The sequence below is a fragment of the Mesorhizobium sp. B2-5-3 genome (genome assembly GCF_006441005.1).
Classification (GTDB): domain Bacteria; phylum Pseudomonadota; class Alphaproteobacteria; order Rhizobiales; family Rhizobiaceae; genus Mesorhizobium.
The window spans coordinates 396373-454043 of sequence record NZ_VFUS01000004.1; the positions used below are offsets into that span (position 1 = coordinate 396373).

General features: G+C 62.6%; 52 protein-coding genes and 2 tRNA genes (2 of these 54 only partly in view). 38 read left to right on the forward strand and 16 right to left on the reverse strand.

Annotated features, from left to right (window positions below; translation table 11 throughout):
* The 4 genes from FJ867_RS12210 to FJ867_RS12225 all read left to right on the forward strand — a co-directional run.
* Positions 1-1693, forward strand: the 3' portion of a protein-coding gene (locus FJ867_RS12210) for a xanthine dehydrogenase family protein molybdopterin-binding subunit (protein WP_140817496.1). Its footprint begins 659 nt before the window's first position; the window shows 1693 of its 2352 coding nt (coding positions 660-2352); its start codon lies off the left edge, out of view; its stop codon occupies positions 1691-1693.
* A 151-nt stretch (positions 1694-1844) separates the two neighbouring features.
* A complete protein-coding gene (locus FJ867_RS12215) occupies positions 1845-2642 on the forward strand; it encodes a xanthine dehydrogenase family protein subunit M (RefSeq protein WP_140555122.1) in 798 nt (265 codons plus the stop codon).
* A 192-nt stretch (positions 2643-2834) separates the two neighbouring features.
* Positions 2835-3857, forward strand: a complete 1023-nt coding sequence (locus tag FJ867_RS12220) for an acyltransferase (protein WP_140517169.1) — start codon at positions 2835-2837, stop codon at positions 3855-3857.
* Positions 3858-4096: 239 nt separating this feature from the next.
* The gene (locus FJ867_RS12225; RefSeq protein ID WP_140495731.1) at positions 4097-5476 is read left to right on the forward strand and encodes an OFA family MFS transporter; all 1380 of its coding nucleotides are present in this window, start codon (positions 4097-4099) and stop codon (positions 5474-5476) included.
* A 155-nt stretch (positions 5477-5631) separates the two neighbouring features.
* Here FJ867_RS12225 and FJ867_RS12235 read toward each other — a convergent pair whose 3' ends face one another.
* Positions 5632-6126: a GNAT family N-acetyltransferase gene (locus FJ867_RS12235; protein WP_140495733.1), complete on the reverse strand. Its 495-nt coding sequence runs from the start codon at positions 6124-6126 to the stop codon at positions 5632-5634.
* Positions 6123-6881 (reverse strand): copper homeostasis protein CutC, encoded by a 759-nt coding sequence (locus FJ867_RS12240; RefSeq protein WP_140817498.1) that lies wholly within the window; start codon positions 6879-6881, stop codon positions 6123-6125. The genes FJ867_RS12235 and FJ867_RS12240 overlap by 4 nt, the downstream gene beginning before the upstream one ends.
* A gap of 199 nt (positions 6882-7080) precedes the next feature.
* On the opposite strand from FJ867_RS12240, the gene FJ867_RS12245 reads away from it, so the two are divergent.
* Complete coding sequence (locus tag FJ867_RS12245) at positions 7081-7509, forward strand: SRPBCC domain-containing protein (RefSeq protein ID WP_140817499.1); 429 nt, start codon at positions 7081-7083, stop codon at positions 7507-7509.
* 122 nt (positions 7510-7631) lie between these two features.
* Entirely contained in the window at positions 7632-8087 is a 456-nt protein-coding gene (locus tag FJ867_RS12255; protein WP_140631160.1) for a carboxymuconolactone decarboxylase family protein, read from the forward strand.
* 69 nt (positions 8088-8156) lie between these two features.
* On the opposite strand, the gene FJ867_RS12260 is transcribed toward FJ867_RS12255, so the two are convergent.
* The 4 genes from FJ867_RS12260 to FJ867_RS12275 all read right to left on the reverse strand — a co-directional run bounded on the left by FJ867_RS12260 (position 8157) and on the right by FJ867_RS12275 (position 11139).
* Positions 8157-8603: a hypothetical protein gene (locus FJ867_RS12260; RefSeq protein ID WP_140495737.1), complete on the reverse strand. Its 447-nt coding sequence runs from the start codon at positions 8601-8603 to the stop codon at positions 8157-8159.
* Positions 8604-8832: 229 nt separating this feature from the next.
* A complete protein-coding gene (locus tag FJ867_RS12265) occupies positions 8833-9264 on the reverse strand; it encodes a cupin domain-containing protein (RefSeq protein ID WP_140495738.1) in 432 nt (143 codons plus the stop codon).
* Between the two features lie 107 nt (positions 9265-9371).
* Positions 9372-9722: a RidA family protein gene (locus FJ867_RS12270; RefSeq protein WP_140517162.1), complete on the reverse strand. Its 351-nt coding sequence runs from the start codon at positions 9720-9722 to the stop codon at positions 9372-9374.
* A 70-nt stretch (positions 9723-9792) separates the two neighbouring features.
* The gene (locus FJ867_RS12275; RefSeq protein WP_246675039.1) at positions 9793-11139 is read right to left on the reverse strand and encodes an FAD-dependent oxidoreductase; all 1347 of its coding nucleotides are present in this window, start codon (positions 11137-11139) and stop codon (positions 9793-9795) included.
* A gap of 121 nt (positions 11140-11260) precedes the next feature.
* On the opposite strand from FJ867_RS12275, the gene FJ867_RS12280 reads away from it, so the two are divergent.
* Positions 11261-12355: an ornithine cyclodeaminase family protein gene (locus tag FJ867_RS12280; RefSeq protein ID WP_140675776.1), complete on the forward strand. Its 1095-nt coding sequence runs from the start codon at positions 11261-11263 to the stop codon at positions 12353-12355.
* Positions 12356-12359: 4 nt separating this feature from the next.
* The gene (locus tag FJ867_RS12285; RefSeq protein ID WP_140555386.1) at positions 12360-13502 is read left to right on the forward strand and encodes an aminotransferase class V-fold PLP-dependent enzyme; all 1143 of its coding nucleotides are present in this window, start codon (positions 12360-12362) and stop codon (positions 13500-13502) included.
* A 6-nt stretch (positions 13503-13508) separates the two neighbouring features.
* Here the strand turns inward: FJ867_RS12285 and FJ867_RS12290 are convergent, their stop codons facing one another.
* Positions 13509-14513, reverse strand: a complete 1005-nt coding sequence (locus FJ867_RS12290; RefSeq protein ID WP_140817501.1) for a LysR substrate-binding domain-containing protein — start codon at positions 14511-14513, stop codon at positions 13509-13511.
* Between the two features lie 153 nt (positions 14514-14666).
* A complete protein-coding gene (locus FJ867_RS12295; protein WP_181168355.1) occupies positions 14667-15962 on the reverse strand; it encodes an amidase in 1296 nt (431 codons plus the stop codon).
* Between the two features lie 557 nt (positions 15963-16519).
* Between FJ867_RS12295 and FJ867_RS12300 the strand changes: the two genes are divergently transcribed.
* The 3 genes from FJ867_RS12300 to FJ867_RS12310 all read left to right on the forward strand — a co-directional run bounded on the left by FJ867_RS12300 (position 16520) and on the right by FJ867_RS12310 (position 18790).
* Positions 16520-17305, forward strand: a complete 786-nt coding sequence (locus FJ867_RS12300; RefSeq protein ID WP_140495742.1) for a transporter substrate-binding domain-containing protein — start codon at positions 16520-16522, stop codon at positions 17303-17305.
* A gap of 74 nt (positions 17306-17379) precedes the next feature.
* Positions 17380-18102 (forward strand): ABC transporter permease subunit, encoded by a 723-nt coding sequence (locus tag FJ867_RS12305; RefSeq protein ID WP_140517154.1) that lies wholly within the window; start codon positions 17380-17382, stop codon positions 18100-18102.
* A gap of 1 nt (position 18103) precedes the next feature.
* Positions 18104-18790: an ABC transporter permease subunit gene (locus FJ867_RS12310; protein ID WP_140495744.1), complete on the forward strand. Its 687-nt coding sequence runs from the start codon at positions 18104-18106 to the stop codon at positions 18788-18790.
* Between the two features lie 449 nt (positions 18791-19239).
* Here the strand turns inward: FJ867_RS12310 and FJ867_RS12315 are convergent.
* A tRNA-Asn gene (locus tag FJ867_RS12315) sits at positions 19240-19314 on the reverse strand.
* 220 nt (positions 19315-19534) lie between these two features.
* On the opposite strand from FJ867_RS12315, the gene FJ867_RS12320 reads away from it, so the two are divergent.
* Complete coding sequence (locus tag FJ867_RS12320) at positions 19535-19795, forward strand: hypothetical protein (protein ID WP_140495745.1); 261 nt, start codon at positions 19535-19537, stop codon at positions 19793-19795.
* Between the two features lie 55 nt (positions 19796-19850).
* Here the strand turns inward: FJ867_RS12320 and FJ867_RS12325 are convergent, their stop codons facing one another.
* Positions 19851-20102 carry a hypothetical protein gene (locus tag FJ867_RS12325; RefSeq protein WP_140495746.1) on the reverse strand — a complete coding sequence of 84 codons (252 nt, stop codon included), beginning with the start codon at positions 20100-20102 and terminating at the stop codon, positions 19851-19853.
* 221 nt (positions 20103-20323) lie between these two features.
* Here FJ867_RS12325 and FJ867_RS12330 point away from each other — a divergent pair.
* From FJ867_RS12330 to FJ867_RS12345, 4 genes are all read left to right on the forward strand, one after another.
* Positions 20324-20397 (forward strand) — tRNA-Cys (locus tag FJ867_RS12330).
* Between the two features lie 90 nt (positions 20398-20487).
* On the forward strand, positions 20488-21156 hold the full coding sequence (locus tag FJ867_RS12335; RefSeq protein ID WP_140495747.1) for a protein-L-isoaspartate O-methyltransferase: 669 nt from the start codon (positions 20488-20490) through the stop codon (positions 21154-21156).
* Positions 21157-21334: 178 nt separating this feature from the next.
* Complete coding sequence (locus FJ867_RS12340; RefSeq protein WP_140639227.1) at positions 21335-22714, forward strand: TolC family outer membrane protein; 1380 nt, start codon at positions 21335-21337, stop codon at positions 22712-22714.
* Positions 22715-22972: 258 nt separating this feature from the next.
* A complete protein-coding gene (locus FJ867_RS12345; protein WP_140495748.1) occupies positions 22973-23803 on the forward strand; it encodes a PopZ family protein in 831 nt (276 codons plus the stop codon).
* 218 nt (positions 23804-24021) lie between these two features.
* Here the strand turns inward: FJ867_RS12345 and FJ867_RS12350 are convergent, their stop codons facing one another.
* The gene (locus FJ867_RS12350) at positions 24022-25542 is read right to left on the reverse strand and encodes an FAD-dependent oxidoreductase (RefSeq protein WP_140817504.1); all 1521 of its coding nucleotides are present in this window, start codon (positions 25540-25542) and stop codon (positions 24022-24024) included.
* A gap of 43 nt (positions 25543-25585) precedes the next feature.
* Here FJ867_RS12350 and FJ867_RS12355 point away from each other — a divergent pair, with 43 nt between their 5' ends.
* From FJ867_RS12355 to FJ867_RS12375, 5 genes are all read left to right on the forward strand, one after another.
* The gene (locus FJ867_RS12355; protein WP_140685892.1) at positions 25586-26083 is read left to right on the forward strand and encodes a MarR family winged helix-turn-helix transcriptional regulator; all 498 of its coding nucleotides are present in this window, start codon (positions 25586-25588) and stop codon (positions 26081-26083) included.
* A 259-nt stretch (positions 26084-26342) separates the two neighbouring features.
* The gene (locus FJ867_RS12360; RefSeq protein WP_140817506.1) at positions 26343-29126 is read left to right on the forward strand and encodes a valine--tRNA ligase; all 2784 of its coding nucleotides are present in this window, start codon (positions 26343-26345) and stop codon (positions 29124-29126) included.
* Positions 29127-29485: 359 nt separating this feature from the next.
* A complete protein-coding gene (locus FJ867_RS12365) occupies positions 29486-30715 on the forward strand; it encodes an OmpP1/FadL family transporter (RefSeq protein ID WP_140495753.1) in 1230 nt (409 codons plus the stop codon).
* A 307-nt stretch (positions 30716-31022) separates the two neighbouring features.
* Entirely contained in the window at positions 31023-32747 is a 1725-nt protein-coding gene (gene ilvD, locus FJ867_RS12370; RefSeq protein ID WP_140817508.1) for a dihydroxy-acid dehydratase, read from the forward strand.
* Positions 32734-33561 (forward strand): tetratricopeptide repeat protein, encoded by an 828-nt coding sequence (locus FJ867_RS12375; RefSeq protein WP_140517142.1) that lies wholly within the window; start codon positions 32734-32736, stop codon positions 33559-33561. Before ilvD ends, FJ867_RS12375 begins: the two co-directional genes overlap by 14 nt.
* 36 nt (positions 33562-33597) lie before the next feature.
* Here FJ867_RS12375 and FJ867_RS12380 read toward each other — a convergent pair whose 3' ends face one another.
* The 4 genes from FJ867_RS12380 to erpA all read right to left on the reverse strand — a co-directional run bounded on the left by FJ867_RS12380 (position 33598) and on the right by erpA (position 35529).
* Positions 33598-33915 carry a hypothetical protein gene (locus FJ867_RS12380; protein ID WP_140579767.1) on the reverse strand — a complete coding sequence of 106 codons (318 nt, stop codon included), beginning with the start codon at positions 33913-33915 and terminating at the stop codon, positions 33598-33600.
* Positions 33916-33979: 64 nt separating this feature from the next.
* Positions 33980-34774: an exodeoxyribonuclease III gene (gene xth, locus FJ867_RS12385; protein WP_140495757.1), complete on the reverse strand. Its 795-nt coding sequence runs from the start codon at positions 34772-34774 to the stop codon at positions 33980-33982.
* A gap of 7 nt (positions 34775-34781) precedes the next feature.
* Positions 34782-35174, reverse strand: coding sequence for a VOC family protein (locus tag FJ867_RS12390; protein WP_140817510.1), 393 nt, complete (start codon positions 35172-35174; stop codon positions 34782-34784).
* A 7-nt stretch (positions 35175-35181) separates the two neighbouring features.
* Complete coding sequence (gene erpA / locus FJ867_RS12395; protein WP_140495759.1) at positions 35182-35529, reverse strand: iron-sulfur cluster insertion protein ErpA; 348 nt, start codon at positions 35527-35529, stop codon at positions 35182-35184.
* A gap of 113 nt (positions 35530-35642) precedes the next feature.
* On the opposite strand from erpA, the gene FJ867_RS12400 reads away from it, so the two are divergent.
* The 14 genes from FJ867_RS12400 to FJ867_RS12465 all read left to right on the forward strand — a co-directional run bounded on the left by FJ867_RS12400 (position 35643) and on the right by FJ867_RS12465 (position 52375).
* Positions 35643-36857, forward strand: a complete 1215-nt coding sequence (locus FJ867_RS12400) for a deoxyguanosinetriphosphate triphosphohydrolase (protein WP_140517136.1) — start codon at positions 35643-35645, stop codon at positions 36855-36857.
* A 62-nt stretch (positions 36858-36919) separates the two neighbouring features.
* Positions 36920-38677 carry an arginine--tRNA ligase gene (gene argS, locus FJ867_RS12405; protein WP_140817512.1) on the forward strand — a complete coding sequence of 586 codons (1758 nt, stop codon included), beginning with the start codon at positions 36920-36922 and terminating at the stop codon, positions 38675-38677.
* Between the two features lie 103 nt (positions 38678-38780).
* Positions 38781-42170, forward strand: coding sequence for an SPOR domain-containing protein (locus FJ867_RS12410; protein ID WP_140817513.1), 3390 nt, complete (start codon positions 38781-38783; stop codon positions 42168-42170).
* A gap of 125 nt (positions 42171-42295) precedes the next feature.
* A complete protein-coding gene (gene nagZ / locus FJ867_RS12415; protein WP_140517130.1) occupies positions 42296-43315 on the forward strand; it encodes a beta-N-acetylhexosaminidase in 1020 nt (339 codons plus the stop codon).
* Positions 43316-43375: 60 nt separating this feature from the next.
* Positions 43376-44179: a ScpA family protein gene (locus FJ867_RS12420; protein WP_140817566.1), complete on the forward strand. Its 804-nt coding sequence runs from the start codon at positions 43376-43378 to the stop codon at positions 44177-44179.
* On the forward strand, positions 44176-44955 hold the full coding sequence (gene scpB, locus FJ867_RS12425) for an SMC-Scp complex subunit ScpB (RefSeq protein WP_140817515.1): 780 nt from the start codon (positions 44176-44178) through the stop codon (positions 44953-44955). The genes FJ867_RS12420 and scpB overlap by 4 nt, the downstream gene beginning before the upstream one ends.
* A 179-nt stretch (positions 44956-45134) precedes the next feature.
* Positions 45135-45356, forward strand: a complete 222-nt coding sequence (locus FJ867_RS12430; protein WP_015317533.1) for a twin-arginine translocase TatA/TatE family subunit — start codon at positions 45135-45137, stop codon at positions 45354-45356.
* Positions 45357-45441: 85 nt separating this feature from the next.
* Positions 45442-46176: a Sec-independent protein translocase protein TatB gene (tatB, locus tag FJ867_RS12435; protein WP_140495765.1), complete on the forward strand. Its 735-nt coding sequence runs from the start codon at positions 45442-45444 to the stop codon at positions 46174-46176.
* On the forward strand, positions 46173-47036 hold the full coding sequence (gene tatC / locus FJ867_RS12440) for a twin-arginine translocase subunit TatC (RefSeq protein WP_140495766.1): 864 nt from the start codon (positions 46173-46175) through the stop codon (positions 47034-47036). Before tatB ends, tatC begins: the two co-directional genes overlap by 4 nt.
* Positions 47037-47411: 375 nt before the next feature.
* Positions 47412-48716 carry a serine--tRNA ligase gene (gene serS / locus FJ867_RS12445; RefSeq protein ID WP_140817517.1) on the forward strand — a complete coding sequence of 435 codons (1305 nt, stop codon included), beginning with the start codon at positions 47412-47414 and terminating at the stop codon, positions 48714-48716.
* On the forward strand, positions 48716-49474 hold the full coding sequence (gene surE, locus FJ867_RS12450) for a 5'/3'-nucleotidase SurE (protein WP_140495768.1): 759 nt from the start codon (positions 48716-48718) through the stop codon (positions 49472-49474). Before serS ends, surE begins: the two co-directional genes overlap by 1 nt.
* Complete coding sequence (locus tag FJ867_RS12455; protein WP_140495769.1) at positions 49471-50124, forward strand: protein-L-isoaspartate(D-aspartate) O-methyltransferase; 654 nt, start codon at positions 49471-49473, stop codon at positions 50122-50124. The genes surE and FJ867_RS12455 overlap by 4 nt, the downstream gene beginning before the upstream one ends.
* 177 nt (positions 50125-50301) lie before the next feature.
* On the forward strand, positions 50302-51831 hold the full coding sequence (locus FJ867_RS12460; protein ID WP_140817518.1) for a LysM peptidoglycan-binding domain-containing M23 family metallopeptidase: 1530 nt from the start codon (positions 50302-50304) through the stop codon (positions 51829-51831).
* Between the two features lie 238 nt (positions 51832-52069).
* Positions 52070-52375 carry a hypothetical protein gene (locus FJ867_RS12465; RefSeq protein ID WP_140817520.1) on the forward strand — a complete coding sequence of 102 codons (306 nt, stop codon included), beginning with the start codon at positions 52070-52072 and terminating at the stop codon, positions 52373-52375.
* 84 nt (positions 52376-52459) lie between these two features.
* Here the strand turns inward: FJ867_RS12465 and FJ867_RS12470 are convergent, their stop codons facing one another.
* On the reverse strand, positions 52460-53335 hold the full coding sequence (locus FJ867_RS12470) for an ATP-binding protein (protein ID WP_140561514.1): 876 nt from the start codon (positions 53333-53335) through the stop codon (positions 52460-52462).
* 287 nt (positions 53336-53622) lie between these two features.
* On the opposite strand from FJ867_RS12470, the gene yajC reads away from it, so the two are divergent.
* The 3 genes from yajC to secDF form a co-directional block, all read left to right on the forward strand.
* Entirely contained in the window at positions 53623-53961 is a 339-nt protein-coding gene (gene yajC / locus FJ867_RS12475; protein ID WP_140495773.1) for a preprotein translocase subunit YajC, read from the forward strand.
* A gap of 76 nt (positions 53962-54037) precedes the next feature.
* Positions 54038-55084: a hypothetical protein gene (locus FJ867_RS12480; RefSeq protein ID WP_140817522.1), complete on the forward strand. Its 1047-nt coding sequence runs from the start codon at positions 54038-54040 to the stop codon at positions 55082-55084.
* 89 nt (positions 55085-55173) lie between these two features.
* A protein-coding gene (secDF, locus tag FJ867_RS12485; protein WP_140495775.1) for a protein translocase subunit SecDF crosses the window boundary here: on the forward strand, positions 55174-57671 show its 5' portion. The gene runs 55 nt beyond the window's last position; 2498 of the gene's 2553 nt are visible here — the first part of the coding sequence; the start codon lies at positions 55174-55176; the stop codon falls past the right edge of the window.

A 57671-nucleotide genomic window follows, 5' to 3' on the forward strand; every position in this document is an offset into this window, starting at 1 on the left:
GACGACCTCGCAGAACCCGCATGTCGCGCGGCTGGTGATGAGCGCCTTCTATAACATCGCGCCGGAAAACAAATTGCGCGTCATCGCGCCCGATGTCGGCGGCGGCTTCGGCTCCAAGATCTATATCTATCCGGAAGAGATCGTCTGCCTGTGGGCGTCCAAGAAAACCGGCGTGCCGGTGAAGTGGGTGGCCGACCGCACCGAAAGCTTCCTCTCCGACGCACATGGCCGCGATCATGTCTCGACAGTGGAAATGGCCTTCGACAAGAACAACAGGATCACCGGTCTCAAGGTCGACACGTTGGCCAATCTCGGTGCCTACATGTCGTTGTTCTCGTCCTGCGTGCCGACCTATCTCTACGCGACGCTGCTGTCGGGTCAATACAATATCCCGGCGATCCACGCCAATGTCCGAACGGTCTATACCAACACGGCACCCGTCGATGCTTATCGCGGGGCAGGGCGGCCGGAAGCCACCTATCTCATCGAGCGCACGATGGAGACCGCGGCGCGGGAACTCGGCGTGTCGCCGGCGGAGCTTCGGCGAACCAACTTCATCACCACGTTTCCGCACCAGACGCCGGTCATCATGAACTATGACGCCGGTGACTATGGCGCCTCGCTCGACGCGGCCATGGAGGCCGCCGACTATGCCGGCTTTGCCGGGCGCAAGGCGGAGGCCGCCAGGAACGGCAAGCTGCGCGGCATCGGCATGAGCTGCTACATCGAAGCATGCGGCCTGGCGCCGTCGGCCGCGGTGGGCTCGCTCGGCGCGGGCGTCGGCCTTTGGGAATCGGCCGAGGTGCGCGTCAATGCCGCCGGCACCATCGAGGTGCTGACCGGCTCGCACAGCCATGGCCAGGGCCATGAGACGACCTTCGCGCAACTGGTCAACGAACGGTTTGGGGTGCCGATCGACAGCGTCTCGATCGTCCATGGCGACACTGACAAGGTGCAGATGGGTATGGGTACCTACGGCTCGCGCTCGGGCGCGGTCGGAATGTCGGCGATTGCCAAGGCGCTGGACAAGGTCGAGGCCAAGGCCAAGAAGATCGCGGCGCACCTGCTCGAGGCCGACGAGGGCGACATCGTCATCGAGAACGGCGCGCTGAAGGTCGCCGGCACCGACAAAAACGTGCCGTGGTTCCAGATGGCGCTGGCGGCCTATACCGCTCATAATTTGCCCGGTGGCATGGAGCCGGGATTGAAGGAGACGGCGTTTTACGACCCGTCCAATTTCACCTTTCCGGCCGGCTGCTACATCTGCGAGGTCGAGATCGATCCGGAGACCGGAACGACCGAGATTATCCAGTTCGTCGCGGCCGACGATTTCGGCAACATCATCAACCCGATGATCGTCGAGGGCCAGGTGCATGGCGGCATCGCGCAGGGCATCGGCCAGGCACTGCTCGAAGGCGCCTACTATGATGCCGACGGCCAGCTTCTGACAGCGAGCTACATGGACTACACCATGCCGCGCGCGGATGACCTGCCTTCGTTCAAGGTCTCGACCTCGAACACGCCGTGTCCGGGCAATCCGCTCGGCATCAAGGGCTGCGGCGAGGCCGGCGCTATCGGCTCGCCGCCGGCGGTGATCAACGCCATCACCGACGCCATAGGAATCTCTGACATCGCCATGCCGGCTTCGCCGTCTACGGTGTGGGCCGCGATCCGTGCGGCGGCGAAGCACTGAAAGGAGAGTGAGTAGTGAATAGTGAGTAGTGAACAAAAACGCGGTTGCCGCGGCAATTGATCACCCGCTATTCACCAAATTACCGACCAATGCTACTCACTAATCACTACTGACTACTGACTATCCACTCTTCACCAGGGAGAGCCTCCAAATGTACGCAGTCAATTACCACCGCGCCGCCTCAGTCGCCGATGCCGCGAAGCTCGTCACGGGCGGCGACGCCAAGTTGCTGTCGGGCGGCATGACCCTGATCCCGGCCATGAAGACGCGGCTGGCGGCCCCCTCCGATGTCGTCGACCTGTCGCGGATCAAGGAATTGCAAGGGGTGACAGTGTCCGGCAGGGCAGTCACGATCGGCGCCGCCACCACGCATTTCGATGTTGCCAGCGACGACAAGTTGAAACAGGCCTGCCCGGCGCTCGCGCATCTGGCATCGCTGATCGGCGATCCGGCAGTGCGCTATAGGGGCACGATCGGCGGCTCGATCGCCAACAACGACCCTGCGGCCGATTATCCAGCGGCCATGCTGGCGCTAAATGCCACCATCATTACCAACACGCGCCAGATCGCGGCCGACAAGTTCTTCACAGGCCTGTTCGAGACGGCGCTGGAGGACGGCGAAATCCTCACGGCCGTCACCTTCACCGCACCGGCAAAGGCAGCCTATAAAAAATTCCGCAATCCGGCCTCCCGCTACGCCATTGTCGGCGTGTTCGTGGCCAAGGGTGAGGACGGCGTCAGGGTGGCCGTGACCGGGGCCGGCGACGATGGCGTCTTCCGCTCGAAGGAGATCGAGGCCGCGCTCGCGAAGGACTTCGTGGCTTCGGCGCTCGACGGCGTCAAGGTGCCGGCGACCAAGCTGATGAGCGATATCCACGCTTCCGCCGACTACCGTGCCAATCTGGTCGCGGTCATGGCTAAGCGCGCGGTGGCCGCCGCCAACGCCTGATTCCTTCCTGCTCCTGTCAGGCAGGAGAGGGACTTCTCGCCCCTTTTCCGCAGATGGGCGCATTGTGGCAATCTCGCACTTGCACAAAGCGATATTGCACTGCACTATGCCGGCGATCAAACGCGAGCCGGGTTCGGAGTGTTCATCACGACCTGCGACCCTATTCGCATGTTTCAATGCGAAGGGAGCGGCATGACCGACATCTCCGCGACGCATGTTGTGCCGCCAAGATCCGTCGCCGACAGATCCGCCAGGACAAGACTGGCCTATCTCGACGGCTGGCGCGGACTTTCGATCGCGCTGGTGCTCATTGGCCATTTCTTTCCCGTTGCAGGGATCAATCTCGGCGTACTGGGCGTCGAATTCTTCTTCGTGCTCAGCGGCCGGCTGATGGCCGAGATCCTGTTCGTCGAGCGCTACCCGCTGAAGAAATTCTTCAAGCGCCGCTTCTCCCGCATCTATCCCGCGCTGCTGGTGTTCGTGATCGTTTCGATGATTGCGCTGTCGGGCACGTTCGTCGCCTTCAAATGGAAGGCGGCGCTGACGGCGCTGACATTCACCTACAACTATGCCGGAATTCTCGTGAACCGCGCCGGCGCGCTCGACCACATCTGGTCGCTCTGTGTCGAAGAGCATGCCTACATCATCCTGGCAGCGATCAGCGCACTTGTCGCAAGCCGTAGCCGCGTCATCCCGCTGCTCCTGGTGCTGGCGGTGCTGGCCATGGCAAACGGTGCGGTTTCGTACTGGTTCCTGCATATGGACTACGAGACCACATACTGGCGCACCGACGTGCATATTGCGTCGATCCTGCTGTCGGCCGCCATCTGCCTGCTGAAGACCGACGGCAAGCTGCCGGCCCTGTTGAAGGGCCCTTATGTGGCGGTGGCGGCGGCCATCGCGGCGGTGCTTCTGTTCATGGACCCGGTACCAACCCCGATCCACTATCTGGTCGCCGTGCCGCTCCTGGCGCTTGCCGTCAACGCTCTCGATTTCAGCACGAGATTGTTTTCTGGACTGCTGTCGTCCTGGCCTATGGCGACGTTGGGTCTATGGTCCTATTCGCTCTATCTGTGGCAGCAGCCATTCTACAAATTCGTCTATGAGCGAGGCAGCGACCCATGGCTGATGCTGGCTGGGGTCTTTGCCTGCGCGCTCTGCAGCTATTATGTCATCGAGCGGCCGTCGCGTGAGTGGCTGAACCGCAACTGGTGAGTGACGCCGCAGTGTCCCTCCCTTGCGTTGCCTAGCGGCCAAGGTCAGCCTCGCTCGATGCCGCCTGTCCGGCAGCTTGTTTGGTAAGTTCGTCCTAATATAGCCAGGGGTGACCTGGCGATCTGCTTGCCGGATAGCCCAATGTCCTTAGACATTGGTATTATGGCAGCTATTCCTTGTTGTCCCGCCCCGTGCTCCGCCTAGTTTATTCGAATCGGAGCATTGCATGGGAGGATGGAATGGCAACGACCAGGGAAAACGCCGGCGGCTGGCTCGACCGCTCGCGCACGATCGCCGAGCCCGGTTTCAGCAGATGGATGGTGCCGCCGGCGGCGTTGTGCATTCATCTTTGCATCGGTCAGGCCTACGCGTTCAGCGTCTTTAACCTGCCGATGTCGAAACTGATCGGTATCACCGATTCGGCGCCCGACGACTGGAAGCTGACCGGACTCGGCTGGATTTTTTCGATCGCGATCCTGTTTCTTGGCCTCGCGGCAGCCTTCGGCGGCGGTTGGCTGGATCGCGTCGGCCCGCGCAAGGCGATGGTCGCGGCCGCCTGCTGTTTCGGCGGCGGTTTCATCGTGTCGGCGCTCGGCGTCACCTTGCATCAACTGTGGATCATCTATCTCGGCTACGGCGTCCTGGGCGGCATCGGCCTCGGGCTCGGTTACATCTCGCCGGTCAAGACGCTGATCACCTGGTTTCCCGACCGGCCGGGCATGGCGACCGGCATGGCGATCATGGGGTTTGGCGGCGGAGCCTTCATCGCTTCGCCGCTTTCGGTCTATCTGCTGAAGCTGTTTTCGACCCCGCAGCATATCGGTGTCGCCGAAACCTTCATCGTGCTGGGCATTGTCTACTTCATCTTCATGCTGATCGGCGCTGTCATCGTCAGGGTGCCGCCCGATGGCTGGCGTCCGGCCGGCTGGACGCCGCCGACGACACAAAACACGATGGTGACAACCGCCAACGTCCATCTCGACGACGCGTTGAAGACACCGCAGTTCTGGCTGTTGTGGGGCGTGCTGTGCCTCAACGTGACGGCCGGCATCGGCGTCCTCGGCCAAGCCTCCGCCATGAGCCAGGAGATGTTCCCGGGACGCATCACGCCGGCCGCCGCCGCCGGCTTCGTCGGCCTGCTATCGATCTTCAACATGCTCGGCCGCTTCTTCTGGGCGTCGACCAGCGACTATATCGGCCGCAAGACGACCTACGCGGTCTTCTTCGTGCTGGGCGTGATCCTTTATGCAGTGGTGCCGTGGACGGGCCAGTCGGGCAACGTGTTCCTGTTCGTGCTGTTCTATGGCGTCATCTTGAGCATGTATGGCGGCGGCTTTTCCACCATTCCGGCCTATCTGCGCGATGTCTTCGGCGTGCGGTATGTCGGTGCCATCCATGGCCGCCTGCTGACGGCGTGGTCAGTGGCGGGCGTGCTGGGGCCGGTCCTGGTCAACTACATCAGGCAGTACCAGATCGATGCAGGAGTAGCGAAGGCCGATGCCTACACGGTCACCATGTACATCATGGCCGGCCTGCTCGTCGTCGGTTTCCTGCTCAACCTGATGATGCGGCCGGTGGATGCACGGTTCCACATGAAGGCCGAACCGGCTGCAGCGTAAGGAGAGTGATCATGGCGCAAGACAACAGCAATTCTGTCAAATTGGTCCTTGCCTGGCTGCTGGTCGGCATCCCGCTGTTGTGGGGGTTCTGGACGACGCTGGTCAGTGCAGCGGCGTTGTTCCAGTAGTGGCAGAGACCTGGAAAGGAGCAGCGCTCAGGCGATGATCCGCCTGACGTAGTAGCGCACCGCCTTCTTGCCGCCATGGATCACCGCGTCGCCGACCTCGGTGAAGCCGAGCGCTGCATGGAAGGCGTCCGAAGCCGGGTTGGGCGGGTCGGCATTGACCTCGCATGTGACCAGTGCATGGCCGGCGCGCGTGGCGTGCTCGAACAGGTCTTGGTAGAGCAGGCGGGCATGGCCGCGGCCACGAGCTTGCGCCGCCACCACGACGCGATCGACATAGACGAAGCGCTCGTAGCGTTCGCGAAACCAGAGAAAATTCGGACTGTCGTACCGAGCCCCTTGATCGAAGGTCATGATGAAGGCTTCGAGCGCGCCGATGCGGCGCGCATAGAACGCCTCGCCAAGCAGGAAAGACAGGCGCTCGGGCTCAAGCCACGACAATTCGGCGGCATGCTCGTTGTTGAGCGCGAGTATGGCCGCTTCGTCGCTTTGCCTGACACGGCTGATCGGGGAGAGGGCGGTCATGCCTTGGCCGCCGCGATCGTCGCTGCCACAAGCGGCGTATCGGTGAGCGTATTGCGATACTCGCGGTCGAGATCGGAGCCACCCATGCCGACCTTGGGATTGCGGTAGCGCATGGCGCTGGGCACGTCCTTAAGGACGGCGAAATGCATTTCGGACAGTCCGGTCCTTTGCCGCACCTCGGCAATGTTGCCGAGATCGAGCCCGCCGCAGCCGAGAATGACGATGCGGTCGCCCCCCTGTCGCACCAGGTCCGCCAGCAGCGACAGGCCCTCCATCGCCGTGTCGCGTTGGCCGCTGGTCAGCACGCGGCCGACCTTGCAACGGATCAGCGCTTCCAAAGCCTCGGCCGGGTCGCGCGTCATGTCGAAAGCGCGGTGACAAGTGACGTTGAGGCCACGGGCGGCCTCCGTCAATTCGGTCATACGGCGCTCGTCGATGGTGCCTTCGGCGGTGAGGCAGCCGAACACCACGCCGGGCACGCCGAGGTCGCGCAGGGCGGCTACGTCGGCCAGCATCGAACGGTACTCGGTTTCGCTGTAGAGAAAATCGCCGCCACGCGGCCGCACCATGACATGGAACGGCACAATCGCCTGGTCGAGCGCGGCGCGCACGGTTCCCAAGCTCGGCGTGATGCCGCCTTCGACGAGGCTGGCGCACAGTTCGACCCTGTCGGCGCCGCCGGCCTGTGCGGCCAGAAGGCCATCAATGCCCTCGACACAGATTTCGATCAGCGGCGGGCGGACTTCTTCAGTCAAGGTGTGATCCTGTCCATGATGTTGTGAGAAGCCCGTAGCACCCGCGCGGCGGGCGCGAAAGCAGGAACGGCACGGCGCATTGGACCAGGGGGCATTTCCCTGCTTGACAGTCTTATAACTACATGGTTATGAGTTAACCCATAGCCATCGAGTTATTGATCGCGAGCGGTGGCTCGACAACGACTAAGAGGAGCACGGCATGACACAGACCAAATCGATCGTCGTTGAACGGCTGATTCCGCATTCGGCGGAGAAGATATGGCGTGCGCTGACAGTGCCCGAACTCGTCGCAGAATGGCTCATGCAGAATGACTTCGCGCCGCAAGAGGGGCATCGCTTCACGTTCCGCGCTTCACCGGTACCGGGCTGGTCCGGGGTGACGAACTGCGTCGTGCTGAAAGTCGAGGCGCTACGCCTGCTTGCCTATAGCTGGGGCGACGGAAGCGAATCCGACAGCGGACTGAAAACCGTGGTGACCTGGTCGCTCACGCCTGAGGGCGCGGCGACCCGGGTGCGGATGGAGCACTCGGGGTTCCGGCCGGCCGACGAGCGTGGATATGTCGGCATGGGAAGCGGCTGGCCGCGTATTCTTGAGCGACTTGAGCAGGTGGCTGCGAAGCAAGGCTGAGCGCCGACTCTCCTCGACCAACCGGTCGCCATGGCCGGCGAACCACAACAAGTCTCCCGGATGCGCCGCTTCCGGGCATGGCAAACCGCGCCCTGACCAAACTTTTCAAACGGAGAAACACCATGGAAGCCAGGCTCAAGAACCCCGTGATGCTCATCCCCGGCGCCCTGCAGGCGCTGCTGGCGCTGGACAAGTCGACCGAGGCGGCCGATTTGCCCTATGTGACGCGCAAGCTCGTCCATCTGCGCGCCAGCCAGATCAATGGCTGCTCGGTCTGCGTCGACATGCATGCGCGCGAACTCAAGAAGGCCGGCGAGAAGGACGAACGCATCTTTGCCTTGTCGGCCTGGCGGGAGACGCCGTACTTCACCGATGCCGAACGCGCCGCGCTTGCCCTTGCCGAGGCCGGCACAAGGCTGGCCGACAGAACGGATGCCGTGACGGACGAGGTATGGAACGAGGCCGCCCGGCACTATGACGAAAAGGCGCTTGCCGGGCTCGTCATCCAGATCGCCGTGATCAACGCCTTCAATCGGCTGAACGCCACGACACGCCAAATGGTCGGCGCCTGGGGCTAGGGCCGCGCGAAGGCGAGCCGTGCCACGGTGCAATGGCGGCTGGACTCGCGGTGCACCAAACCTGCTTGCCTAGCCCGGCCGGGTCGCGGCCGGCGGCAATTCGAACAGTTTGGCGCCATTTTCCTCGCCGCGTTCGACATAGCCGATGGTGCGAAACCATTTTGCGATTTCCGGTCCCGTGAGCCAACTGCGGGAGTGAATAGGGAGATTGCCGGCGAGCGCCTGGATCTGCCTGATATGCCGCCTGCAGAAACGCACGGTCGCGGCCCTGAAAAAGCCCTCGCGCGCCGCGAACAGCGTGTCCGCGGCGTCGCCATGCTCGTGCCAGGCGACGATTGCTACGGTCCCGTCGCTGTCGACAAGGGCATGGGCGCGGCCCTCCTTCAGGTTCATCATCAGATTGTCGTAGGCGACCTTGCTGTCCTTGCCGGCGGCGATGTATTCGTCGGACATCCGCTTGGACAAATGGCGAAACACGTCTTCCAGATCGCCGACCGTCGCTGTTCGTGCTCTCATTTCTGCTCCTTGAGCCCCGGCAGGGAGTTTGCTCCAGGAAAAGGCATTCACCAAGCAAAGGGATTTCGCGAAAAACCCAACGGGGGGAATCCGGTTCCGCCGGTAAGGCGGGCAACCGGCGTAGCATCGTCAGCCCGGTCGTGCGGAACCGGATGTGAAGAGCTGGGCCAACGCTTAACGCGGCGCGCTCCCGTGGCGAGACAGTTCGAGGAGCCGGAGCAGCGGTGGCTTACTGGCGCAAAACCGTGTTCTTGGTGCCTTCCTCGACCTGGTCGATCACCAGCAGCTTGACCGGGCCTTCACCGATATTGGTGGCCTGATGCCACTGCCCGATCATCTCGATGATGAAATCGCCAGTCTTGTAGGTGTTGCTGTTGCCGGTCTCGACATTGGTGACCTTCAACGTGCCGGCCTCGACATAGGCGTAGCGCGGGAACGGATGCTTGTGCACCGGCAAGGTCGCGCCCGGCGCTATGTCGTAGGTCGACACCAGCACCTGCACGTTCTTCTGCGGCAGCGTGATCGGCTGGCCGGAAGCGGTGGTCGTGCGCGAGGCGAGGGGTGTCACGACGACGGGTGTGCCGCTGCTGTCCAGCGCATGAGCGCCGGTCGCGAACGCCGCAGCCGCCAGCAGCAACGCCGATGCCAGGACTTTTCGCATGATTCCTCCCCAAACCGCCGCATCTATCGCGCCGCGAAGGCCGGTGCGCAAGCATGTCCCTGACGAATCTGATTGGACTCGCTGGCCTGGACGTGGCGTGCGACGTGTCAAATCGCTGCGGTAAGCTGGATCTCGACACGGATCTCGGGCAAGGCGAAGCTCGCCCCGACCGTGGCGCGTGCCGGGGGCTCCACGCCGTCGAGCCATGTGACCCAAGCCTTGTTCATCGCGTCGAAGTCTTCGACATCCCTCAACCAGATCTGCGCGAACAGCAGCTTCGATCTATCCGAACCGACGCTCGCCAGAAGGCGATCCGCCTTTTCCAATATCTCCTTCGTCTGGTCAGACGTGCCGGTTTTCTTGTCATCGGCCGTCAAGCCCGAGAGATAGGCCGTGCCGTTGTGAACGACGATACGGCTAAGCCGTTCGTTCTTGTCGAATCGTTCGATGTTCCCCATGGCGGAGGCCCCTGGTTGCGTTGGTCAAAAGCAGGCCGCCGTACGCAATCCAGCGGTCTGCTGAGCGGGATCAGACGTGCGCGACAGCGGAGCGCTGGGCGTGGGCCTGGAAGAAGCGTTGCGGACGAAACGTTTCCATTTCGTCATGGATTTTGCCGCGCACGACTTCGTCGGCGACCACCTTGCCCAATTGCGGGCCGATGGTCACACCACTGTGCGTTACGGCCATGTAGTGGTCGACGATATCCGGCATGGCGCCGGCACAGGTGTAGCCGTCCTCCGGGAACGGCCGGACCGTCGTGCGAATGGCTTCCACACCTGCGTCGCGGAGCGAAGGCAGGACCTTGGTCGCCGCATCCAGGAGCGTCGCCGCCTCGTCCCCGGCAGGGCTGAGCACCTCCGGCTTCTCCAGGGTCATGTCCACCGAGACCTTATGGATCATGATGCGCCCCGCTCCGTCGGGACGGATATCCAGATCGTCGGCATGCAGCTGGCTGCGGAGCGTCAAGGCCACCGGCGGGGTGAAGGCGAGCACGCCTATGGTCGAGGAAAGTGGAATACCCTGGGCATCGCCGAGCCTCTCACTAGACCAGCCGCCGGTGCAGCTCACGACGGCATCCGCAGGGTGTCGGTCTCCGTTCGCCGTCCGAACTGCCCGTACGCGCCCGCTTTCGGTCTCGATCTCGGTCACGCGGGAACCGAGTTTGACCTGTGCTCCCCAGCGCTCCTTCGCCGCCCGCAAAAGCCAGGCCGAGTAGAGCACCGGATCGACCCAGCCTTCTTCCGGATAGTAGGAGATTGGACAATCACCGAAGGCAGAGACATCGATATCGGGCTCCATCTCGGCGACGCGCTTCTTCTCGATCCACTCGACGCCGTAGCCCCATTCCTTCATCTGCCTGAAGTTCTCGAAATAATCGTCCATCGACTCCGGCACTGTTCGCCAATCGAAACTGCCGGTCTGGGTGAACCAGGGAGCGACGCCGAAGTCGCGCTTGAGTTCAAGATGGGCGCGCATTCCCGAGACGTTCAGATCGAAATACGGCCGGGGCTGCTTGGTCGTCGCATTTGTCCAGGCAAAGCTTACCGCCGACGTGCCGCCTGCTATCCGTCCGGCCTCCAGCACGACGACGCTTGCTCCCGCCTTGGCGCATTCATAGGCGGCGGAACTGCCGACGATACCGGAACCAATGACCACGACACGCATAAAGATGACCTCCAAAAATTCCCGGGCTAATGACGTCATCCGATACGAGTAATCTCTGAAAGACGAATCGATGCAAATGCCGCTATATCGTTGAGAGATGTTGCTGGAGTTCTTGACAGTACTGCTGACGCCGCTCTTCTTAATTCGATCGGCGCCTGCGATGTGTTTGCAACCCCGCACAACATCCTCGGTTGCCTGAAAACATTGCAATGGGTGCCAACTGCGGTCAATTGAACTGGTCGCTGCCGTTCATGGCCAAAAGTTATGAACCAATGTCCCAGCCATCTGCGGCTGCCCAGGTCGGCCCATTAGCCCGCACGGGCAACTTCTCGTGCGAAGTTATCAAATTCGGGCGCAACCGTTTGCGAGAGCAATGCTACGCTTATCGGCGCATCGGGGATCGCGGAATGGAAGAGACTGCACGGTGAGTGGCGAGCCGGAATTCCTCCTGATCGACAAGAACGCGATCCGGGACATTTTGAGCCTATCCCTGGCTCTTGAAGCGACCGAGGCCGCACTGCGCAAAACATCGAGCGGCATGGCGCGCCAGCAGATCAGGCGCACACTTGAGCTGCCGGGTGCGGCCGGGAGTTGTCTGTCGCTTATGTATGCTGCGCTGGATGACCGGCCGCTGTTCGGGGCGAAGGTGCTTTCCGTGTTTCCTGACAATTTCGCGCATGGGTTCGCGTCTCATCGCGGCGGTGTCTTCCTGTTCGACAAGGATCATGGACGGCCTGTAGCCTTGATCGACGGGGGAGAGCTTACGGCTTGGCGGACCGCGGCGGCCAGTGCTGTCGCGACCAGGGCACTTTCGCGCGAAGACAGCACCACGCTGACACTGTTCGGATATGGCGAGCAAGCGCGCCGGCATGTCGCGGCTATTGCGGACGTCCGGCCGATCCATGCGATCCATGTTTGGGGTCGCGACTTTGCAAAGGCGCAGCACTTCGCCGAGGAGCAGTCAGCCGCCGGATTCCAGGCGAAGGCACATCGCGACCCTGGCGAGGCCGTTCGCGAGGCCGACATCATCTGCACCACGACATCTTCCGAAAAGCCGGTGCTGTGCGGCGAATGGCTTCCGCCTGGTGTCCATATCAATGCGGTCGGGGCGAGCGTCGCTTCATGCCGCGAGCTCGACCTCGACTGTGTGCGCAGAGCGCAGATCTGGGTCGACTACCTGCCTATGGCGCTGACGGCCGCGGGAGAACTGATCGAGGCGATTGAAACCGGCGTGATCGGCGTCGATCATATCCGTGGCGAGGTCGGCGACGTGCTGGCAGGTGCGAAACCCGGCCGCACTGGCGACGATCAGATCACGCTTTTCCGGTCTCTCGGCGTTCCGGCGCAAGACATCGAGCTTGCCAATCTTGTCTATATCTCCGCCCGCAACGCCGGACTCGGCACCTCAATTGATTTCAGGTTGTGATGCCATGCTGAGCTGCCAACGAGATCTCTTCTCCATTCCCCGCGAGACAGCTTATCTGGATGTCGCATACATGTCTCCGATCCCGACCGCCGCCGTCGCGGCCGGCGAGGCCGGCGTCAGGGTGAAAGCCGAACCCTGGAAAATGACCATCGCCTCCTATTACGACGAGGTGGAAGAGGCTCGGCAGCTCGCCGCATCAATGGTGGGCGCCGATGCCGATGAGATCGCCATTGTGGCCGCCACCAGCTATGGCATGGCTATCGCAGCCGCCAACGTTTTGGTTGCGGCAGGTTCGGCCATCCTTCTGATGGAGAACGAACACACCTCGCACAGATATGTCTGGTATGACCTCGCGCAACGCGCCGGCGCCTGCGTTGATATCGTCCCGCAACCAGCCGACGGCGACTGGACCAGCGCGATCGTATCGGCAATCCAAGACTCGAGCCGTCCCATCGCGGTCGTTGCGGGGACGCTGGTGCATTGGTTCGAGGGCGTGGCGATCGACCTGGAGGCGGTGGCCGCCGCCACACGGGCAGCGGGCGCCAGTCTTGTCGTTGACGGAACCCAGTGGGTTGGCGCGATACCCTTCGATGTCCGGCGCGTCCGACCGGACTTTCTCGTCTTTGCCACCTACAAGTTCCTTCTGGGGCCATATCGCCTCGCATTCCTTTACGCCGACCGGCGTTGGCACACAGAGGGGCGCACTCTGGAGCATCATTCATGGAACCGGATGGGCGGGGACAAATCGGACTTCTACAAGGTGGCCGTGGCCGAGTTTCTTCCCGGCGCGCGGCGGTTCGACATGGGGGAACGCTCCGATTTCGCGGTCCTGCCTATCGCAATCGCCGCAATGAAGCTCATCCGCGGTTGGACCGTCGGGCGCGTGTTTGAGCGCCTGCGTCACCTTAATGAGCTTGTCTGGGCGCAGGCGGAAAGCAGAGGGCTGCCGGTCGCGCGTCCGCGACACCCAACGCCCCATATCGCGATCCTCGACATAGGGGGCCGTCTCGCGCCGAATGCGGCACAAGAGCTGAAGCGGGCTGACGTGCACGTCACGCTGCGCGGCACGAAGATGCGCGTGTCGCCGCATGTCTACAATGACGAAGCCGATATCGGCCGCCTGTTCGAATGCCTGCCGCTCCGCTAGAGGCTTTCAGCGGTGAATGAAAACAGTTCTGTCGGCCTGGCGGCGAGGACCCAGGGCGGTGATTCCTGCCTCTACGCCGTTCATAAAGCTTCGCGTCGTCTGGATAAGATGCTCGGTGAAGGCGTCCGCCGCCGTCGATGCAATGACACCCCAAGGCCGGTAGACGCTGAGGTTCAGATCGAGACGTGGCCGGAAATCCCTGATCTCGATCGGCAGGTCGCGTGCCAGCCACGCCGAAAGCCTGTCGACGACGCTCACGCCCGCCCCGGACGCGACAAGGGCGATGCACGCACTGGACAGACTGGCCTCTATCTTCAACAGACGTCCCACTCCGCGTTCTTCGCACAAGGCATCGAGCTGCTGCCGCATCGGATCAGCGGAGCCCATCGAGATGAAGTCGAGACCGTCGAGATCTTCTGCCTGCACCACGTCGAGCTCGGCCAGACGGTGACCCGCCGGCATGACGCAAACCGGTGGGGTCGCTGTCAGCGCTCGCCTGACGATTGAAGAATTCTCGTCCGATGCCGTTACGCCTATTCCGATGTCGAGCTGATTGCGGCTCGCCCGCTGCACCACCGTGGCGGAGCTGCGGATATCCAGGGAAATCGACACGGATGGATGCTGTTTTGAGAAGCTCGTGATGATGGATGGCAGCAGCGTGGACCCGAAGGCCGGGAGCGCGCAGATTTTCAACCTGCCACTTCGTAGCTCGCGTATCTCCCTCGCGGCGCGCGAGATGCCGCGCGCGGACTCGAAAACGCGCTTCACCTCGGCATAGAGCATGTGCGCTTCAGGAGTGGGGATCAGCCGCTGCCGGCTTTTCCTGAACAGCTGGAAATCCGCCTTCTCGCTGAGTTGCTGGAGCATCTTGCTGACAGCCGGCTGCGTGATGTCAAGTGCGTCGGCCGCCTTGGTGGTTGTTCCATGCAGCATGACCGAAGCGAAGACCTCGATCTCGCGAGGCGTAAACTCTGCCTCCTTCGTGACGGTGTCCTTTTCGCCAAATTTCATGCCCGCTTACCTTGCCAGGCAGCTGGATCGCTGTGCCGAAACAGCGAGCTGCGAACGCCAAGATTAATGGGAAGGGTCGGATGTTCCAAGAGGCGCGCGAAGGAAGTTTATTCCTGGAGGTTATGAACTTTCAGCGATTTGGCGGAACTGATTTCAGTTGCTTGTCAACATTTCGGCGAGATCGAGCAAACCGGCGTCCTGACCCGGACCTGCGGCCAGTTGCACCGACACCGGAAGCCCGTCAGGAACCGGCAAAGGAATAGCCAACGCCGGCATGCCAAGCATATTTGCCCAGCGGCGGAAGCGGCCGCCGGCCAGTCCCCACGGCACCATTTCCCCATTCACCTCGGTAAGTTCGTCGGAAAGCCGCGGCGCCGATCCAGGCGCCGTAGGAATGGCAAAAGCGTCCAGGCCCGCGATTTTCTCCAGAAACCGGCCTCGCACGCCGTTACGGATTTCGATGGCGCTATCATAGGCGCCGGCATGGATGCGAATGCCGCCCTGCAGGAATGAGTGAACCGCGTCGCCGACCATGTCCGGCTTCTGCTCGATTGCATTGCGGTAGATTCGCGCGAACTCACATTGGAGGATTGTCAGTCCCGCGGCAACGAACGCCTCCCTGTCGTCGAAGGTGATCTCGACCGTGCGCACTTCAGGACGATTGAGCATGGTAGCCAACGCGATATCGACTGACGTGTCGACGTGAGCGCCAAGCAGTTCGGGGCAGATGCCGATCGTGATGCCCGTTGTCGTTTTGCTGCCCCCGCTTGCCGACGGGGCGAGCCGTTTTCCGGCAAGCGCCTCGGTCACCAGGCGAACGTCCCTGACCGAGCGTGCAAGAACGCCGACGCAGTCCAGCGAACGCGCTATGCTCATGACGCCCTCCACGGCGATCAGATCATTCGTCGGCTTGTAACCGAACAAGCCGGTAGCAGCAGCCGGGGATCGGTTTGACCCGCCGCTGTCCGTGCCAACCGCTGCCAGGCAAAAACCGGCTGCGACCGCTGCGGCCGACCCGCTGCTCGTGCCACCTGTCCCACGGTCCGGATCAAGCGGGTTGGCGACCTTGCCGAACCAAGGGTTGTCATGACCGCCGACGCACAGTTCGTGCAGGTTCGTCTTGCCGATGATGATGGCGCCGGCCGCCTGAAGATTGGCAATGCATGTTGCCGTTTCCGTCGCCACGTGATCCCGAAACAACCGGGAGCCAGCCGTTGTCGGCCAATCCTCGACATCGATAACGTCTTTGACCGCGATCGGCACGCCATGCAGCGGACCGCGCCTGTGACCGGATCTGATTTCGCGTGTGGCCTGAAGCGCGGCGTCCAGCGCATCAGCTTCGGCCACGAATATCATCGCCTTGATGTGTTCATTCAGCTCCTGGATGCGCTCGAGGCAGCCCTCCATGATTTCCACGGGCGAGAGGCCGGCAGCGATCTTTTCGCTCATCTCCTCGATGGACCGGCAAGGGCTGCTATTCATGTGACCACCTTAGAGCGAACGGGCCGCGGGCCGACTGCATTGCGGCCGGCCATCCCGGAACCGGCCGACGATGCCACATCAGAAATTTGGTGGACAGTCGCGAGCTTATTCCCGTGGACGCGGGACTATCGCTGAAAACTCATAGTCGCGATCAATGGCGGCGTCGTGAACCGTTCAATTCAGCCCTGTCCTCGCACGCGCGGATCAACGAGCGGCGATCGTTTGCCGGTCGCCGGACTGCGTCACTCGAAGGGGCTATCGCTGTCATAACTATTGGTGATGAACCGCACGGCAGGGGGCATTAGATCGAGATCATTTGAACTGTTAGCGTTTTCAAACACCGCCCTGAAAGAAGGTCGACTGAGCCGAATGGCCAAGTTCGCATCGCCGACATCCGAACCAGTCCACGATGCTCGATGCTGCCGGCTGGCCACGGGCCGACGTCGAAAGATCGGCAGATGCCCGGCTACCAGCATCATCATTGCGGAAGATACAAATCCACATAAACAAAAAGGGGAACAATCATGAAAAAGCTTGCACTCGCCTTGTCACTGATCGTGGCGGTATTTGGCGCCGCCAATTCATCGTCGGCGGCCGACGATGTCATCCGTTTCGGTGTCGCCGCGGAGCCATACCCGCCTTTCTCCGTCAAGGATGCCAGCGGCACCTGGCAGGGCTGGGAAATCGACCTGATGAATGCCGTTTGCAAAGAGATGAAGGCGAAATGTGAGATCGTCGATATCGCCTGGGACGGCATCATTCCCGCGCTGTTGGCCAAGAAGTTCGACGTCATCTGGAGCTCGATGTCGATCACGGACAAGCGCAAGGAGGTGATCGATTTCACCGACAAGTACTACTATTCGCCCAACGTGCTTGTCGGCGCCAAGGCGGATACGCGGCAGTTCGACGTGACCAAGCCGGAGACATTCAAGGGGATTGCGGTCGCGGCACAGAGTGCCAGCCTGCAGGCGACCTACATGCAGGATAAGTTCAACGGCATTGCCGAAGTGAAGATCTATCCAACACTCGATGACGAAATCGCGGACATCCAGGCCGGACGCGTGGATCTCATGGCTGCGGCAGGCATCCAGATCCAGGATTTCTTGAAGAAGCCGGAGGGCCAAGCTTATGAAATCAAGGTGACGCTGCCGCATGAGAAAATGTTTGGATACGGCGACGGCGGCGGCCTGCGCAAGGAAGACACCGCTCTGAGGGACCGCCTCAATGCAGCACTCAAGGCGGTGCGCGCCAGCGGCGAGTACGAGACGATCACCAAGCGCTATTTCGATTTCAACATTTACGGCGATTGATCATCTGGTTCAGGCCCGGGGGACGGCCGGCCCGGGGCGGCCGTCGCCATCTTCATTGAACTGGAACGCGCTGTATGAACTCGACCGTGTCTTGGGCAACCCTGCTCAGCTTCGGGGACAAGGGCTGGGGCGACGAATTGCTTCTTGGCGCTTGCCTGAGCCTTGGAATTTCGATCAGCGCCTATCTCGTGGGCCTGACCCTCGGCCTCATGGGTGCGGTGGCCAAGATCTCGAAGAACCGCGTGGCGGTCTCCGCAGCCGTTGCCTATACGACAATCATCCGGTCCGTACCGGACATTCTCATCATATTCCTCGTCTACTATACCGCGACGGACGCGTTGCGATGGGCCGTGAGCCTGGCGGGACTGACTTCCGAATTCCAGGTCAATGGGTTTGTCGCCGCGACCCTGTCGCTTGGGATCGTTCAAGGCGGCTACAGCACGGAGGTCCTGCGTGGCGCGATCGTGGCCATCCCGCGAGGTCAGGTCGAGGCAGCCTATTCACTCGGTCTGACACGGCGCCAGACCTTCTTCCTGGTGACCGTGCCGCAAATGGTCCCCTTGGCCTTGCCGGGGCTTGGCAATTTGTGGCTGGTCGTCTTGAAGGAAAGCTCACTGGTCAGCCTGATCGGTTTTACCGAGCTCGTTCTCGCCGGCAAGATGGCTGCCGGCGCGACGCGCGATTACTTCATGTTCTATTGCGCGATCGCGTTCGTGTTCCTCGCCATGTCCGGCATATCGGCGATGCTTTTCCATGCCCTCGAAACAGCCACCGTCCGTGGCGGGAGGCGGGGCTAGCGTGACTGAGTTTGGAGCCTACCTTGCCAATCAGCTTCTGGCCGGCGTCCAGGTCACCATAATCCTGTTCCTCGGCTGTGCGGTGGTCGGCAATTTGCTTGCCATCCCGGTTGCACTGGCCCGGCTATCCAACAGCAAATGGCTGCGATATCCAGCGGTTGCGTTTATCCTCGCGTTCCGGGGGACCCCGCTCCTGGTCCAGCTTTACCTCTGCTACTTCGGTATCGGCCAAATTCTCTCGGGGATCCCCTCGATCCGCTACAGCCCGCTCTGGCCCATTTTGCGAGGCGCGGACTTCTATGCGTTTTTTACCCTTTCCCTGAACACCGCGGCCTACTGTGGCGAGATTTGGAGAGGGGCGATACAGGCCATTCCAGAAGGGCAGCGTGAGGCCGGCCAATCGCTTGGCCTGTCGAAAACACGGATCATGATTTCCGTCCTTCTCCCGCAGGCTTTCAGGTTGGCTTTGCCGGCGATCGGCGGCCAGAACATCCTGCTTTTGAAGGGGACCGCACTGGCGTCGACGATCACGGTGTTCGAACTCATGGGTGCGGCGAACCTCGTTCGCGCGCAGACATTTCGGGTCTACGAGCCTCTGTTCGCCGCCGCGCTAGGATATTTCCTGCTGGCGGCATTGATCACTATCGGCTTTGGTTTCTTCGAGAGACGGCTTGCTCGACGACATTGAGCGGAACGGATCGGCATATCGAGCCGCTGCGTGGAAGGCGACGTGATCTTCAGGCCACGCCGAATTCGCCATAGGATCGCGCCGCTTCGATGACCTCGCCAAATCCCATTTTGCCAGCAGCGGCTATTTCGTCGCGGAACTGATCCCACGCTGTCGGGGCAGTTGGCGCGCTTGACCGCGTCGGACAAAAAACTTCTCGGCCTCTGCATGAACCGCAGGGTATTTCTTTAGCGCCTCCTGGTAAGTGGCACCAAGCGGCACGAGGTGTTCTCGCGTGCCCAAAATGGTCCAAAGTTCTCCAGGGATTTTGCGCCTGTAGCCCCATCCGGCCTTGCCGCGCTTCTGAATGTGGTTCACGCCGATCGTCATAGCCCAGTGTACCGCGCAGTGTACCTCTGGGAGGCGGAAACCCTTGCAGTGCTTGGGTTTAAAGACTTTTCTGGATTAAGTGGCTCCCCGGGCCGGATTCGAACCAGCGACCAACCGGTTAACAGCCGGTTGCTCTACCACTGAGCTACCGGGGAACAGAGGCTCTCATGCGAGTGGCGCAGCCTATAGCAAACCCTTTTCGGCTTTGCAAAGAACCATTTCGCATTTTTCCGAGACTTTTTCGCTCAGGCGTTTCTCGCAATCGGCGGCGTTCGTCCTCATATTAGCCGTCTTGCGAGGGCGCGGAACCGAATGCGCGGTCGCGGCTTTCGTCAAGTGACATCCTCAAACCACCAGACGGACCAGCCATTCGAGATGACGGCAGCAGAAGAAAACCAGGCACCGGCGCGAAAGATATCGGTCTTCGGGCGCAAGTTCACCATGCCGCGTTCGCGCGGCCTCAGGATTGCAATCGGCGTGCTTTTGACGATTGGCGGCATTCTGGGGTTCTTGCCGATTCTCGGTTTCTGGATGGTGCCGCTCGGACTTTTGGTGCTCTCCTACGAATTCGCCATGGTGCGCCGCCATCGGCGCCGGTTCGTCGTCTGGTGGGAACGGCGGCGCCGGCCGGATTGATCGGCCACGCCGGGGACCTTGCCCGGCTTCGTCGCGGCGGCCTTTGGGGCCCGAATCAAATCGCAGCGCTATCCTGCGTTCCAGTGCTCGCCTCCTCCGGGGCGTCCTGCTGGCCTGCTCTCAGATCCTCGCTGATTTCCTTCAGGACGGCGGAAGCCGAGGCAAGGCGCGCGCGGTCGCGCGGTGAAAGCCGGCCGGTGCCTTCTATCTTGAGGCAATCCATGGCGTAGCGCACCAGCTCCTCGCACCCCAGCAGCGGCGAGCTGTCCGCGTTGTTGGTCGACTCGTCCGGTTTGGCCAGCTGCATGGCGCAGTCCTCCTCGGCCTCAACGCAGCCCGGTGCGCGGAGTTTCTCCCAATCATCCGCCATGCTTAACGGCTTGCTAACGCAGCTCGAACCGCCCTGTCTCGCATTTAGGGCGGGGTGCGGGGACTGGCGCAGGCGAAACCGTCGCGAATGCATTGTCGCCGCTTGACGGCTTTTTCGCCGCAACCTATTGGAACCGGGTGGAACGCCGGGAGTAACGAGGCCTCGTGGCGGAGTGGTTACGCAGAGGACTGCAAATCCTTGCACCCCGGTTCGATTCCGGGCGAGGCCTCCAATCTCCGGGCTCCCGCGCGTCAGCGCAGGGAGCTCGCCGTTCCCGTCTAAATGAACCGCGATGTGGCGCGGCAAGCGGATTGGTTGGGACATGAGCGCTGATTTCTCCGAGCTTCGCGTCAAGATGGTCGATGGCCAGATCCGCACCACCGACGTGACCAGCACGCCGCTGCTCGACGCCATGCTTTCCGTGCCCCGCGAGCTTTTCGTCGACGAACGCCAGCGCAATCTCGCCTACATCGACGAAGACATCCGCATCGCGGACGGCCCCGGCGGCGCGCGATATCTGATGGAGCCTTCGCCGCTGGCCAAGCTGATGCAACTGGCCGAGATCAGTCAGGCTGATTCGGTCCTCGATGTCGGCTGCGGCACCGGCTATGCCTCGGCCATCCTGTCGCGACTGGCGGGCTCCGTGGTGGCGCTTGAAAGCGATTCGGCGCTGGCCGAAACCGCAAAGTCGGTGCTCTCATCGCTGGGCTGCGGCAATGTGACCGTGGTCCAGGGCCCGCTGCCGCAGGGATATGCGGCCAAGGCGCCCTACGATGTCGTCTTCGTCGGCGGCAGCGTCGGCAAAGTGCCGGCGGCGCTGCTCGACCAGCTCGCCGAAGGCGGCCGCCTCGTCGCGGTCGAAGGGCAGGGCAATTCTGGCGTGGCGCGGCTTTTTTTCAAAGCAGGGGGGGTTGTAACCGGTAGACGGGCATTTAATGCGGCAATTAAGCCACTACCCGGGTTCGAACGTGAGCATGCTTTCGAATTCTGAATGATTTGGCCTTGCAGCAGAGGCTTTGTCATGGTCGCTTGCATTTGAACAATCGTTGCTGATCCCAATGGGGGCACTTTGGGCCGAGCGACAGGGAACATTCTGACACGCCGCTCCGGTTCTCTAAGGAGAAGCCGGTGCGGCGTGGTTCCCATGGAAAACGAATGAGGGTTTAATGGTGCCGTCTCTACGCAAGTCACTTTTCACCGCCGTCCTCGTTTCGGCGACCGCGCTTTCCCCGCTGGCCGCCTCGGCCGAAACCATCTCCGGCGCGCTTGCAAAGGCCTATCAATACAATTCCTCGCTGAATGCCTCCCGAGCCGGCGTACGCGTCACCGATGAGAGCGTGGCCATCGCTAAGTCCGGCTGGCGCCCGACCATCACCGGGACGGCCGACACGAATTATGTGAATACCCGTGCCAGCGGCGCCAACGTCAAGACGGGGTCGGCCAGTGTGGGCATCGTCATAAACCAGAGCCTGTTCGACGGCTTCCAGACGAGAAACAATGTGGCGGCAGCCGAATCGCGGGTCAAGGCATCCGTCGAAAGCCTGCGCAACACCGAGGAGAACACGCTGTTGAGCGCGGCCACGGCCTATATGGACGTGATTCGCGACCGGCAGATCGCGGTGCTGACGGAGCAGAATCTGCAGTTCCTGACCGAGCAGGCGCGCGCCGCGCGCTCGCGGTTCGAGGTCGGCGAAGGCACGCGCACCGACGTTGCGCAGGCCGATGCGTCGCGCGCTTCCGCCGTGGCGTCGCTCAGCGCCGCCCGCGCGCAGGCGCTGGCAAGTGCGGCGAGCTATCACCAGATCGTCGGTGACGAGCCGGGCAAGCTCAGGCCTGCCTCGCCATTGGCCAGGCTGCTGCCGCCGAGCCTCGATTCGGCGATAGCCATCGCCTCGGCCGAGCATCCGGCGATCCTCGCCACCCAGCATCTGGTCGATGCGGCCGCGTTTTCGGTGAAGTCGTCCGAGGGCGCATTGCTGCCGCAGCTTTCCGCATCGGCCGGCATTTCGGAGGATTATCTGCATCGCAATCCCGACCTCCAGGGGAGCAACGGCGGTTCGACCTCGGCCAACATCGGTGCGACACTGACGATCCCGATCTATTCGGGCGGCCGCACCTCGGCGGTCGTGCGACAGAACAAGGAATCGCTTGGCGAGGCCCGCATCCAGGTCGACGTCAGCCGCGACCAGGTGCGCCAGGCCGTCGCCTCGGCGTGGTCGCAATACACCGCCGCGCAGCAGAGCGTCGCCGCCAACAGGCAGGTCATCGACGCCGCTCAACTGGCGCTGAACGGTGTCATCGAGGAACGCAATGTCGGCCAGCGCACCACGCTGGATGTGCTCAACGCGCAGGCCACCGTCATCACCGCCAAGATCAACCAGGCAAATTCCGAGCACGACGTTGTGGTGGCAAGTTATGCCATCCTGTCGGCGATCGGCCGCCTCTCGGCCGAGCGCCTTGCGCTGCAGGCGACGAAGTACAGGCCTGAAGAGCACTACAATGCCGTCAAGGACAAGTGGATCGGCCTGCGCACGCCGGATGGCCGCTAAACTCCACAGATTCGAGTAGTTCTCTCGAAGCGACCCGGCGTTCGATCGAAACGTCGGGTCGCTTCATTGTTTGCGCAACTGCGCCGGCAACCCGTCACATGCTTTCCGACGAATTGCGCTAATCTGTTGAAATCCCACATGTCCCCAGAATGGGGATTCTCGTACGGCGCTCCGTCGGTTACGCTGTCGCCATGATTCGAATCCGGCGTTTACCGGAGCGGAAGTCTGTAACAGGTCACAAGGGCGGCGGATGTGACGATGGCAACGGCAAGCAGCGCACAGCGCGAACCTTCCATGGAAGAGATACTGGCTTCCATCAGGAGGATCATCGAGGACAGCGACAGCGGCCGCAAGCAGCCGGACGATGCCGATGACTTGCGGCAGGATCTGAAGCCGGCGGCGGGCGCTGCTCCCGACGTCGATGCGTTCCGCGCCGAATTGCATGCCGCTCCCGAGGTCAGGAAGCCGGTCACGCTGGCGGAGGTGCAGGCACAGACATCGGCGGCCGAACCAACGGTCGCGCGCATGGAAGCGCCGGAGCGAACCGATCCCGTGGCACCAAGGGCGTCGATGACGCTTGCCGAGGTGAGCGCCCGGATCGCCGCCGAGCCGCTGCCCGCCGAAAGGACCGACAGGCCCGCGACGCCCGAGGCCGGCGCGGCAAGCGATGCCATCGTCGCCGATTGGCGCCGCGAGATCGCAGCGGTCGGCGAGCAGGCGAAGGCGATACCAGGCATTCGCAAGCCGGTTGTCCAGCCCGAAGCGCCGGTGGACGAGCCGATGCCGGAGCCGGCGTTCGAGCGGACCCCTTCGATCGCCGCCCCGGCGAGCACCGACGAGGCGCGCAAGGCGGCGGATGAAACGCCTGCGGCCCGTCCGGCAATCCTTTCCGAGCATACGGGCCGGCAGGTCGCCGCGGCCTTTGGCGAACTCTCCGACGCCTTTGCCAGCCGCAGCAAGAAGACATTCGACGAGATGGCCGAGGAGATGCTGCGGCCGATGCTGCAGGACTGGCTGGACAACAACCTGCCAACGCTGGTCGAGCGCCTGGTGCGCGAGGAGATCGAGCGCGTGGCGCGCGGCGCGTAATGATTTTCCCGGGTCGCCTTAGGTGGCTAGTTGGACACCGCTGCGCCTTCACCCTGGCGCAGGCACGGTAATCTCAGGATCGGCACGTCGAAGGAGGCGGTGGCCGCAATAATAGCTCCGATGATGGCGATTGCCACGACCACGCCGCTCCACGCTTCATATAGGCCCGACCCAAGCATAGAGCCCGCCAGCCTCATTGTTCGAACATATCTCGGCAGTCATTTCGGGTCTTCTCCGGGTTGGACTAGGCCCATGCGGGCCAAATAGGTTTCGAGCTTCGCGGTTCGGTCTGCATCAAGAATCGCCATCACACCGATATATCCGTCCGGCCGGATCAGCACACACTCGCCCGGTGCCAGTGCATAAGCATCGCGAAGGTGTCCCCAGGCATCGATGACATCGCCTTGCGGGCCGATGTGGTGGACATGCAGCCCCTTGAGTGGCCCAACCGTCTCTCTCCCGGCTTGATGAACAAGCAGTGTCCAATGCGGCCCTTGCAGCAATTGGAACAGTCGCCATGGTTGCCCCGCCGCGCCCCTGATTTGGGCATCCGGCGCGCGGTCCCCCGCATGCGGGCCGCTGCTGCGTTCGGCCATTTCCCTGGAGAGCGGCGATTCCGGATAGGCGATATCGAGCTGGCGCACCTCGCGGCCGCGGTGCATTCCACCCTGTTTCTGGGCGTCGAGCAGCCGGGTCGAAAGGCCGAGAACCGATTCTGCGACCGGACGTCGTTCCTGCTCATAGGTGTCGAGCAGGCAATCATCCGCGCCGTCGAGGACGGCGGCAAGTTTCCAGCCCAGATTATAGGCATCCTGCACGCTGGTGTTCAGGCCCTGGCCGCCGGTTGGCGGATGGATATGAGCTGCATCGCCAACGAGGAATACCCGATCGACCCGGTAGCGATCGGCAAGCCGGGCGTTCATCAGGTAGGCCGACGCCCAGGCGACCGAATCCACCCGCACGTCGCCGCGGCCGGTCCGCTCATTAATCAAGCGCCCCAGCTGTTCTGCTGAGAGGTCCACTTCGCCGTCCAGCGGAATGGGTGCCTGAATCTGGAAGAGATCGGTTCCGGCGAGCGGGCAAATCGCGACCATTCGCTCCATGTCACCGTCGTTGAACTGGTGCCACGCATCGCGGTCCAGCCCGGTCAACAGCACATCCGCCACGACCGCACGCACGCCCAGCGTCTTGCCGGGGAAATTCAAGCCGAGCGCGCCGCGCACGAAGCTGTGCCCGCCGTCCGCCCCGACAAGATAGCGTGCGCGAACGGTTTGCTCGCCATTCGGCCCCGCAAGACGTGCCATGACACCGTTCTCACCTTGCTCGAACCCAACCAACTCACATCCGTACTCGACCCTATGGCCTAGTTCTGCCAGCCGCTCTCGCATGATCCGCTCGGTGAGGAATTGCGGAATCATTAGCGCGATGGCGTAAGGCTCTGCCGGGGTCGGATCGGGGCGCTCGCCGGTGTCCTTTTCGATATAGCTGCCGTCATCGCCATACACGCGCATCGGCGGATAGACGCCGCCTGCGGCAACGACCCTGTCGAGAATGCCAAGATCTTCGAAAATCTCCTGTGTCCTCGGCTGGATGCCCTTGCCGCGCGAGCCACGGAAGGGTTCGCTCATCTTCTCAATGAGCTGGAAGGATATACCGCGCCGTGCAAGCTCGATCCCCAGCGTCAGGCCAGCCGCTCCTGCGCCGCAGATGAGCACATCTGCCGCAAAACCGTTTGTCATGTCGATCTCCTTGTGTGTAAAATGCACATAATTGAGAGTCGGAGTGCTGTCAATGAAAAGCGTGAAAAATACACATATTGGGAGTCATCAGATTCGTGAACTCCACGGAGCGCTGATCGAGATTGCCAGCCTTATGAACCAGCCTCAGCGCGATGAGCAGATGGTAAAGGAGGCCGGAATTGCGCTCGACCGCGCACTGTTTCCTCTGCTGGTCGGGATAGAGCGGCTTGGGCCGATCGGGATAGTGGACCTCGCCGACCGGGCTGGCCGCGATTACACCACTGTCAGCCGTCAGGTGGCGAAGCTCGAAAGCCTTGGCCTGGCCGTGCGCCGGCAGAGCGAGACAGATCGCCGCGTGAATGAGGCTGTCGTCACGCCAAAGGGCAAGGCGATGACCGACAAGATCGACGCGGCACGAGAGAGAAACGCTCGCGCCGTTTTCGAAAGCTGGGACGCACACGACATCGACGAACTCGTGCGGCTTATGCGCAAGTTCGCCGAAGCTTTGAAAGAAAAACCAGAGGACTCCAGCGCGTCCTGAGACGTCGCACTATTCCTCGTTTCGTACGACCCGAGCTGGCATTTGGGATTGGGCGGCGTAGGCGTGCAATGCCTCTCCGGCTGGAGCCGGTGACAGTGCCGACGCCACCAGGGATTGTCGCATACGGGACAGACACTATCTGAACGGTGATCCTCTTTCTGTTGTGCCGGTTGCCGAGGCGGCCCCTACGGTTGACTCGGTCAGAGCCTTCCGATTTACACCGGACCAGCAAAAATCCGACAGCGCGGACCATTTTCCCATGCTTGAAAAGACCTACGACGCCAAAACCGTCGAACCGAAGATTGCCAAGGTGTGGGAAGAGGCCGACGCGTTTCGCGCCGGCGCCGGCGCCGAGGAGGGGGCCGAGGCCTTCACCATCGTCATCCCGCCGCCCAACGTCACCGGCTCGCTGCATATGGGGCACGCGCTCAACAACACGTTGCAGGATATTCTTGTTCGCTTCGAGCGCATGCGCGGCAAGAACGTGCTGTGGCAGCCGGGCATGGACCATGCCGGCATCGCCACGCAGATGGTGGTCGAGCGGCAGTTGATGGAAAAGCAGATCCATCGCCGCGACCTCACCCGTGAACAGTTCATCGAGAAAGTGTGGGAGTGGAAAGCCGAATCCGGGGGCGCGATCCTCAACCAGCTGAAGCGGCTCGGCGCCTCGGCCGACTGGTCGCGCGAACGCTTCACCATGGACGAAGGCCTGTCCAAGGCCGTGCTCGAAGTGTTCGTCACGCTCTACAAGGAAGGCCTGATCTACAAGGACAAGCGCCTTGTGAACTGGGATCCCAAGCTGCTCACCGCGATCTCCGATCTCGAGGTCGAGCAGCAGGAGGTCAACGGCAATCTCTGGCACTTCCGCTATCCCGTCGAAGGCGTGGCCTTCGATCCGGAAAACCCGAAGACCTTCATCATCGTGGCGACGACGCGCCCCGAGACGATGCTGGGCGATACGGCCGTCGCCGTGCATCCGGACGACGAGCGCTTCCGGCACCTGGTCGGCAAGAATGTCGTCCTGCCGATCGTCGGCCGCAAGATTCCCGTGGTGGCGGATGAGTATTCCGACCCCGAGAAGGGCTCTGGCGCGGTCAAGATAACGCCGGCGCATGACTTCAACGACTTCGAGGTCGGCAAGCGCCACAAGCTGCCGGCGATCAATATCCTCACCGTCGAGGCGGCGGTAAACCTCAGCGACAACGAGGATTTCCTCGCCGGGCTCGAGGTGACGCCGGAGCGCCAAGCCGTCTGGGATGAACTCAACGGCCTTGACCGCTTTGTCGCGCGCAAGAGGATCGTCGAATTGATGGAAGAAGGCGGCTTCCTCGACAAGGTCGAGCCGCATCGCCACGCCGTGCCGCATGGCGATCGCGGCGGCGTGCCGATCGAGCCGTTCCTGACCGAGCAGTGGTATGCAAACGCCGCCGAACTGGCCAAGCCGGCGATCGCCTCGGTGCGCGAGGGGCGTACCAAGATCATACCCGCGAATTGGGAAAAGACGTACTTCCAGTGGATGGAGAACATTGAACCCTGGTGCATCTCGCGCCAGCTTTGGTGGGGCCACCAGATTCCGGCATGGTATGGGCCGGACGGGCGCGTCTTCGTCGAGAAGACGGAGGAAGAGGCGCTGAGTGCCGCGATCGAATATTATCTGGCGCTCGAAGGACCCTGGAAGGCCTGGGTCGAGGACAAGCTCGAGAATTTCCAGCCGGGCGAAATCCTGACCCGTGACGAGGACGTGCTCGATACCTGGTTTTCCTCGGCGCTGTGGCCGTTCTCGACGCTGGGCTGGCCGGATGAGACGCCGGAGCTGAAAACCTACTACCAGACCGACGTGCTGGTGACCGGCTTCGACCTGATCTTCTTCTGGGTCGCGCGCATGATGATGATGGGCCTGCACTTCATGGACGAGGAGCCGTTCCACACCGTCTACATGCACGCGCTGGTGCGCGACAAGAACGGGCAGAAGATGTCGAAGTCGAAAGGCAATGTCGTCGACCCGCTCGACCTCATCGACGAATATGGCGCCGACGCGCTGCGCTTCACGCTGACGGTGATGGCGGCGCAGGGGCGTGACGTGAAGCTCGACCCGGCGCGCATTGCCGGCTACCGCAATTTCGGCACCAAGCTTTGGAACGCGACGCGCTTCGCCGAGATGAACGAAGTCGCGCGCAACGACGATTTCTGGCTGAACGACGCCAAGCTGGCGGTCAACCGCTGGATCCTGACCGAGCTGACGCGCGCCGCGCGAGAGGTCACGGACGGCATCACCTCATATCGCTTCAACGAGGCGGCGGGGGCGGCCTACCGCTTCGTCTGGAACCTGTTCTGCGACTGGTATCTGGAGCTGCTGAAGCCGGTGTTCATGGGCACGGACGAGGCGGCCAAGGCCGAAAGCCGCGCCTGCGTCGCCTTCGTGCTCGACGAAATCTACAAGCTCCTGCATCCGATGATGCCGTTCATGACCGAGGAACTTTGGGCGCAGACCGCGGGCGAGGGCAAGGAGCGCGCTTCGCTGCTTTGCCATGCCGCGTGGCCGTCGCCGGATTTCGAGGACGCTGAAGCGGCCGCCGACATCAACTGGCTGGTTGATCTCGTCTCCGGCATTCGTTCCGTGCGTTCGGAAATGAACGTGCCGCCGGCAGCCATCGCGCCGCTGATGGTGATCGGAGCCAACACGCTTACCCGCGAACGGCTGGAGCGCCACGCCGCCGCGATCAAGCGGCTGGCGCGCGTCGGCGACATCTCGCAGGTTGACGCCGCACCCAAGGGCTCGGCGCAGATCGTGCTCAACGAGGCAACGGTCTGCCTGCCGCTCGGCAGCCTGATCGATCTCGCCGCCGAGGCCGCGCGCTTGCAGAAAGAACTGGCCAAGGTGACCGAGGAGATCGCACGCCTGCACAAGAAGCTGTCGAACGAAAGATTCGTCGCCAGCGCGCCGGCCGAGATCGTGGAAGCCGAGCGTGAAAAGCTGGCCGAATACCGCGAGGCGCAGGGCAAGCTTTCGGTGGCGCTGGCCAGGGTTCGCGAAGCGGGTTGAGGGCAGATTCGGGAGACTTTAGGGCCCTCTAAAATGGGGTGGCTTTTTGCCTCGAAACCGGCATTCCGTAGCGTTAATGTTGACGTAAACGGAAGTTTTCGCCCCATTGTTGCCATAATGTAACAATGGGGCATTCGACTGCTCAAAACTGATTATTTTTGGCCTTTTTGGCCGATTTTCTCCCGTTTTTCTGAGTGAGACACGCCCGGCGAACCGTTTTTCTGCCTCGCTGCGCTGGTCTGCATTTTGTCCGGAATGCGTCCGGTGGACATGTACATGTACGCCCCAAGAATTCGTTGTTGCACCGTTAACCCGAATTGGTTCTAGCTGGATGCACTGACTATTCGGGGAGGACATCCATGAACAATCTGCGTTTGAAAGCACTGCTGGGGGCAGGGTGCTTTTCGCTGGCTTTGCTGGGGACGGCAATGAGCTCGGCACATGCCGGCGGCCTGGAACGTGGCGGCTACGATATCGACCTGCTGTTTGATCCGGCGCCGTTCGCGACGGACGCGGAAGCGACCTATGTGATGCCGGACCGTAAGTACGAGAATGCGCGTGGTCCCGGTGGAGCCAATCTCGGCCTTGGTACCTCGGCCGACGGAGCCGAGGGCTATTGGGTACCGCGCATAGGAATGAAGGCCCAGGTTGTGCAGGGCGTCGACTGCATGGTCGATTATTCGCAGCCTTGGGGCGCGCATACCGCACCAGGTATGTGGAACGGAGCGCTTTCTAACGTCGAGACCGATATCAAGAGCAACAATTACGCCGGCACCTGTTCCTACAAGTTTGATGCTGGCAAGGGCCAGCTCCGCTTTATCGGCGGGTTGTTCTATCAGGACATTTCAGGCTTCAAGGAAAGCTTGGTCGGTTTTACTCCCCTCGGACAACCGCTGCTTGGTCGTGTCGATCTGGAGGCTAACGGTTGGGGCTGGCGCGCCGGCGTTGCCTACGAAATCCCTGATATCGCGCTCCGCGCCAGCTTGGTCTACAATTCGAAAGTCAAGCTAGACAACATTTCGGGCACACTCACCTTACCAGCTATTCTTGGAGGTTCTCGGCCGATCTATGGCGCAGAGGAGTCGATGCCGGATTCGCTGGAACTGAAACTGCAGTCCGGTATTGCGCCTGACTGGCTGGCCTTCGGCTCAATCAAGTGGGTCAACTGGAGCGTGCTGCAGAGCGTTCCGATCTGTCCAACAATTGCGCCTGGGGCGGCTTGCTTCACGAACGGCCCGGGTCAGGTGACGTCGCTCGACCTGATGTATCGTGACGGCTGGACCGTTTCAGGTGGTATCGGCCACAAGTTCAATGATCAATGGAGTGCCGCCGGTCAATTGACCTGGGATCGTGGCACCTCGCATGGCTATGGTGCGCAGACCGATACGTGGACCCTGGGCGGCGGCGTCGCCTATACGCCGCAGCCCAACATCGAAGTGCGGCTCGCTGGAGCGGTCGGCGTTTTGACCAGCGGCCACTCGGGGACATTGGCTGGTGAGAACGGCTATGTTGCAGGCGAGGATGCCAGCTATGATTTCGGGAATGATCTGATCACGGCGATCTCTGGTGGTGTGAAGATCAAGTTCTAAGTCTCTGTAAAATCAAATGAAAGGCCGGGCAATGCCCGGCCTTTTTCGTTCCGGGGCTGTGGCCGAGCCTGTCGGCCCCAGGGCTGCGTTGCAGATAAACCGCACCAGCTCCGCCTCGTGTCGTTGTGATGTTTTGGCAACACTTTCTGAACAACCCCTGCGCTAGAAGTCAGGCCGACGAAATTGCCCATTTCCCGCCATAAACCCGGCGCACCTCGATCTTGTCTCGGGACACGCGCCAAAAGGCTCGGCGATGGGAGCAGGCCGCACCGCCCTCTTGCGAGGAAGATGTGGGGCAAGGAAGAGTATGGACGCCAAAGTCATCTCCAAGGCTAAGCTCCCCAGCCGCTATGTGACCGTCGGTCCGGCGCGTGCGCCGCATCGCTCCTATCTCTATGCCATGGGCCTGTCGGCGGCCGAGATCGCACAGCCGCTGGTCGGCGTCGCCTCCTGCTGGAACGAAGCGGCGCCCTGCAACATTTCGCTGATGCGCCAGGCGCAAGTGGTCAAGAAGGGCGTCGCGGCCGCCAACGGCACGCCGCGCGAATTCTGCACCATCACCGTCACCGACGGCATCGCCATGGGCCACCAGGGCATGAAGTCGTCGCTGGTGTCGCGCGAGGTCATCGCCGATTCGGTCGAGCTCACCATGCGCGGCCATTGCTACGACGCGCTGGTCGGGCTCGCCGGCTGCGACAAGTCGCTGCCCGGCATGATGATGGCCATGGTGCGGCTCAACGTGCCGTCGATCTTCATCTATGGCGGCTCAATCCTGCCCGGCAGCTACCGCGGCCGCCAGATCACCGTGCAGGATGTGTTCGAAGCGGTCGGCCAGCACTCGGTCGGCACGATCGGCGATGCCGAACTGCTTGAAATCGAGCAGGCCGCCTGTCCCTCGGCCGGCTCCTGCGGCGCCCAGTTCACCGCCAACACGATGGCGACCGTGGCCGAGGCGATCGGCCTGGCACTGCCCTATTCCTGCGGCGCGCCGGCGCCTTATGAAATGCGCGATCGTTTCAACTTCGCCTCCGGCGAAAAGATCATGGAACTGATCGCCAGGAACATCCGGCCGCGCGACATCGTCACGCTGAAAGCACTGGAGAACGCGGCGACGGTGGTTTCGGCCACCGGCGGCTCGACCAATGCGGCGCTGCATTTGCCGGCCATAGCGCATGAGGCCGGCTTCAAGTTCGACCTGTTCGATGTCGCCCGGATTTTCGAGAAGACGCCATACATCGCCGACCTCAAGCCCGGCGGCAAATATGTCGCCAAGGACATGTTCGAGGCCGGCGGCATTCCGCTGTTGATGAAGACGCTGCTCGACCACGGCTACCTGCATGGCGATTGCCTGACGGTCACTGGCCGCACTTTGGCCGAAAATATGGAGCATATTGCCTGGAATGAACACCAGGATGTGGTCCGCCCGGCCGACAGACCTATTACCCAAACCGGCGGTGTCGTGGGCTTGAAGGGAAACCTTGCCCCCGAAGGCGCGATCGTGAAGGTCGCGGGCATGACGGAGTTGAAGTTCTCCGGCCCGGCGCGCTGCTTCGATTCGGAAGAGGAATGTTTCGAAGCGGTGACGCATCGCAACTACCGGGAAGGCGAAGTTCTCGTCATCCGCTACGAAGGGCCGCGCGGCGGACCTGGCATGCGCGAGATGCTGTCGACGACGGCGGCACTCTACGGCCAGGGCATGGGTGGCAAGGTGGCGCTGATCACAGACGGCCGTTTCTCGGGCGCGACGCGCGGCTTCTGCATCGGCCATGTCGGGCCCGAGGCCGCCGTTGGCGGTCCGATTGGCCTCATCCGGGACGGCGATGTGATCTCCATCGATGCCGTGAACGGCACGATCGATGTGGCGTTGTCCGATAGGGAACTGGCTGCGAGGGCAAAGAGTTGGAAGGCGCGCACAACCGACTATCAGTCCGGCGCGATATGGAAATACGCACAGACGGTAGGTTCCGCCCGCGACGGCGCGGTCACCCATCCGGGCGGTGCGAAAGAAACACACTGCTATGCGGACATCTGAGTTGTTGAGGTCGTCTGTCCTTCCGGCACTGGTCGCGTTAGCGATCTTTGGCGCCGTCGGCCAGGCCATGGCCTTCGACGACAAGGTGTTCGACGACAAGACCGGCGTGAAGCCGCAGTCGAGCCCCTGGGCGGTGTTCCAGTTCGGTTTCTCCGCCTACAAGAACGGCCACAAGGAACAGGCCGCGGAGGCCTATAAATACGCCGCCGAGAACGGCCAGATCGGCGCTACCTGGAAGCTTGCCCGCATGTATGCCGAGGGTGACGGCGTGGCGCGCGACGATTACGAGGCGTTCAAGTTCTTTTCGGAGATCGTCGATCAGGACGTCGAGCCCGGCTCACCGGAAGAAAGCTACGTTTCCGACGCGCTGGTGGCGCTGGGCGACTACCTGCGCAAGGGCATTCCCGGCAGCCCGGTGACCGAGAACGAAGTGGCGGCCCAGGAATATTACATGCGCGCCGCCGCCAACTACCGCAACCCGAATGCCCAGTTCGAGATGGGGCAGATGTTCCTGAAGGGCGAGGGCGGCGTGAAGGCCAGCGTCAAGCAGGCCGGGCGCTGGTTCCAGCTCGCCGCCGAAAAAGGCCATGCCGGCGCGCAGGCGACGCTTGGCCATCTGTTGTTCCAGAGCGGCAAGATCGTGCGCGGCCTGGCGATGATGACGGCAGCACTCGAACGTGCGGCGCCCGCCGACCAGCCCTGGATCCGCGGCATGCAGGAGGAGGCCTTTGCCGCCGCCGGCGAAGCCGACCGCCGCACAGCGATCTCGCTCGCTGACGACATCCTGACCAAGGGCAACAGCGCCGATCAGTAAGGATGATCTCCCCACGAGGAGATCGCTAATCAGACATTAATTCTCGGTCGGCTCCGCCGGCACCATGCTGGGAGCCGGCGCCGAGATCGGCGTCATCCGCCGGTGCGGCGCCAGCCTGTCTTGCGGGCAGCTGTCCCCGACTTTCGTCCATGAGGTGTTGTTGAGCACCATCTCGCAGCGGGCGAGGTGGTTCTTGTCGGCGATCGTCAGACAGGCGACCTGGCCGACCGGGTAGGATTTTCCATTGGCAAGGCATTCCTCGGCGGCGAAAGCCGCCGCAGGGACGGCGACAGCGAATGCCAGGCCGATCGGACAAAGGACAAGTCGTATGGTCATGGGAACCCCAGCCGCCATGATGATCTCCCATCATGCGCCTGATTGTGGCGATACGAGGTCCAGCGCGGGCCCGGGGTCTCCCTCAGGCCGGCAGCAAATCGAGATCGATGGCCACCGGCACGTGGTCGGACGGTTTTTCCCAGGCGCGCACATGCTTTTCGATCGAGGCCGATGAAAACCGGTTGGCGGCCTCGGGCGACAGCAGCAGGTGGTCGATGCGGATGCCGTTGTTCTTCTGCCAGGCGCCGGCCTGGTAGTCCCAGAAGGTGAAGGTGTCGCCCGCATCGGTGACCGAACGCACCGCTTCGGTGAAGCCGAGATTTTTCAACCTGCGGAACGCCTGCCGCGTCTGCGGCTGGAAGAGCGCATCATTCAGCCAGTTCTCCGGGAACTTCGCGTCGACAGGTTCGGGAATGACGTTGTAGTCACCGGCCAGCACCAGGGCTTCCTCCAGCCTCAGCCGCTCCTCGGCCCAGCGCTCCAGCCGTGCCATCCAGGACAGCTTGTAGGAGAATTTCCTCTCGTCATCGATCGGATTGCCGTTCGGCAGATAGAGCGAGGCGACGCGCAATGCGCCCTTGTCGGTCGAGAACACGCCTTCGATGAAGCGCGCATGCTCGTCGGCGTCGTCGCCGGGCAGACCTCTGATGACCTCGTCGAAGCGCAATTTCGACAGCAGGGCGACGCCGTTGAAACCCTTCTGGCCGTGGGTTTCCACATTGTAGCCAAGCGCCTCGATCTCGGCGCGCGGGAACTGCTCGTCGACCGTCTTGATCTCCTGCAGGCAGACGATGTCGGGGGCGCTTTCGGTCAGCCAATGGGTGAGATTGCCGATGCGGGCGCGAATGCCGTTGATGTTCCAGGTGACGATCTTCATGGCGGCCTCAATGTTCTTCCGGGGCAAGACGTTCGACCAGGCCGATCGTATTGCCTGCGGGATCCTTTAGAAAGGCCATCCACTCGCTTTCCCCCGCCGGACCGAACTGGCCCTCGGTGTCGCGATGAACAAGCGTTGGAGGCGCGGTGAAGGGAACGCCCGCAGCTTTCGCGCCGGCGTGGAAATCCTCGAGACCTGATATGTCGAGATAGACGGTTCCGGCCGGAATGCCGTCGGTGAACAGCAGCCGCACGCTGCCGGCCATGATGAAGGCGATGCCCGGCGGATCGTAACGCATATGCACGCTCATCCCGAGCACGTCGCACCAGAAGGCCAGAGTCGCGTCGAGGTCTCGCCCGGCCGAGAGCGCGACCTGACGAACCGCGCCAATGGCAGGCATGTTGTTCCTAAATGGAGAAGCTTGTGCCGCAGCCGCAGGAGGCGACCGCATTCGGGTTGCGGATCTGGAACGACTGGCCCATCAGGTCGTCGACGAAATCAATCACCGACCCGCCCATATAGACCAGCGACAGATCATCGATCAGAACCGTGGCGCCGTCCTTCTCGATGGCGACATCGTCGTCGTTGCGCGCGTCGACCAGATCGAACTTGTAGGAAAAGCCGGAGCAGCCGCCGCCTTCGACGGAAACGCGCAACGCCGTCTTGCCGGCCTCGTCCGACACAATCTTGGCGATCCGCCTTGCGGCGGCATCGGTCATCTCGACTTTCATGGCGGTCTTGGCATCCGCGCCCATGGGCGTCACCTTGCTTTCGGTTTCACATGATAGGTATGAAGCGCGAAGGGCCAAGTCAACCGGCCATAGTCTGGCGGCCAAAGTCAGGCGGCCAAAGTCAGGCGGCATCGACCATGACCAACGAGTTGGGCGACATCGGATTTGGCTATAGGCCCCGCGCGGCCTATGCCAGCGATCCGGCGCGCTCGCGCGGGCGCCTGTTCGAAGAGGTCGAAAGCCCGACCCGTACGCCGTTCCAGCGCGACCGCGACCGCATCATCCATTCCACCGCGTTCCGCCGGCTGAAACACAAGACGCAGGTCTTCATCGCCCATGAAGGCGATCATTATCGCACCCGGCTGACCCATTCGATCGAGGTGGCGCAGATCGCACGCGCTCTGGCGCGGGCGCTGCGCGGCGACGAGGATCTGGCTGAAGCGGTGGCGCTGGTGCATGATTTCGGCCACACGCCCTTCGGCCACACCGGCGAGGACGCCCTCAACGAGAAGATGGCTGATTGGGGCGGCTTCGACCACAACGCGCAATCGCTGCGCATCGTGACAAGGCTGGAAGCGCGCTATGCCGAGTTTGACGGACTGAACCTGACCTGGGAAACGTTGGAAGGCCTGGTCAAGCACAATGGTCCGCTGACCGATGCCAACGGCAAGGGCCTGAAGGGTCCGGTGCCGCAGGCGATCCGCGACTATTCGGAACTGCACGACCTCGAACTCGACCGGTTCGCCGGCATCGAGGCGCAGTGTGCTGCGATCGCCGACGACATCGCCTACAACACGCACGACATCGACGACGGCCTGAGGGCGGGGCTGCTGACGCTGGACATGCTGAAGGCCGTCTCGCTGCCGGGCACAATCCTGGAGGGGGTGCGCGCGCGCTATCCCAATCTCGACGAGGTGCGCACCGGCCACGAGCTAATGCGGCGCCAGATCACCGCCATGGTCGAGGACGTGATCAGGTCGACCACCGCCAACCTGGAACGCACCGGACCGCGGAGCGCCGATGCGGTGAGGGCGGCGGGCGAGACGATGGTGACCTTTTCCGCCGAAATGGCCATCGCCGAGAAAGAGCTGAAGGCCTTTCTCTACAAACACCTCTACCGGCACAAGGAAGTCATGCGCGTGCGCGCCGATGCGGAGCGGATCGTCAGGGACCTGTTCGACGTCTATTTCGCCGATCCGCGCGCCATGCCGGACGGCTGGCGCGAGGGGCTCGACCGGGCCGAGGATCGCATCAAGGCGCGCAGCGTGGCCGACTTCCTGGCGGGGATGACCGACACCTACGCGCTGAAGGAACACCGCCGTTTGTTTGACCGTACGCCGGATTTGAGCTAGGGCGGGCTCGATTTTGCCGGCCAACAAGCCGGATTCCCTGCAAAGCCGCCAGAGTCATACCCATGAACATCTTCGCCGACTTCACCGCGCGAATCATAAAAGCCGTCGAGACGCTTGATCTGAAAGACAATGACGGCGTTTCGCCCGACCTGTCGCGCATCGCCGTCGAGCCGCCGCGCGATGCCAGCCATGGCGACCTCGCGACCAATGCGGCGATGGTGCTGGCCAAGCCCACCGGCCAGAGCCCGCGGGCGCTGGCTGAGCGCCTGGCGCTCGCGCTGCGGGACGACAAGGATATCGCGGCCGCCGAGGTTGCTGGCCCGGGCTTCGTCAATTTGCGGCTCAAGGACGGTTTTTGGCAGGCACATCTCACGACGCTTCTGGGCGAGGGCCGCAATTACGGCCGCTCCAGCATCGGCGGCGGCAGGAAGGCCAATGTCGAATATGTATCGGCCAACCCGACGGGGCCAATGCATGTCGGCCATTGCCGTGGCGCCGTCGTTGGCGATGCGCTTGCCAATCTGATGGCCTTTGCCGGTTACGACGTGACCAAGGAATATGTCATCAACGACGCCGGCTCGCAGATCGACGTTCTCGGCCGCTCGGTGATGCTGCGTTATCGCGAGGCGCTTGGCGACGAGGTCGGCGAGATTCCGGCCGGGCTCTATCCAGGCGACTATCTGGTCCCGGTCGGGCAGGCGCTGGCCAAGGAGTTCGGCCGGTCCTTGCTGCAGATGCCGGACGAAGAGGCGCTCGCCATCGTCAAGGACCGCACCATCGACGCGATGATGGCGATGATCCGCGAGGATCTGGCGCTGCTCAACGTGCATCATGACGTGTTCTTCTCCGAGCGCACGCTGCACGCCGACAATGCCAGGAAGATCCGCTCGGCGATCAACGACCTGACGCTGAAGGGCCATATCTACAAAGGCAAATTGCCGCCGCCCAAGGGCGAGAGGCCGGACGACTGGGAAGATCGCGAACAGACCCTGTTCCGTTCGACGGCGGTCGGCGACGACATGGACCGGGCGCTGGTCAAGTCGGATGGTTCGTTCACCTATTTCGCCGCCGACGTCGCCTATCTCAAGGACAAGGTCGATCGCGGCTTCATCGAGCTGATCTACGTGCTCGGCGCCGACCATGGCGGCTACGTCAAGCGGCTGGAAGCGCTGGCGCGGGCGATCGCCGGCGACGAGGTGAAGCTCACGGTTCTTCTGTGCAACCTGGTGAAGCTGTTTCGCGATGGCGAGCCGGTGCGCATGTCCAAGCGGTCCGGCGATTTCGTGACGCTGCGCGAAGTTGTGGAGGAAGTCGGCCGCGACCCCATCCGCTTCATGATGCTCTATCGCAAGAACGATGCGCCGCTCGATTTCGACTTCGCCAAGGTGACCGAGCAGTCCAAGGACAATCCGGTGTTCTATGTGCAGTACGCTTCGGCGCGCTGCCATTCGGTGTTCCGGCAGGCGAGCGAACAGTTGGGCGAAGCGAATTTCGATCGCAACAGCCTGGCGGCTGCCGTGGCGTTGCTGACCGACGAAGGCGAGATCGGCCTGATCAGGAAACTCGCTGAATATCCACGGTTGATCGAGTCGGCGGCACTTGCGCTCGAGCCGCATCGGCTGGCATTCTACCTCTACGATCTGGCCTCAAGCTTCCACGGGCACTGGAACCGCGGCACCGATAATCCGGACTTACGTTTTGTTAAGGTTAACGACCGACAATTGACGCATGCCAGACTAGGGCTGGTGCAGGCTGTTTCGGATGTCTTGACGTCCGGCCTGACGCTGATCGGCGCCGCGGCGCCCACCGAAATGCGTTAGGTTTGACTAAAAAACCTGTCACCTTTTGCCCACATTGCGCTGGTAAGGGCCAACCCTGCGCGACGTCCATGGCGTCCGAATGAGTGCGAGTTCGGGAACAATAATGGCAGACAGAACCCAGCTGAGAATAGCCGACAACAACGACATCGCCAACGATGATCCGTTCGCGGAACTGACCAGGATCATGGGGTTCGACCCGCGCCAGCCGGTCAAGCCACAGGCGCCCGCCCAACCGAAAGCCGCCGCTGACCAGCAGGCGCAGGAGGGCGATTTCGACATCGATCTCGAAAAGGAATTGATGGGCGACTTCGACTTTGCCGAAGGCAACGCCGCGACGGTCGCCGATGTTGATGAGCCGGCGTTCGACGCCGCCGCTACCGACGGCATGGATGACGAACTCGCCATGGCGTTCGACGACATGCAGCTCGACGATGAGCATGGTGCCGACGACGCTGTTGCCGAGGCCGCGCCAACCGTCGATGCCGCTTTCGACACGGATTTCGACGATGCGGTAGCCAGCTCTCTCGATGGCGTTTCGCCGCTCGATGACGATCTGCCCATGGCGGACGAGCTTGCGGCATCGCTCGATCAGGACTTCCGGCTTGATGACGCGACCGATGCGGCCGAGCCCGCCTTGGCCGCCGAAGTGGCGGAGCCTGTCGCGGAGCCTACCGTCGACCATGAATTCGACGATGGCTTTGCCCTTTCGCTCGAAGACGAACTGATGCTCGATGGTCACGTGGCGGAGCAGCAGCCTGAAGCGGCCGCGGCTCCGGTCGAGCCTCCCGTCGAGGCGGCGCTGAACGCGAACCATGCGGTTTCCGAAGAGGATTTTGGCGATCGCTTTGATGACGCCACGGCTTTCGACGACGGGCTGGCGGATATCGATTTCGATCTGGCTGCCGATCACTCGGTCGCGACCGATGCGCCCGTGGCTGCGGAGACGGATGCGCTTGACGCGCATGACGTGACCGCCGAGACGGCAGATGCGCACGAAATGGAGGACGTGTTCGCCGAGGCGACGGATGCGGAAGGCGAGGCGGCAGACCTGGCCGCCGATCAGCCGCTGGACGATGCTTTCGAGCAGGATTTCAACGACGCGCTTGCCGAAGCGACGGACGAGCCGGCCGCTGAGCCTGTGGCTGCCCCCGTTCATCCGGCCGCCCCGGCTATGGCCGAACCGGTGCATGCTGCCGTCGACGAGCGTAGCCTTGAAGACGAGTTGAACGCGCTGTTGGGCGCCATGAGCGCACGCTCGGCGCCGGTGGCCGAGGAGGAGGTAGCGGTTCAGCAGCCTGTCGCCGCGACCGCGAAACCCGACGAAGAACCGGCGGCCGGTGACCTCGACTGGAACCTGGACGAACCTGCGGCGGCGCAGCAGCATCAGGCGGTCTCGGCCGCTGACGTCGATCTTGACGATCTCATGCTCGATGAGCTTCAGGACCAGGACCTCGGCGCGCATGCCGCTGCCTCTGAAGGCGATGATTTCGAAGCGGAACTCGCCGCAAGCATCGACCTGGCCGAAGGCATCGACCTGGCCGAAGGAATCGACCGGGATGAAGACGTCGCCGCGGATCCCGCCGCGCCGGAAACTTTCCGCGACGATCCCCTCGATTGGCTGACGATGCAGTCCACGCCGCCCGAGCCGGCCCGCTCGTGGAGCCGGGTTACGCCGGTCCCACAGCCGCAACAGGCGAGTTTTACCGCCCAGCCGATGGCTTCGGCGGCCCCCATGGCCGCGGCGCCGTCTGCCGCGGTCCCGACCTATCGTGCGGCCGAGCCTGCCGCTTATGCGGCGCCGGCCGCCGCACAGCGCGAGCAGTCCGCGTTCGATGACGAGATGCCCGATGTCGAGACCGTCGATGTGCCGGAGCGCGTCGTGGCGCTTCAGGATGATCTCGACATTCCGGAATTGCACTTCGAAGAGGATGAGCCGGCCGCGCCCGGCTACGACGATCTCGACGCCGAATTCTCCAATCTGCTGACCGAGATGAATACAGTGGATGTCGCTGCGGCTCCCGCAAACACCAGCGCGTCCTATGCCGACGAATCCTACAATACCGGCTTCAAGCCTGGTTACGATGCCTTTGAACAGGGGTATGAGGCTCCCAAGCCGGGTTATCAGGCGCTCAAGCCGGGCTATGAGGGGCTCAAGCCGGGCTATCAGCCCGAGGCCCGCACCTACGCGGCACGGCCGGCGGAAATGTCTGCCCGCGCGACAGCGCCGGCAGGCTATGCCGACGCCACCAACGGCTTCGACGTCGACGACTTGCCCGGCAGCCAGCCGGTTTCACAGGCCGACGATTTTGCCGTCGACGAGCTCGACTACGATCCCGAGCTGGACGAGGCGATGTCGGTTCCTGGTCTCGCCGAACGCGAGGCCGGCGGGTCGCCGCGCAGGCGCGGCCTGCTCATCGCCGCCATTGTCGGTGCAGTCGTTGTCACCGGAGGCCTCGGCGCCTTCGCGCTGTCTCCGGGCGGCCAGGGCGGCAGTGACGCCCCGGTCCTGGTCAAGGCGGACAATGCACCGATCAAGGTCAAGCCGGAAAACCCGGGCGGCGCCGTGGTGCCGAACCAGGACAACAAGGTCTATGACGCGGTCGCCAAGGGCGCCAAGCCCGCCGAGCCGGTCCAGCAGAAGCTCGTCACCAATGTCGAGGAACCGGTCGATGTGGCGGCGAAAGATCCGGCTCGCGCCGTCGATCTCTCGCCCGACCAGACCGCAGCCGACGCGACCGACGGCGACGGCGGCGATGCTCCAACCGCCGTTGCGGCGCCAGCCGATAACGCCGCGCCCGCAGCCAAATCCGAGGACCGCATCGCGCAGGTCCTCCAGGATGCCGACAAGGGAACGAATCCCGACGTCGTCGCCGTGGCGCCGCGCAAGGTTAGGACCATGGTGGTCAAATCGGACGGGTCGCTGGTGCCGCGTGAGGATCCGGCGCCCGCCGCACCGAAAGTGGCTGCCGTGGAGCCGGTCGATCCGGCGCCGCAACATGTCGCGCCGTCGGCTCAGGCTGATGCTGACCAGACCGGCACGGTGGCGCCGGACGCCGCGCAGGCGGCCGATGAGCCAGCCCTGAAACCGGTGACCGAGCCCAAGGCGGAAGCCAAGGCCCAGTCGGCCAACACGCCGGCCAAGGTCCCGGTCGCGCCGCAGCGCCCGTCCGACCAGCCGGTCGACGTGGTCGGCGAGGTCAAGCCCGATCAGGTTGCCTCCATCAGTCCCGCGGCGCCCTCGACCGGCGGCGGTTCGTGGTCGATGCAGATCGCCTCGCAGCCGACGGTCGAAAGCGCGCAGTCGACCTATCAGGATCTGCAGCGTCGCTATGGCGGCGTGCTTTCCGGCCGCACCGCCAACATCGTCAAGGCGGAGATCGCCGGCAAGGGGACTTTCTACCGCGTCCGCGTGCCCGCGCAGTCGCGCAACGATGCCATCAATCTGTGCACCAGCTACAAGGCTGCCGGCGGCAACTGCTTCGTGTCGAGGTAGTCATTCACCTCCCGTGTCGGAGGAGAGCAGTTTGAAAACCGGCGCGGCCTCAACGCCGCGCCGTTTTCTTTTTGCACTTTTCGACGTGATTCCCTTTGGCCGCGGAAGATTCTAGACTCGTCGGCATGACCGAATCAAAATCCATGATCCTCGGCTGTGCCGGGAAATCGCTCACCCGCGAAGAAATCAGTTTCTATCGCAATGAATGCCCGTGGGCCTTCATCCTGTTTGCCCGCAACATCAGCGAGACCGAGCAGATCCGCGATCTGGTCGCCGAGATGCGCGACTGCATCGGACGGCCGGACGCGCTGGTGTTCATCGACCAGGAAGGCGGCAGGGTGCAGCGGCTGCGGCCGCCGCTGGCGCCGAACTATCCAGCCGGCGGCGCGCTCGGTGCGCTGTGGCGCGACGACCATGACGCCGGAGCCCGTGCCGCCTGGCTGATGGCGCGGTTGCACGCTTTCGACCTTCTGCGCTACGGCATCACGGCGGATTGCCTGCCGGTGCTCGACGTGCCGATCGAAGGGGCGAGCGACGTCATCGGCGCGCGCGCCTATGGCAAGGAGCCGCGCCCGGTCATCGAACTCGGTCGCGCCGCGGCGGAAGGCCTGATGTCTGGCGGCGTGCTGCCGGTCATGAAGCATATTCCCGGCCATGGCCGGGCTTTCGCGGACACGCATTTCGAACTGCCTGTCGTCGACGCTTCGATGAGCGAGCTGCAGCGGCACGATTTTGCGCCGTTCAGGGAACTCAACCACCTGCCGATGGCCATGACCGCGCATGTCGTCTACAGCGCGATCGATCCGAAAAACCCGGCAACCACCTCCGGCAAGGTCATCGACGAGATCATTCGCCGCGAGATCGGCTTCGATGGGCTGCTGATGAGCGACGACACCTCGATGAAGGCACTTTCTGGGGATTTCCCGACAAAGGCGGCCTCGATCCTTGCGGCCGGCTGCGATCTGGTCCTTCACTGCAACGGCGTTTTCGAGGAGATGGCGGGCATCGCATCGCGAACCAAAGGGCTTGAGGGCAAGTCGCTTGAGCGCGCAAACCGGGCAATGACCTATATAGAAAAACGCGACGCGGCTGAAGAAACCGAGATACGCGCCGAATTCGCCACCTATTTCGATGCGGTGGCCTGACAGAGGGAAGAACGGGACGTGGCGGAAGCATTGGAAAGCAAGGCCGGGAAGGCCGCACCGATGGACCGCCTGTGGGCCGAAAGCGATGATACCCGGCTGACCGGCGATCCGTCGCTGGTCGTCGACGTCGCAGGATTCGAAGGCCCGCTCGATCTTCTGCTGCATCTTGCCCGCAACCAGAAGGTCGATCTCGCGCGCATTTCCATCCTGGCGCTGGCCGAGCAGTATTTGGCCTTCGTCGAGACGGCGAGGGCACTGAGACTTGAGCTCGCCGCGGACTATCTGGTGATGGCGGCGTGGCTCGCCTTCCTCAAATCGAAGCTTTTGATCCCGAAGCAGCCGGGCGAGGAAGGCGAAAGCGGCGAGGAACTGGCGGCGGTGCTGCAATTCCGGCTCAAGCGGCTGGAAGCCATGCGCGATGCATCCGCGCGGCTGGTCAACCGGAACCGGCTCGGCCGCGACGTGTTCGCGCGCGGCATGCCGGAAATGGTCATCATCGAGAAGCGCAATGCCTATTCGGCGTCGCTCTACGATCTGCTCACCGCCTATGCCCAGCAGCGCCAGAAGCAGGCAATCACCAATGTCACGATCGCCAGGCGCGGCGTCTGGTCGCTCAAGGACGCCCGCGATATCCTGACAAGGCTGATCGGCAGCTTGCGGGACTGGACGTCGCTCGACAGTTTTCTCGTCCAATATTTGTCCAGCCCTGAAGAGCGGCGCACCGCGATCGCCAGCTCGTTCGCGGCGACACTGGAACTGGTGCGTGAGGGCAAGATGGATGTGCGGCAGGACGAGGTGTTCGCGCCGATCTATCTGCGCGATCACCGCGCACCGGCAATCAAGGCAGTCGAGGTGGCATCATGAGCGAACGCGCCAACGCTTCGGTTGTCCCGTTCAAGATGGACAACGAACCGGAGGAGGGCGAGATCGACCAGGCTTCGGTTCAGAATCCGGCCCAGAATCCGGCGCAGAATCCCGCCGAGCGGCTGCATATGGCGGAGGCGGTGCGCATGGCCGAGGCGATCGTTTTCGCCAGTGCCGAGCCCGTCAGCGAAAAGCAGTTGGCCGCGCGCCTTCCCGATGGCATCAACATCGCGCTCGCGCTGGCCGAGCTGCAGCAGATCTATGCGCGGCGCGGCGTCAACCTGGTGCGGGTCGGCGATGCCTGGGCGTTTCGCACCGCCGGCGATCTCGCCTTCCTGATGAGCCGCGACACCGTCCAGCAGCGCAAGCTGTCGCGCGCGGCGCTCGAAGTGCTGGCGATCATCGCCTATCACCAGCCGGTGACGCGCGCCGAGATCGAGGACATCAGAGGCGTCGAAACCTCGAAGGGCACGCTGGATACGCTCTTGGAGACGGAATGGGTACGCATGCGCGGCAGGCGCAAAACGCCCGGCCGTCCCGTGACCTATGGCACCACCGAAACCTTCCTCGACCATTTCGCGCTCGAGGAAATCCGCGATCTCCCCGGCATGGAGGAGTTGAAGGGTGCCGGCCTGCTTTCGGGCCGCATGCCTTCGAATTTCTCCATTCCGCAGCCGCCGGCGGACCCGGATGTACTGACCGAGGACGAGGATCCGCTGACGGATATCGATCTCGAGGAACTCGGCCTGCTGACGCCGCGCGTCACGGAAGATTGACCGCAAGCCTCTGTTCCTGGAGGCTTTCCCGGGCTAGATGCGCCGATTGGTAGCGGACCGCATTGCGGAAAATGCGTGACATCCGACACCCTTTCATAAACTCTGTCGCGGTTGTGTTTGAATCCCAACGCGAAAACGCATAGATCATCGCCAGGGAAACCATTCGAGAGAGAGTTGCTATGGGTTCATTTTCGATTTGGCACTGGATGATCGTGCTGGTCATCGTGCTTCTGGTGTTCGGCCGCGGCAAGATACCCGAGCTGATGGGCGACATGGCCAAGGGTATCAAGAGCTTCAAGAAGGGCATGGCCGACGACGACGTTGCCGACGACAAGCGTACCGTCGAACATCGCGCCGACGAAACCGTTTCGGCAGCGAAGGAAAAGGCCAGCAAGAGCTGAGCCAAGGGTGTTGCTTTTGTGTGTGTCGTTGTCCCAGAACCGCTTCGCACTTTTGGGCGGCATGCATTAGTCGGAACGGATAGCCATGTTTGAAGTCGGCTGGACCGAAATGCTGGTGATCGCGATCGTTATGATCGTGGTCGTCGGGCCGAAGGATTTGCCCAACATGCTGCGCACCTTCGGCCGCACGACGGCGAAGCTGCGTGCCATGGCGGCCGATTTCCAGAAGCAGTTCAACGAGGCGCTGAAGGAAGCGGAGCTCGACGACGTCAAGAAATCGGTCGACGAGCTAAGGGGGCTCAGCCCGGTTGCCGAGATCAGGAAACAGCTCAATCCGTTCGAGCAGGCGGCCGCCGATGTACGTTCCGGCGTCGACGCGGCGATGAAGCCGAAGCCGGCCGTCGATACGGCAGCGCCCGCCGGCTCGGTGCCGCAGGCGGCCGAACCGTTGAAGAACGGCGCGACCACCATGCCGGGGCCCACTGAACCCGATACCGCGCCGGCCGCGCCGATCTTCCCAGTCATGACCGATGAATCGGTGGTGGCGTCTTCAGCGCCGACAGAGCTGGCGCCAAAGACACCTGCGGCAGGGAAAGCGGCCAAGCCCGCCAAGGCTTCGGCGAACGGCGCGAAAGCTTCCACGCCTGCGAAAGCGGCGACCGCCAAACCCGCGCCAGCACCCAAAGCGCCGGCGAAGCCCGTGGCGGCGTCAAAGGCTGCCAAACCGGCAGCAGCCAAGGCGGCGACGACCAAGGCCGAGGCGAAACCGGCTCCAGCGAAGAAGCCAGTGGCCAAAAAGACGGCGGGAGCCGCCAAGTGAGCGTTTCGGACAAGGAAAAGGACGAGATCGAGAAATCCTCGGCGCCGCTGATGGAGCATCTCATCGAGTTGCGCCGCCGGCTGATCTGGTCGCTCGGCGGCTTCTTCGCCGCGTTCCTGGTCTGCTTCTTCTTCGCCAAGAAGCTGTTCAACCTACTTGTGGTGCCATTCAAATGGGCGACGCAATGGGCGGGGCTCGACCCGCACAAGGTCGAGCTGATCTATACCGCGCCGCAGGAATTCTTCTTCACGCAGGTCAAGCTCGCCATGTTCGGCGGCATGGTGATCGCCTTTCCGCTGATCGCCACGCAGATCTACAAGTTCATCGCGCCCGGCCTCTACAAGAACGAACGCAACGCCTTCCTGCCGTTCCTGATCGCGTCGCCAATCCTGTTCCTGATGGGCGCCTCGCTGGTCTATTTCTTCTTCACGCCGATGGTGATGTGGTTTTTCCTCGCCATGCAGCAATCGGGCACCAACGACCAGGTGCAGATTTCGCTGCTGCCGAAGGTGTCGGAATATCTCAGCCTGATCATGACGCTGATCTTCTCCTTCGGCCTGGTATTCCAACTGCCGGTGGTGACCAGCCTGATGACGCGCGTCGGCATGCTGTCATCCAAGGCGCTGGCCGAGAAGCGCAAATGGGCGATCGTCATCGCCTTCGTCGTCGCGGCGGTGCTGACGCCGCCCGACCCGATGAGCCAGATCGGCCTCGCCATCCCGACCATCCTGCTCTACGAGGTCGCCATCTGGTCGGCGCGGATGATCGAACGCAGCCAGGAGCGCGAGCGCCTGGCGCGGGAGAAGCAGCAATCCGAGGAAGAGGTGGCGGAAAAGCCGGCAGACGCATCCTCCACATAGGGCAGGCGCGTCGCCCCTGCGGGCTGCCGGCCTCGGAATCGGTGCGCGGCCCGGTACCGATAGGAATTTTTTCTTGACTTGGTGCCCGCCGCTATGGTACATATTCGGTTATGGTGCTGATTTGCGCCAACGACCCGCCGCCGAGGCGGGTTTTTTATTTCTGGACTGTCGCGCTATCCCTCACCACTCGAAAGCGGGCTCGCGGCCCCTGCCGTCAGCAAGCCCGATCTTGCATCGATCAGAGATGCGGTTTACCCCCTCTGGCCTGAAACGCATCGCGAAACCGACGATGCGTTTCAGGCTATATTCTTGAGCATATCGTAGCGCAAACCGCCGCGCGCTTTGGCGGCAAGCTACCGCAGGAGCTTTCAGACCATGCTTGACATCAAATGGATTCGCGACAACCCGAAGGCCCTTGTCGAGGCGCTGGTCAAGCGCTCGTGGTCGGTCGAGGAAGCGCAGTCCACCGTCGATGACCTGATCGCCAGGGACGAGGCGCGGCGCGAACATGTTACCGAGCTGCAGACCAAGCAGGAACGCCGCAACGCCGCCTCGAAAGAGATCGGCAATGCCATGCGTTCGGGCGATGCCGCCCTTGCCGAAAAACTGAAAGCCGAAGTCGGTGAGATAAAAACCTTCATCCAGAACGGCGAGGCGCGCGAGCGCGAGCTCGACAAGGCGCTGAACGACGCGCTGGCGGTGCTGCCCAATGTGCCGCTCGACGATGTGCCGGTCGGCAAGGACGAGCACGACAACGTGGTCAAGCATATCATCGGCAAGGTGCCGACCCGCCCGAACTGGGTGAAGGAGCATTTCGAGATCGGCGAAGCGCTCGGCATGATGGATTTCGAGCGTGCGGCAAAGCTGTCGGGCTCGCGCTTCACCGTGCTGAAGAGCGGGCTGGCGCGGATGGAACGCGCCATCGGCCAGTTCATGCTCGACCTGCACACGACCGAGCATGGCTATGAGGAAGTCATCCCGCCGCTGATGGTCAAGGACGATGTTCTTTTCGGCACCAACCAGCTGCCGAAATTCGAGGAGGATCTGTTCTTCACCCCGCATGGGGACGGCAGGCTTGGCCTGATCCCCACCGCCGAAGTGCCGCTCACCAACCTCGTGCGCGAGGAGATCACCGCGCATGAGAAACTGCCGCTGCGCTACACCGCGCTGACGCCGTGCTTCCGCTCGGAGGCCGGCTCGGCAGGGCGCGACACGCGCGGCATGCTGCGCCAGCACCAGTTCTACAAGGTCGAGCTGGTGTCGATCACCGATCAGGAGTCCTCGCTCGCCGAGCATGAGCGGATGACCGGGTGTGCCGAGGAAGTGCTGAAGCGGCTCGAATTGCCGTTCCGCACCATGGTGCTGTGCACCGGGGACATGGGTTTTGGCGCGCGAAAAACCTATGACATCGAGGTGTGGCTGCCCGGCCAGAACGCCTATCGCGAAATCTCGTCCTGCTCTGTCTGCGGCGATTTCCAGGCCAGGCGCATGGAAGCCCGCTACAAGGACAAAGACGGCAAGGGCAACCGCTTCGTCCATACGCTGAACGGCTCAGGCACGGCTGTCGGGCGCGCACTTATCGCCGTCATCGAAAACTACCAGAACGAGGATGGCAGCGTAACCATTCCTGAAGTGCTGCGGCCTTACATGGGCGGGCTGGAAAAGATCGAATCGAAATAATGCGTATTCTCCTGACCAATGACGACGGCATTCATGCCGAGGGCCTGGCGTCGCTCGAGCGCGTCGCGCGCACATTGTCCGACGATGTCTGGGTGGTGGCGCCGGAGCAGGACCAGTCCGGCTATGCGCACTCGCTGTCGATCTCGGAGCCGCTGCGGCTGAGGAAAATCGGCGAGAAGCACTTTGCCGTGCGCGGCACGCCGACCGACTGCGTCATCATGGGCGTGAAGAAGATCCTGCCCGGCGCGCCCGACCTGATCCTGTCGGGCATCAATTCCGGCGCCAACATCGCTGACGACGTCACCTATTCGGGAACCGTCGCCGGCGCGATGGAGGGCGCGTTGCTCGGCATACGCTCGATCGCGCTCAGCCAGGGCTACAGCACTATCGGCGAGGACCGCGTCGTTCCCTACGAGACCACCGAGGCGCTGGCGCCGGCGCTGCTCAAGAAACTCGTCGCGACGCCGCTGCCGGACGGCGTGCTGCTCAACGTCAATTTTCCGAACTGCCTGCCTGAAGAGGTCGCCGGCACGGTGGTCACCTCGCAGGGCAAGCTCGTACACAGCCTGTGGGTCGAGGAACGCCGCGACGGGCGCGGGCTGCCGTACTACTGGCTGCGCTTCGGCCGCGAACCCGTCGAGGGCAAGCAGGGCACCGACCTTTTTGCGCTGCGCAATCGCCTGGTGTCGGTGACGCCGTTGCAGCTCGACCTCACAGCGCATGAGATTCGTGACCAGCTGAGCAAGGCCCTTGCATGAACCTGCCGATCGATGACCGAGAAGGATTTGCCGCCTTCCTGCTGCGCCTGCGCGGCAGGGGGACCGTGCCGAAGGCGCTGATCGCGGCCTTCGAGGCGACACCGCGGCGCGGCTTCCTGGCCGCCCAATTCCATTCCATCGCCTGGTCGGACCGCATGCTGCCGATCGAATGCGGCGAAGCGATCGAGGGCGCGGACATGCAGGCGGCGGTGATCGCCGCACTCGCCATCGAAGTCGGGAATCGCGTGCTCGAGATCGGTACCGGCTCCGGTTATACGGCAGCGGTGATGTCGCGCCTGTCAGGCCGGGTTGTCACCATCGACCGCTACAAGACGCTGGTCGAACAGGCGCGGCAGCGCTTCGAGGCGCTCGGCATCGGCAACGTCATCGCGCGCCAGGTGGATGGTTCCTCCGGTTTGGCCGCAGAAGGCCCGTTCGACCGGATCGTCGCCTGGGCCGCCTTCGACAGCCTGCCGCGTTTCCTGCTCGACCAGTTGTCGAGCGGCGGCATCGTGATCGCGCCGATCGGACCGGAGGAGGGCGAGCAGGTGCTGGCCAAGCTCACCAAGGTCGGCAGCCGTTTCGAGCGCGAGGATATCGGCCTCGTGCGCCTGCAGCCGGTGTTGCGCAGCCTGGCGGCCGTTATCTAGGGATTGTCCATGTCAGCCGGCCTGCAACGGCGGCTGCGCGTGCCTCTATATGGGCAGTCTGGGCGGCCTCAAATATTTTAAGAAATTTTGCGTCTGATTCTAAGGGGTTAACCGACCAGTAACATTAACGCGCTTTAATCCTGTCCAGTTGGTGCAGAGTTTGTGCGGGTTAGTGCGATGCAACTCAGTGTTTTGAAGGCAAACAGTCGCAATTTGGCGCGGGGCTGCGCTGTTCTCATGATCGCGGGTGCCGCGGCTGGGTGCAGCTCGCAAGTGTCGCGGTTCAACGGCGTCGACGACGTCTTCACCTCCTCGACAAACAATCAGCGCGCCATCATCAACAAGCAGGATGCCGTGCAGCAGCCCTATCCGGGGGATGTCGCGGCCGCGCCGGTCGATGGCAGCCACACGCAGTCGGTCAGCCGCTCCAGCCTCGAACCGGTGTCGACGCGGCCGCTGCCGCCACCGGTCGCCCAGGCGCAGCCCGCTCCCGCGCTGGCACCCGCCGCCAATCCGGTGCGTGTTGCATCGGCGCCCGCTCTGGTGCGCCCGGCACCGCATGTCGACCGGACGGCGACCGGCACGGTTGCTCCCGCGGCCAAGCCCTTCAAGGATGCCCAGCCCGACGCCAAGGCAGCCGGCACGGCGCATGCCACCGAAATCGTCGTCAGGGACGGTGAAACGATCTCCGGGCTGGCGCAGCACTACAAGGTGCCGGCCGACGTGATCATGAAGGTCAACGGGCTGAGCGCGACCAAGGGGCTGAAGACCGGCCAGAAGATCATCATTCCGGCCTACGCCTATTCCAGCAAGGCCGAGCCCAGGGTTGCCGACGCCAAGCCAGCCAACGGCAAGCGCGACTTGCCGGCCACCGCGCCGGAAAAGGTCGCCGTGCTGCCGCAGCAGCCGAAGCTCAAGGAGGGCAAGCCGGCCGCGCAGGTCGATGCTTCGGCCGCGGCGAACAAGCCCAAGGACAACAAGCCCGCGCCGCAAATTGCCGCCGCCGCGCCCAAGGCCGGCGCCGGTACCTATACGGTGCAGTCGGGCGATACGCTTTCCTCGATCGCCAGGAAGACCGGTGTCGGCGTTGTCGCCATCAAGCAGGCAAACGGCATGCAGGACGGCTTGCTGAAGATCGGCCAGACGCTGAAGGTGCCGGCCGGCGGAACGGCCACGGTGGCCGCCGCAAAGCCTGCGGCGGTGGACCCGGTGACGACAGCCACGACGCAGCCGACGGCCAAGACGACGCCGTCGCAAACGCTGGCTTCCTACACGCCGCCGAAGAAGGACGCCAAGGTCATCCAGCAGGCCGAGGATGACGACGCTGTGGCGCCGGACGCCACCGGCATAGGCAAGATGCGCTGGCCGGTGCGCGGCCGCGTCATTTCCGGCTTCGGTTCCGGCAAGGACGGCGTCGACATCGCCGTGCCGGCAGGCACGCCGGTCAAGGCGGCCGAGAATGGCGTCGTCATCTATGCCGGCGACGGCCTCAAGGAATTCGGCAATACGGTGCTGGTGCGGCACGAGAATGGCCTGGTCACCGTCTACGGTCACGCCAGCTCGATCGAGGTCCAGCGCGGCCAGAAGGTCAAGCGCGGCCAGGAGATCGCGCTGTCGGGTATGAGCGGCACGACGGACTCGCCGAAGCTGCACTTCGAAGTGCGCAAGAACTCGGCCCCGGTCGATCCCTCCGGCTATCTCGAATAGTTGGGGCTATTTCGAATAGAATAAAAAAAGCGATTTGCGGGCCGCCTGACCTCCAGTCCGGCCCGCCGGCTCAGCCCGCCCCGCAAGGAGCGGGCTTTTTCAGTTGGTTGCTGGATGCACGTCGTTGTCTCAATGTATGTTGTCGTTCCAAAACCGGGGCCGCAGTCAGAAAAGCGGTTATCTGCATTTTAACTAATGTAGAGGAAAGTCATTCTCGACGCTCTGCAAGGAGAGTGGAATGATTGAATCTGTCGAAGAGGATGAACTTCCGTCCTCCAGCCCAACGCATCGCTGGCAATCGCATGTACGAGCAACTGCTTTAATCGTTGCGCCGGTCATTTCGATCGCAAGTGCCGCTTTGGCCGGCTATTTCTCCTATGCGGTGATCAATACCAAGCCGCCCACAGACATGTCCGAGCTGGCCATTTCCATCCTGAAATCAGGTGATGCTTCACCAGAAATGCAGGCCTGGGCGACCGATACACTCGGGATACAAACCGATATTCCCATGGTTCTGGGAAGCATAAAGCCTGTGCGGGAATGAACACGATATAGAAACCGGCGTCCCCGGACGGGTCGGCCACGAAACTTTTGTGGCCGGCTCCTGCCGTCACTCGGTGAGCCGCGCCTAATCCTTCAACGGCTTGCCGAGCCGGCCTGCGAGGTCCTGCGTGAACTGCCAGGCGACGCGGCCCGAGCGGCTGCCGCGTGTCGTCGCCCATTCCAGCGCCTCGGCGCGCAACTGCCCGGGGTCGATGTCGAGCCCATGATGGCTGGCGTAGCCGTTGACCATTTCGAGATATTCGTCCTGCGAACATTTGTGGAAGCCGAGCCACAAGCCGAAGCGATCGGAGAGCGAAACCTTCTCCTCGACCGCCTCGGACGGATTGATGGCGGTGGAGCGCTCATTGTCGATCATGTCGCGCGGCAGAAGATGGCGGCGGTTCGACGTGGCGTAGAAAATGACATTGGCCGGGCGGCCTTCGACGCCGCCTTCGAGTGCTGCCTTCAATGATTTGTAGGAGGTATCGTCATGGTCGAAGGAGAGGTCGTCGCAAAACAGGATGAAGCGGTAAGGCGCGGCCTTCAGCAGCGTCATCAGCTTCGGCAGCGTATCGATGTCCTCGCGATGGATCTCTATCAGCTTGAGCGGGCGGTCGAGTTTCGGCGAGGCGTTGATTGCGGCATGCACAGCCTTGACCAGCGACGATTTGCCCATGCCGCGCGCGCCCCACAAAAGCACGTTGTTGGCGGCATAGCCGGAGGCGAAGCGCTCCGTGTTGTCGACGAGGATGTCGCGCACGCGGTCGACGCCGCGGATCAGGCCGATGTCGACGCGGTTCACCTTGCGCACCGGCTCCAGATAACCCGGATCCGCCTGCCAGACGAAGCAATCGGCTCCGCCAAGGTCGGTTTCGGGCACAGGCGGCGGGGCGAGGCGGCTGACCGCCTCGATCAGGCGGTCGAGTTTCTGGTTCAATGCGTCGATGCTGGTATCGGTCATCTCAGGTCTTTTGCTCTGGTTCCGCGAGGGAAGGTGTGGCCGGGTTCGATCCCGACGGTTTCGAAACTCGCTGCAACCGTTTGTTACAGCGCGATCTTTTGCGAAAACCCGCTCGCGCTTTTCGCGGTCATGCTCTAACACGGGCGAACAGGCCGGAAAAGCAGCCGATTTGCCCGGCCACGCAGTTGCATTGGCAACTTTACCGACTATATTCCGGCCAAATTTCGCGGGGCTGCCAAATCCACTGAACCGTTTGGCGGCTGTTTTCAAAATTCAGGAGTACCTCGATGTTCGTGACACCGGCATATGCCCAAGGCATTGGGGCTTCTCCCGACATGTTCATCAGCATTTTGCCGTTCGTCCTGATCTTCGTGATCATGTATTTTCTCATCATCCGGCCGCAGCGCACGCAGCTGAAGAAGCGCGGCGAGATGCTGGCGGCCGTGCGCCGCGGCGACACGGTCGTCACCGGCGGCGGCTTCGTCGGCAAGGTGACCAAGGTGATCGACGACCATGAGCTCGAGATCGACCTCGGTGGCGGCACGAAGGTGACGGCGTTGCGCTCGACGATCGCCGACGTGCGCGTCAAGGGCGAGCCGGTAGCGAACCAGAACGCCAAGAAATAACCAAATTCCAGGCGGAGCGATCCGCGGACGGGGCCCTGACAAGCGACGGCATATGTCTCATTTTTGGCGCCTGAAGATGATGCTGACGTGGCTTGCCGTAGCCACGATGACCGTCTTCGACGCGTCCAACCTTTTCGCCGCCAGTCCGCATGCCATGCGGCCCGAACGGCCTGCCGATAGTCCGGCAGTCGTTCGAGCAGGCCAAGACGGTTCGCATCTCCTGCTCCATCTGGTGGTGGCTGATGTGATCGACGGCCGGCTGAAGATTGCGCGTGGCGATGTCCGGGCGCTTCTGATGGAGGCCAGGATCGGCTACACGGGGCTTGCTGTGTCGGGCAGGACCTTGCAGGTGCGCATCACGAATCCGGCTCAGCTTGAGGCCGCAAAGACAGCGCTCAAGACTGTAACGGATGTTGCCCCGGACAGCCGCGTTCAGGAAATGACGCTGGATTCCGGCAAAGCCGGCTTGCTCAAATTCACGCTGACGGATGCGGGTTTGAAGTATCAGACCTCTAACGCGATTTCTCAGTCGATTAAGGTCATCAAAAATCGTCTCCAAGATCTGCGTGTCGCCGGCACGGTGGCCCAACCAGCGGACCAAGACGGCATACTTGTTCAGACGTCAGACATCGCCGATCGGCAAACGCTGGAAAAAATTCTCACCCGGCCTGGTCGCCTGAGCTTCCATTTGGTTGACCTTTCGATGCCGGTGAACGATGCGATCAGCGGTTCCCCGCCTGTTGGCTCGCTGGTGGTGTATACGCAGGACGATCCGCCCGTTCCTTACCTGGTCGAGAATCGGGTCATCCTCTCGGATAAGGACGTGCTCGACGCCCGCCCAACTTACAGTGGGCAGCAAAATGACGAACCGGTTGTCGTGTTCCGGTTTGGCGCCAAAGGCGCGGCACGGTTCAAACAGGTTACAACGCAAAATGTGGGCAAGCCATTGGCTGTGATCCTGGATGACCACGTGATTTCAGTACCTGTCATTCGCGAGCCCATCGATGGTGGTTACGGTCAAGTCTCGGGCAATTTCACTGTCCGGGAAGCCAACACCATCGCCATGCTGTTGCGAACCGGCCCATTGCCGGCAAGATTGACAATCGCTGAAGAAGCACGATAGGGCCGGCCGTGCTCAGAATGAGAAACGGGCCCGCGAACCGAACCGATGGCGGAATGCTGCCGCTTGTACGCCTGAACGGATAAGAACTGATGCTTTATTTCTCGCGCTTCAAGATGATCCTGATCTGGCTGGCCGTGGCCGCCACAGTGGTCCTCGCCGCGCCCAATCTCATTCCCGCAAGCACGCTGGCGCAGCTTCCGAGCTGGGTGCCCAAGCGGCAGATGACGCTCGGCCTCGACCTGCAGGGCGGCTCGCACATCCTGCTCCAGATGGATCAGAACGATCTGGTCAAGGCGCAGCTGGAGACGACGCGTGACGAGATCAGGACGCTGCTGCGCGAGGCCAAGATCGGCTATACCGGCCTGGCGGGCACGGGCAGGACCGTACAGGTCCGCATACAGGACCCGAACCAGCTCGATGCGGCCAAGACGGCACTGAAGCCGCTGACCGATCCGGTCGCCGCAAGCCTGTTCACCGGCGGGTCCGTCCAGGAGATGGCGCTGGATGATTCCGAGCCCGGCCTGCTCAAATTCACCGTCACCGACGCCGGCATAAAATATCGCACCTCGGCTGCGTTGGCACAGTCGATCGAAGTCGTCGAACGCCGCGTCAATGAACTCGGCACCACCGAACCGATCGTGCAGCGGCAGGGCGATGACCGCATCCTGGTGCAGGTGCCCGGTTTGCAGGACCCGCAAAGGCTGAAGGAAATCATCGGCCAGACCGCCAAGCTGACCTTCCAGATGGTGGACCAGTCTATGCCGGTGCAGGATGCGCTGAAGGGCCGTCCGCCGGCCGGTTCATCGATCCTCTATTCGCAGGACGATCCGCCGGTTCCCTACCTGATCGAAAACCGCGTCATCGTTTCCGGCGAAGACCTCTCCAAAGCGACCGCAACCTACAACTCGCAGACCAACGAGCCGGTGGTTTCCTTCACCTTCAACTCGCGCGGCGCGACACGGTTCGGGCAGGCGACATCGCAGAATGTCGGCAAGCTGTTCGCCATCATCCTCGACAACCAGGTGATTTCGGCGCCGCAGATCCGCGAGCCGATCCTGGGCGGCAGCGGCCAGATCTCAGGCAATTTCACGGCCGAGAGCGCCAATGACCTCGCGGTCCTGCTGCGCGCAGGCGCGCTGCCGGCAAAGCTGACCGTGATCGAGGAGCGCACGGTGGGTCCGGGCCTCGGCCAGGATTCGATCCATGCCGGCAAGGTCGCCGGCATCATCGGCTCTATCCTTGTCGTCGCCTTCATGTTCGTCGCCTACGGCTTCCTCGGCTTCCTCGCCAACATCGCGCTGGCGGTGCACGTGGCGATGATCGTCGGACTGCTGTCGCTGCTTGGCGCGACACTGACCTTGCCAGGCATTGCCGGTATCGTGCTGACCATCGGCATGGCCGTCGATTCCAACGTGCTGATTTATGAGCGCATCCGCGAGGAGCGGCGCGCCGGACGCTCGGTGATCCAGGCGATCGACACCGGCTTCTCGAAGGCGCTGGCGACGATCGTCGATTCCAACGTCACCTCGCTGATCGCGACCGTGGTGCTGTTCTATCTCGGAACGGGGCCGGTGAAGGGCTTTGCCATCACCTACGCCATCGGCATCCTGACCACGGTGTTCACCGCCTTCACCTTTACCCGGCTGCTGGTGTCCATCTGGCTGCGCCGCGCGCGCCCGAAGGAATTGCCGCGGGCGCCGGTGACCTTCATTCCGCCCGGCACGAAGATCCCGTTCATGGGCATCCGCCGCTGGACCTTCGCGCTGTCGAGCCTGCTGTCGGTCCTGTCGGTGGTGCTGTTCATGACCGTCGACATCAATTACGGCATCGATTTCAAGGGCGGATCGCTGATCGAGGTGAAGTCCAAGAGCGGCAATGCCGATCTTGCCGACATCAGAGCCAGGCTCTCGGAACTGAATATCGGCGAAGTGCAGGTGCAGCAGTTCGGCGAGCCGAATGACGTGCTGATCCGTGTCGGCACGCAGGACGGCGGCGAGAATGCCGAGCAGACCGTCATCGACAAGGTTCGTGGCGAGTTGCAGGACAATTACGATTTCCGCCGCGTCGAGGTGGTGGGACCGACCGTGTCAGGAGAACTGGCCAAGCAAGGCACGATCGCCATGCTGGTCGCGCTGGTGGGTATCCTGATCTATGTCTGGTTCCGCTTCGAATGGCAGTTCGCGGTCGGCGCCATCGTGGCGACGGTCCATGACGTGGTCATGACCATAGGCTTCTTCGTTATAACCGGGCTGGAGTTCAACCAATCGTCGCTGGCGGCGATCCTGACCATCATCGGCTACTCGCTGAACGACACGATCGTGGTCTATGACCGCGTTCGCGAGGATCTCAGGAAATACAAGAAGATGCCGCTGCCGCAGCTCCTCAACAACGCCATCAACGAGACGCTGTCGCGAACGACGCTGACCTCGGTGACGACGATCCTGGCGCTCCTGGCACTGGTGCTGTTCGGCGGCGAGGTGATCCGCTCGTTCACGATGGCAATGCTGTTCGGCGTCATCTTCGGCACCTATTCGTCGATCTTCATCGCCGCGCCGCTGCTGATCCTGTTCAAGCTGCGGCCGCAGGC

Coding starts and splice junctions, on each gene's coding strand:
- FJ867_RS12430 (WP_015317533.1), top strand. CDS start 45,135: ATGGGTTCATTTTCGATTTGGCACTGGATGATCGTGCTGGTCATCGTG.
- FJ867_RS12380 (WP_140579767.1), bottom strand. CDS start 33,915: ATGGCGGCTGGGGTTCCCATGACCATACGACTTGTCCTTTGTCCGATC.
- argS (WP_140817512.1), top strand. CDS start 36,920: ATGAACATCTTCGCCGACTTCACCGCGCGAATCATAAAAGCCGTCGAG.
- nagZ (WP_140517130.1), top strand. CDS start 42,296: ATGACCGAATCAAAATCCATGATCCTCGGCTGTGCCGGGAAATCGCTC.
- FJ867_RS12255 (WP_140631160.1), top strand. CDS start 7,632: ATGGAAGCCAGGCTCAAGAACCCCGTGATGCTCATCCCCGGCGCCCTG.
- FJ867_RS12465 (WP_140817520.1), top strand. CDS start 52,070: ATGATTGAATCTGTCGAAGAGGATGAACTTCCGTCCTCCAGCCCAACG.
- FJ867_RS12225 (WP_140495731.1), top strand. CDS start 4,097: ATGGCAACGACCAGGGAAAACGCCGGCGGCTGGCTCGACCGCTCGCGC.
- FJ867_RS12455 (WP_140495769.1), top strand. CDS start 49,471: ATGAACCTGCCGATCGATGACCGAGAAGGATTTGCCGCCTTCCTGCTG.
- FJ867_RS12460 (WP_140817518.1), top strand. CDS start 50,302: ATGCAACTCAGTGTTTTGAAGGCAAACAGTCGCAATTTGGCGCGGGGC.
- FJ867_RS12270 (WP_140517162.1), bottom strand. CDS start 9,722: ATGGGGAACATCGAACGATTCGACAAGAACGAACGGCTTAGCCGTATC.
- FJ867_RS12360 (WP_140817506.1), top strand. CDS start 26,343: ATGCTTGAAAAGACCTACGACGCCAAAACCGTCGAACCGAAGATTGCC.
- FJ867_RS12305 (WP_140517154.1), top strand. CDS start 17,380: ATGAACTCGACCGTGTCTTGGGCAACCCTGCTCAGCTTCGGGGACAAG.
- erpA (WP_140495759.1), bottom strand. CDS start 35,529: ATGGGCGCGGATGCCAAGACCGCCATGAAAGTCGAGATGACCGATGCC.
- surE (WP_140495768.1), top strand. CDS start 48,716: ATGCGTATTCTCCTGACCAATGACGACGGCATTCATGCCGAGGGCCTG.
- tatB (WP_140495765.1), top strand. CDS start 45,442: ATGTTTGAAGTCGGCTGGACCGAAATGCTGGTGATCGCGATCGTTATG.
- scpB (WP_140817515.1), top strand. CDS start 44,176: ATGAGCGAACGCGCCAACGCTTCGGTTGTCCCGTTCAAGATGGACAAC.
- serS (WP_140817517.1), top strand. CDS start 47,412: ATGCTTGACATCAAATGGATTCGCGACAACCCGAAGGCCCTTGTCGAG.
- FJ867_RS12420 (WP_140817566.1), top strand. CDS start 43,376: ATGGACCGCCTGTGGGCCGAAAGCGATGATACCCGGCTGACCGGCGAT.
- yajC (WP_140495773.1), top strand. CDS start 53,623: ATGTTCGTGACACCGGCATATGCCCAAGGCATTGGGGCTTCTCCCGAC.
- FJ867_RS12245 (WP_140817499.1), top strand. CDS start 7,081: ATGACACAGACCAAATCGATCGTCGTTGAACGGCTGATTCCGCATTCG.
- FJ867_RS12290 (WP_140817501.1), bottom strand. CDS start 14,513: ATGAAATTTGGCGAAAAGGACACCGTCACGAAGGAGGCAGAGTTTACG.
- FJ867_RS12325 (WP_140495746.1), bottom strand. CDS start 20,102: ATGCAGCTGGCCAAACCGGACGAGTCGACCAACAACGCGGACAGCTCG.
- FJ867_RS12400 (WP_140517136.1), top strand. CDS start 35,643: ATGACCAACGAGTTGGGCGACATCGGATTTGGCTATAGGCCCCGCGCG.
- FJ867_RS12260 (WP_140495737.1), bottom strand. CDS start 8,603: ATGAGAGCACGAACAGCGACGGTCGGCGATCTGGAAGACGTGTTTCGC.
- FJ867_RS12220 (WP_140517169.1), top strand. CDS start 2,835: ATGACCGACATCTCCGCGACGCATGTTGTGCCGCCAAGATCCGTCGCC.
- FJ867_RS12365 (WP_140495753.1), top strand. CDS start 29,486: ATGAACAATCTGCGTTTGAAAGCACTGCTGGGGGCAGGGTGCTTTTCG.
- FJ867_RS12320 (WP_140495745.1), top strand. CDS start 19,535: ATGACGGCAGCAGAAGAAAACCAGGCACCGGCGCGAAAGATATCGGTC.
- FJ867_RS12235 (WP_140495733.1), bottom strand. CDS start 6,126: ATGACCGCCCTCTCCCCGATCAGCCGTGTCAGGCAAAGCGACGAAGCG.
- FJ867_RS12375 (WP_140517142.1), top strand. CDS start 32,734: ATGCGGACATCTGAGTTGTTGAGGTCGTCTGTCCTTCCGGCACTGGTC.
- xth (WP_140495757.1), bottom strand. CDS start 34,774: ATGAAGATCGTCACCTGGAACATCAACGGCATTCGCGCCCGCATCGGC.
- FJ867_RS12285 (WP_140555386.1), top strand. CDS start 12,360: ATGCTGAGCTGCCAACGAGATCTCTTCTCCATTCCCCGCGAGACAGCT.
- FJ867_RS12335 (WP_140495747.1), top strand. CDS start 20,488: ATGAGCGCTGATTTCTCCGAGCTTCGCGTCAAGATGGTCGATGGCCAG.
- FJ867_RS12295 (WP_181168355.1), bottom strand. CDS start 15,962: ATGAGCGAAAAGATCGCTGCCGGCCTCTCGCCCGTGGAAATCATGGAG.
- FJ867_RS12480 (WP_140817522.1), top strand. CDS start 54,038: ATGATGCTGACGTGGCTTGCCGTAGCCACGATGACCGTCTTCGACGCG.
- FJ867_RS12300 (WP_140495742.1), top strand. CDS start 16,520: ATGAAAAAGCTTGCACTCGCCTTGTCACTGATCGTGGCGGTATTTGGC.
- FJ867_RS12390 (WP_140817510.1), bottom strand. CDS start 35,174: ATGCCTGCCATTGGCGCGGTTCGTCAGGTCGCGCTCTCGGCCGGGCGA.
- FJ867_RS12215 (WP_140555122.1), top strand. CDS start 1,845: ATGTACGCAGTCAATTACCACCGCGCCGCCTCAGTCGCCGATGCCGCG.
- FJ867_RS12410 (WP_140817513.1), top strand. CDS start 38,781: ATGGCAGACAGAACCCAGCTGAGAATAGCCGACAACAACGACATCGCC.
- FJ867_RS12350 (WP_140817504.1), bottom strand. CDS start 25,542: ATGACAAACGGTTTTGCGGCAGATGTGCTCATCTGCGGCGCAGGAGCG.
- FJ867_RS12345 (WP_140495748.1), top strand. CDS start 22,973: ATGGCAACGGCAAGCAGCGCACAGCGCGAACCTTCCATGGAAGAGATA.
- FJ867_RS12265 (WP_140495738.1), bottom strand. CDS start 9,264: ATGCGAAAAGTCCTGGCATCGGCGTTGCTGCTGGCGGCTGCGGCGTTC.
- FJ867_RS12470 (WP_140561514.1), bottom strand. CDS start 53,335: ATGACCGATACCAGCATCGACGCATTGAACCAGAAACTCGACCGCCTG.
- ilvD (WP_140817508.1), top strand. CDS start 31,023: ATGGACGCCAAAGTCATCTCCAAGGCTAAGCTCCCCAGCCGCTATGTG.